Origin of the sequence: Azonexus hydrophilus (genome assembly GCF_001956855.1) — a bacterium.
In the GTDB taxonomy this organism is placed as follows: Bacteria; Pseudomonadota; Gammaproteobacteria; order Burkholderiales; family Rhodocyclaceae; genus Azonexus; species Azonexus hydrophilus_A.
This window is the reverse complement of record NZ_MTHD01000002.1, coordinates 566797-622124: the sequence shown is the minus strand read 5'-3', so window position 1 is coordinate 622124 and position 55328 is coordinate 566797. Positions and strand designations below refer to the sequence as shown.

General features: G+C 59.6%; 57 protein-coding genes and 1 tRNA gene (2 of these 58 only partly in view). 36 read left to right on the top strand and 22 right to left on the bottom strand.

Annotated features, from left to right (window positions below; translation table 11 throughout):
• Together ispF and thpR are read left to right on the top strand one after the other, a co-directional pair.
• Positions 1-118 carry the 3' end of a 2-C-methyl-D-erythritol 2,4-cyclodiphosphate synthase gene (ispF, locus tag BJN45_RS07565; protein ID WP_076093601.1) on the top strand. The gene continues 365 nt to the left of window position 1, outside the view, so the window shows 118 of its 483 coding nt (coding positions 366-483); its start codon lies beyond the left edge, outside the window; the stop codon is at positions 116-118.
• Positions 108-665, top strand: coding sequence for an RNA 2',3'-cyclic phosphodiesterase (thpR, locus tag BJN45_RS07560; protein WP_240494528.1), 558 nt, complete (start codon positions 108-110; stop codon positions 663-665). The genes ispF and thpR overlap by 11 nt, the downstream gene beginning before the upstream one ends.
• Positions 666-671: 6 nt before the next feature.
• Here thpR and BJN45_RS07555 read toward each other — a convergent pair whose 3' ends face one another.
• Positions 672-2822, bottom strand: coding sequence for a CHASE2 domain-containing protein (locus tag BJN45_RS07555; RefSeq protein WP_076093597.1), 2151 nt, complete (start codon positions 2820-2822; stop codon positions 672-674).
• Positions 2823-2938: 116 nt separating this feature from the next.
• Between BJN45_RS07555 and BJN45_RS07550 the strand changes: the two genes are divergently transcribed.
• The 3 genes from BJN45_RS07550 to BJN45_RS07540 are packed head-to-tail and all read left to right on the top strand — an operon-like array spanning position 2939 to position 6988.
• Positions 2939-3373, top strand: a complete 435-nt coding sequence (locus BJN45_RS07550; RefSeq protein ID WP_076093595.1) for a FecR family protein — start codon at positions 2939-2941, stop codon at positions 3371-3373.
• Between the two features lie 3 nt (positions 3374-3376).
• Complete coding sequence (locus BJN45_RS07545; protein ID WP_076093593.1) at positions 3377-3970, top strand: OmpA family protein; 594 nt, start codon at positions 3377-3379, stop codon at positions 3968-3970.
• 39 nt (positions 3971-4009) lie between these two features.
• Complete coding sequence (locus tag BJN45_RS07540) at positions 4010-6988, top strand: HD domain-containing phosphohydrolase (protein WP_076093591.1); 2979 nt, start codon at positions 4010-4012, stop codon at positions 6986-6988.
• A 6-nt stretch (positions 6989-6994) separates the two neighbouring features.
• On the opposite strand, the gene BJN45_RS07535 is transcribed toward BJN45_RS07540, so the two are convergent.
• Complete coding sequence (locus BJN45_RS07535) at positions 6995-8293, bottom strand: ATP-binding protein (RefSeq protein WP_083651020.1); 1299 nt, start codon at positions 8291-8293, stop codon at positions 6995-6997.
• A complete protein-coding gene (gene ompR / locus BJN45_RS07530) occupies positions 8293-9021 on the bottom strand; it encodes an osmolarity response regulator transcription factor OmpR (protein WP_076093587.1) in 729 nt (242 codons plus the stop codon). Before ompR ends, BJN45_RS07535 begins: the two co-directional genes overlap by 1 nt.
• Positions 9022-9179: 158 nt before the next feature.
• Here ompR and BJN45_RS07525 point away from each other — a divergent pair, with 158 nt between their 5' ends.
• From BJN45_RS07525 to BJN45_RS07505, 5 genes are all read left to right on the top strand, one after another.
• On the top strand, positions 9180-9473 hold the full coding sequence (locus BJN45_RS07525) for a hypothetical protein (RefSeq protein ID WP_139326314.1): 294 nt from the start codon (positions 9180-9182) through the stop codon (positions 9471-9473).
• Between the two features lie 40 nt (positions 9474-9513).
• Positions 9514-10203: a tRNA (adenosine(37)-N6)-threonylcarbamoyltransferase complex dimerization subunit type 1 TsaB gene (gene tsaB, locus BJN45_RS07520; protein WP_076093583.1), complete on the top strand. Its 690-nt coding sequence runs from the start codon at positions 9514-9516 to the stop codon at positions 10201-10203.
• The gene (rimI, locus tag BJN45_RS07515; protein ID WP_076093580.1) at positions 10200-10667 is read left to right on the top strand and encodes a ribosomal protein S18-alanine N-acetyltransferase; all 468 of its coding nucleotides are present in this window, start codon (positions 10200-10202) and stop codon (positions 10665-10667) included. The genes tsaB and rimI overlap by 4 nt, the downstream gene beginning before the upstream one ends.
• Positions 10664-11449 (top strand): uracil-DNA glycosylase, encoded by a 786-nt coding sequence (locus BJN45_RS07510; RefSeq protein WP_076093579.1) that lies wholly within the window; start codon positions 10664-10666, stop codon positions 11447-11449. Before rimI ends, BJN45_RS07510 begins: the two co-directional genes overlap by 4 nt.
• 93 nt (positions 11450-11542) lie before the next feature.
• Positions 11543-11932: an Hpt domain-containing protein gene (locus tag BJN45_RS07505; protein ID WP_076093577.1), complete on the top strand. Its 390-nt coding sequence runs from the start codon at positions 11543-11545 to the stop codon at positions 11930-11932.
• Positions 11933-11934: 2 nt separating this feature from the next.
• Here the strand turns inward: BJN45_RS07505 and BJN45_RS07500 are convergent, their stop codons facing one another.
• The 3 genes from BJN45_RS07500 to smpB are packed head-to-tail and all read right to left on the bottom strand — an operon-like array spanning position 11935 to position 13672.
• Positions 11935-12567 (bottom strand): response regulator, encoded by a 633-nt coding sequence (locus BJN45_RS07500; protein WP_076093575.1) that lies wholly within the window; start codon positions 12565-12567, stop codon positions 11935-11937.
• 33 nt (positions 12568-12600) lie between these two features.
• Positions 12601-13221, bottom strand: coding sequence for a trimeric intracellular cation channel family protein (locus BJN45_RS07495; protein WP_240494516.1), 621 nt, complete (start codon positions 13219-13221; stop codon positions 12601-12603).
• Between the two features lies 1 nt (position 13222).
• Positions 13223-13672, bottom strand: coding sequence for an SsrA-binding protein SmpB (smpB, locus tag BJN45_RS07490; RefSeq protein WP_076093573.1), 450 nt, complete (start codon positions 13670-13672; stop codon positions 13223-13225).
• A gap of 60 nt (positions 13673-13732) precedes the next feature.
• Here smpB and BJN45_RS07485 point away from each other — a divergent pair, with 60 nt between their 5' ends.
• Together BJN45_RS07485 and BJN45_RS07480 are read left to right on the top strand one after the other, a co-directional pair.
• The gene (locus BJN45_RS07485; RefSeq protein ID WP_076093571.1) at positions 13733-14176 is read left to right on the top strand and encodes a type II toxin-antitoxin system RatA family toxin; all 444 of its coding nucleotides are present in this window, start codon (positions 13733-13735) and stop codon (positions 14174-14176) included.
• Complete coding sequence (locus BJN45_RS07480; RefSeq protein ID WP_076093569.1) at positions 14169-14498, top strand: RnfH family protein; 330 nt, start codon at positions 14169-14171, stop codon at positions 14496-14498. Before BJN45_RS07485 ends, BJN45_RS07480 begins: the two co-directional genes overlap by 8 nt.
• Before the next feature lie 10 nt (positions 14499-14508).
• On the opposite strand, the gene BJN45_RS07475 is transcribed toward BJN45_RS07480, so the two are convergent.
• Positions 14509-15084 carry a DUF4124 domain-containing protein gene (locus tag BJN45_RS07475; RefSeq protein ID WP_083651017.1) on the bottom strand — a complete coding sequence of 192 codons (576 nt, stop codon included), beginning with the start codon at positions 15082-15084 and terminating at the stop codon, positions 14509-14511.
• Between BJN45_RS07475 and guaB the strand changes: the two genes are divergently transcribed.
• Positions 15083-16546, top strand: coding sequence for an IMP dehydrogenase (gene guaB, locus BJN45_RS07470; RefSeq protein WP_076093566.1), 1464 nt, complete (start codon positions 15083-15085; stop codon positions 16544-16546). The two genes, BJN45_RS07475 and guaB, sit on opposite strands and share 2 nt — an antisense overlap.
• A gap of 60 nt (positions 16547-16606) precedes the next feature.
• Positions 16607-18241: a glutamine-hydrolyzing GMP synthase gene (gene guaA, locus BJN45_RS07465; RefSeq protein WP_076093564.1), complete on the top strand. Its 1635-nt coding sequence runs from the start codon at positions 16607-16609 to the stop codon at positions 18239-18241.
• A gap of 62 nt (positions 18242-18303) precedes the next feature.
• Here the strand turns inward: guaA and BJN45_RS07460 are convergent, their stop codons facing one another.
• The 4 genes from BJN45_RS07460 to BJN45_RS07445 are packed head-to-tail and all read right to left on the bottom strand — an operon-like array spanning position 18304 to position 20809.
• Entirely contained in the window at positions 18304-18873 is a 570-nt protein-coding gene (locus tag BJN45_RS07460; protein ID WP_076093562.1) for a YceI family protein, read from the bottom strand.
• A 25-nt stretch (positions 18874-18898) separates the two neighbouring features.
• Positions 18899-19459 (bottom strand): YceI family protein, encoded by a 561-nt coding sequence (locus BJN45_RS07455; protein WP_076093560.1) that lies wholly within the window; start codon positions 19457-19459, stop codon positions 18899-18901.
• 1 nt (position 19460) lies between these two features.
• Positions 19461-20003 (bottom strand): cytochrome b, encoded by a 543-nt coding sequence (locus BJN45_RS07450; protein WP_076094215.1) that lies wholly within the window; start codon positions 20001-20003, stop codon positions 19461-19463.
• A gap of 2 nt (positions 20004-20005) precedes the next feature.
• Positions 20006-20809 carry a DODA-type extradiol aromatic ring-opening family dioxygenase gene (locus BJN45_RS07445; RefSeq protein WP_076093558.1) on the bottom strand — a complete coding sequence of 268 codons (804 nt, stop codon included), beginning with the start codon at positions 20807-20809 and terminating at the stop codon, positions 20006-20008.
• A 95-nt stretch (positions 20810-20904) separates the two neighbouring features.
• Between BJN45_RS07445 and BJN45_RS07440 the strand changes: the two genes are divergently transcribed.
• The gene (locus tag BJN45_RS07440; RefSeq protein ID WP_076093556.1) at positions 20905-21804 is read left to right on the top strand and encodes a LysR family transcriptional regulator; all 900 of its coding nucleotides are present in this window, start codon (positions 20905-20907) and stop codon (positions 21802-21804) included.
• Here the strand turns inward: BJN45_RS07440 and BJN45_RS07435 are convergent.
• Complete coding sequence (locus BJN45_RS07435; protein ID WP_076093554.1) at positions 21779-22870, bottom strand: calcium/sodium antiporter; 1092 nt, start codon at positions 22868-22870, stop codon at positions 21779-21781. The genes BJN45_RS07440 and BJN45_RS07435 overlap by 26 nt on opposite strands.
• A 130-nt stretch (positions 22871-23000) precedes the next feature.
• Here BJN45_RS07435 and tadA point away from each other — a divergent pair, with 130 nt between their 5' ends.
• Complete coding sequence (tadA, locus tag BJN45_RS07430; protein WP_276205206.1) at positions 23001-23480, top strand: tRNA adenosine(34) deaminase TadA; 480 nt, start codon at positions 23001-23003, stop codon at positions 23478-23480.
• Positions 23477-23959 carry a L,D-transpeptidase gene (locus BJN45_RS07425; protein WP_076093550.1) on the top strand — a complete coding sequence of 161 codons (483 nt, stop codon included), beginning with the start codon at positions 23477-23479 and terminating at the stop codon, positions 23957-23959. Before tadA ends, BJN45_RS07425 begins: the two co-directional genes overlap by 4 nt.
• Here BJN45_RS07425 and BJN45_RS07420 read toward each other — a convergent pair.
• Both BJN45_RS07420 and BJN45_RS07415 read right to left on the bottom strand, forming a co-directional pair.
• Positions 23929-24678 (bottom strand): NRDE family protein, encoded by a 750-nt coding sequence (locus BJN45_RS07420; protein ID WP_076093548.1) that lies wholly within the window; start codon positions 24676-24678, stop codon positions 23929-23931. The two genes, BJN45_RS07425 and BJN45_RS07420, sit on opposite strands and share 31 nt — an antisense overlap.
• A 9-nt stretch (positions 24679-24687) precedes the next feature.
• Positions 24688-25704, bottom strand: coding sequence for a YgfZ/GcvT domain-containing protein (locus tag BJN45_RS07415; RefSeq protein WP_076093546.1), 1017 nt, complete (start codon positions 25702-25704; stop codon positions 24688-24690).
• Positions 25705-25817: 113 nt separating this feature from the next.
• Between BJN45_RS07415 and mltG the strand changes: the two genes are divergently transcribed.
• The 6 genes from mltG to BJN45_RS07385 are packed head-to-tail and all read left to right on the top strand — an operon-like array spanning position 25818 to position 30247.
• The gene (gene mltG / locus BJN45_RS07410; RefSeq protein WP_076093545.1) at positions 25818-26813 is read left to right on the top strand and encodes an endolytic transglycosylase MltG; all 996 of its coding nucleotides are present in this window, start codon (positions 25818-25820) and stop codon (positions 26811-26813) included.
• Positions 26810-27421, top strand: a complete 612-nt coding sequence (gene tmk, locus BJN45_RS07405) for a dTMP kinase (protein WP_076093543.1) — start codon at positions 26810-26812, stop codon at positions 27419-27421. The genes mltG and tmk overlap by 4 nt, the downstream gene beginning before the upstream one ends.
• Positions 27422-27435: 14 nt before the next feature.
• On the top strand, positions 27436-28440 hold the full coding sequence (holB, locus tag BJN45_RS07400) for a DNA polymerase III subunit delta' (RefSeq protein WP_240494515.1): 1005 nt from the start codon (positions 27436-27438) through the stop codon (positions 28438-28440).
• A gap of 6 nt (positions 28441-28446) precedes the next feature.
• Positions 28447-28809: a PilZ domain-containing protein gene (locus tag BJN45_RS07395; RefSeq protein WP_076093539.1), complete on the top strand. Its 363-nt coding sequence runs from the start codon at positions 28447-28449 to the stop codon at positions 28807-28809.
• Positions 28810-28817: 8 nt separating this feature from the next.
• The gene (locus BJN45_RS07390; protein WP_076093537.1) at positions 28818-29594 is read left to right on the top strand and encodes a TatD family hydrolase; all 777 of its coding nucleotides are present in this window, start codon (positions 28818-28820) and stop codon (positions 29592-29594) included.
• Between the two features lie 5 nt (positions 29595-29599).
• Entirely contained in the window at positions 29600-30247 is a 648-nt protein-coding gene (locus tag BJN45_RS07385; protein ID WP_170873049.1) for an ankyrin repeat domain-containing protein, read from the top strand.
• Positions 30248-30261: 14 nt separating this feature from the next.
• Here the strand turns inward: BJN45_RS07385 and icmH are convergent, their stop codons facing one another.
• The 3 genes from icmH to tssJ are packed head-to-tail and all read right to left on the bottom strand — an operon-like array spanning position 30262 to position 32976.
• The gene (gene icmH / locus BJN45_RS07380) at positions 30262-31035 is read right to left on the bottom strand and encodes a type IVB secretion system protein IcmH/DotU (protein ID WP_076093533.1); all 774 of its coding nucleotides are present in this window, start codon (positions 31033-31035) and stop codon (positions 30262-30264) included.
• Positions 31032-32375, bottom strand: coding sequence for a type VI secretion system baseplate subunit TssK (tssK, locus tag BJN45_RS07375; RefSeq protein ID WP_076093531.1), 1344 nt, complete (start codon positions 32373-32375; stop codon positions 31032-31034). Before tssK ends, icmH begins: the two co-directional genes overlap by 4 nt.
• A 4-nt stretch (positions 32376-32379) precedes the next feature.
• Entirely contained in the window at positions 32380-32976 is a 597-nt protein-coding gene (tssJ, locus tag BJN45_RS07370) for a type VI secretion system lipoprotein TssJ (protein WP_076093529.1), read from the bottom strand.
• A 21-nt stretch (positions 32977-32997) separates the two neighbouring features.
• Here tssJ and BJN45_RS07365 point away from each other — a divergent pair, with 21 nt between their 5' ends.
• From BJN45_RS07365 to BJN45_RS17775, 10 genes are all read left to right on the top strand, one after another.
• Positions 32998-33804 (top strand): tetratricopeptide repeat protein, encoded by an 807-nt coding sequence (locus BJN45_RS07365; protein ID WP_170873048.1) that lies wholly within the window; start codon positions 32998-33000, stop codon positions 33802-33804.
• A 60-nt stretch (positions 33805-33864) separates the two neighbouring features.
• Positions 33865-34377 (top strand): type VI secretion system contractile sheath small subunit, encoded by a 513-nt coding sequence (gene tssB / locus BJN45_RS07360; protein ID WP_076093526.1) that lies wholly within the window; start codon positions 33865-33867, stop codon positions 34375-34377.
• Positions 34374-35855: a type VI secretion system contractile sheath large subunit gene (gene tssC, locus BJN45_RS07355; RefSeq protein ID WP_076093524.1), complete on the top strand. Its 1482-nt coding sequence runs from the start codon at positions 34374-34376 to the stop codon at positions 35853-35855. The genes tssB and tssC overlap by 4 nt, the downstream gene beginning before the upstream one ends.
• 30 nt (positions 35856-35885) lie before the next feature.
• Complete coding sequence (locus BJN45_RS07350; RefSeq protein WP_076093522.1) at positions 35886-36422, top strand: Hcp family type VI secretion system effector; 537 nt, start codon at positions 35886-35888, stop codon at positions 36420-36422.
• A 45-nt stretch (positions 36423-36467) separates the two neighbouring features.
• On the top strand, positions 36468-36947 hold the full coding sequence (gene tssE / locus BJN45_RS07345; RefSeq protein ID WP_076093520.1) for a type VI secretion system baseplate subunit TssE: 480 nt from the start codon (positions 36468-36470) through the stop codon (positions 36945-36947).
• A complete protein-coding gene (gene tssF / locus BJN45_RS07340; protein ID WP_076093518.1) occupies positions 36948-38777 on the top strand; it encodes a type VI secretion system baseplate subunit TssF in 1830 nt (609 codons plus the stop codon).
• The gene (gene tssG, locus BJN45_RS07335) at positions 38741-39805 is read left to right on the top strand and encodes a type VI secretion system baseplate subunit TssG (RefSeq protein WP_076093516.1); all 1065 of its coding nucleotides are present in this window, start codon (positions 38741-38743) and stop codon (positions 39803-39805) included. Before tssF ends, tssG begins: the two co-directional genes overlap by 37 nt.
• Positions 39806-39853: 48 nt before the next feature.
• On the top strand, positions 39854-42589 hold the full coding sequence (gene tssH / locus BJN45_RS07330; RefSeq protein WP_240494514.1) for a type VI secretion system ATPase TssH: 2736 nt from the start codon (positions 39854-39856) through the stop codon (positions 42587-42589).
• A gap of 118 nt (positions 42590-42707) precedes the next feature.
• Entirely contained in the window at positions 42708-44549 is a 1842-nt protein-coding gene (typA, locus tag BJN45_RS07325) for a translational GTPase TypA (protein WP_076093512.1), read from the top strand.
• A 10-nt stretch (positions 44550-44559) separates the two neighbouring features.
• On the top strand, positions 44560-44715 hold the full coding sequence (locus BJN45_RS17775) for a hypothetical protein (RefSeq protein WP_170873047.1): 156 nt from the start codon (positions 44560-44562) through the stop codon (positions 44713-44715).
• An 18-nt stretch (positions 44716-44733) separates the two neighbouring features.
• On the opposite strand, the gene BJN45_RS07320 is transcribed toward BJN45_RS17775, so the two are convergent.
• The 3 genes from BJN45_RS07320 to BJN45_RS07310 form a co-directional block, all read right to left on the bottom strand.
• Positions 44734-46611 (bottom strand): putative bifunctional diguanylate cyclase/phosphodiesterase, encoded by a 1878-nt coding sequence (locus BJN45_RS07320; RefSeq protein ID WP_083651011.1) that lies wholly within the window; start codon positions 46609-46611, stop codon positions 44734-44736.
• 17 nt (positions 46612-46628) lie between these two features.
• Positions 46629-47696: a GTP 3',8-cyclase MoaA gene (gene moaA / locus BJN45_RS07315; protein WP_083651008.1), complete on the bottom strand. Its 1068-nt coding sequence runs from the start codon at positions 47694-47696 to the stop codon at positions 46629-46631.
• Between the two features lie 221 nt (positions 47697-47917).
• Positions 47918-47993 (bottom strand) — tRNA-Asn (locus BJN45_RS07310).
• 76 nt (positions 47994-48069) lie between these two features.
• Between BJN45_RS07310 and BJN45_RS07305 the strand changes: the two genes are divergently transcribed.
• The gene (locus BJN45_RS07305) at positions 48070-49743 is read left to right on the top strand and encodes an AsmA-like C-terminal region-containing protein (RefSeq protein ID WP_076093507.1); all 1674 of its coding nucleotides are present in this window, start codon (positions 48070-48072) and stop codon (positions 49741-49743) included.
• Between the two features lie 44 nt (positions 49744-49787).
• On the opposite strand, the gene BJN45_RS07300 is transcribed toward BJN45_RS07305, so the two are convergent.
• Positions 49788-50993 (bottom strand): aromatic amino acid transaminase, encoded by a 1206-nt coding sequence (locus BJN45_RS07300; RefSeq protein WP_076093505.1) that lies wholly within the window; start codon positions 50991-50993, stop codon positions 49788-49790.
• Between the two features lie 75 nt (positions 50994-51068).
• On the opposite strand from BJN45_RS07300, the gene uvrB reads away from it, so the two are divergent.
• Together uvrB and BJN45_RS07290 are read left to right on the top strand one after the other, a co-directional pair.
• Positions 51069-53132, top strand: coding sequence for an excinuclease ABC subunit UvrB (gene uvrB, locus BJN45_RS07295; RefSeq protein ID WP_076093503.1), 2064 nt, complete (start codon positions 51069-51071; stop codon positions 53130-53132).
• Positions 53133-53137: 5 nt separating this feature from the next.
• Positions 53138-53620, top strand: a complete 483-nt coding sequence (locus BJN45_RS07290; protein WP_170873046.1) for a low molecular weight protein-tyrosine-phosphatase — start codon at positions 53138-53140, stop codon at positions 53618-53620.
• 70 nt (positions 53621-53690) lie between these two features.
• Here the strand turns inward: BJN45_RS07290 and BJN45_RS07285 are convergent, their stop codons facing one another.
• Positions 53691-55328, bottom strand: partial view of an Rne/Rng family ribonuclease gene (locus BJN45_RS07285; RefSeq protein WP_076093501.1) — the 3' portion only. 1017 nt of this gene lie beyond the right edge of the window; only the last 1638 of its 2655 coding nucleotides appear in the window; its start codon lies beyond the right edge, outside the window; it ends in the stop codon at positions 53691-53693.

Sequence of the window (55328 nt, the reverse complement as noted above, 5' to 3'; positions counted from 1 at the left end):
CGGCATCGCCACCGACTGCGTCAACATCAAGGGCAAGACCAACGAGAAACTCGGTTATCTCGGTCGCGAGGAAGCGATCGAGGCCCAGGCCATCGTTCTTGTCGTCCGTGCCGGCTGAGCCGAGCGCCCGCGTTTTCTTCGCTTTATGGCCGTCGACCGCAGTCGCCGACGACCTGGCCGGGCTGGCGGCTGAACTCGCCGCCAGTTGCGGCGGTCGACCGACCCGAGCCGGGACGGTTCACCTGACGCTGGCTTTCGTCGGCAATGTCGCCGAATCCCGCCTGGAAGAATTGGCCGCCGCAGCGCGCGGTATTTCGCTCCCGGCCTTTGACCTGAGACTCGACCGTGTTGCCGGCTGGGCGCACAACGATATCGTCTGGGCGGGTTTCACCGCGCCGCCGCCAGCGCTCGGCGAACTCGCCGGGTTGCTGCGCGAACGGCTGATTGCCGGCAATTTTTCGGTCGACCGCAGAAAATCGGCATTTTTCCCGCATGTCACCTTGCTGCGCAAGGCCCAGCGGATACCGCCGGAAAAACCGCTGGCACCTGCGCGTGACTGGCACTGCCAGGGTTTCGTCCTGGTCCGTTCGCAGTTGTCAGCAGCGGGCTCGAATTATCGCGTGCTCGCAAGCTATCCCTTCGCCGCCGGGCAGGCGCACGCGTAGTCGGCCTTACTTGTCGGCGAGCACGATCAGGTCGCCGCCTTGTCCATCCTGCAGGCGGCGATGCTGCATGGCGACCAGCCGGTCGTCGGGATGGTCGCCATGCAGCTCGGCAAACAGCCGGGTGGCTGCGGCTGGATCGGCAACCAGGGCGTGGTAGGCGGTCAGATAGCGATCGAGCGGCGCCCGGCCCGCCGCGCTGGATGGTCCCAGCGTTTCGAACACGGCCAGCGCGTGGGTCTTGCCCTTGAATACCACCTTGCCGACCGGGCGAACTTCGGCGTCGGGCACCTCGGCCAGAATGGTTTCGGAGACGCAGACGCAGGTCCCCAGATGCTTGTTGGCCGATTCCAGGCGCGCTGCGGTGTTGACCGGGTCGCCCAGCGCCCGGTAGTCGAACATGGTCTTGCCGCCGAAATTGCCGACAATGACCTCGCCGGCATGAACCCCGATGCGCGTGGCGCCGAAGGGAATGCCCTGGTCGATCAGCCGCCGCGAATAGTCTCTGGCGAAAACCTCCATCTCCTGCGCGCAGGCCAGCGCCCGGGCGCAGTGATCGGCCTGGGCCAAGGGGGCGGAGAACATGATGGCCACGGCATCGCCGACGATCCGGTCGAGCGTGCCTTCGTGACGGAAGGCGATGGCGATCATCCCGTCAAGATAGTCGTTGAGCAGCGCGACGGCGCGTGCCGGGTCGATGCCCTCCATCAGCGACGTGAAACCGGCCAGGTCGGTGAAGATGAAACTGCAGGTCCGTCGCTGCCCGCCGAGCGCCATGTCTTCCTGATGCTCGAGCAGGTGGGCGACGCGATTGGGCGAGACGTAGCGGGCAAAGGCCGTCCTGATCCAGCGCTGATCGCGTTCGGTGATGAAATGGTGGGCCAGGCTGCAGAGGGCGAACGACCACAGGATGCCGAGCAGCGGCAAGCTGGGGTCGATCAGCAGGCGACTGTCGGTGAACGCTAGCCATGATCCGGCACCAGCCGCAAACATCAGCAGCAGGCAGGCGCCGGCCGCGATCATGGCGCGCGTGCGCAGCGCCAGGAAACCGGCCAGCAGGCCGCCAGCGACCAGCGCAGCGAATTCGAGCCCCTTGGCCCAGGCTGGGCGTTCAAGGTAATGCCCGGTCAGGATCTGCTCCAGCGCCTCGGCATGCACTTCGACGCCGGGAACCAGGCCGAACGGGCTGAAACGCAGGTCCATCAGGCCTTGCGCGGAACTGCCGACGAGTACGATATGGCCGGCCAGCGAGGCCAGCGCGGCATCGTCCTCGAGGACCCGCCAGGCCGGCAGGGTGCGCGCCTTCTGGTGGCCGCTGTAATGTACCCAGATTTCGCCCTGCGGCGTCGTCGGGATGCTCAGTTCACCGATCCGGATTTCGCCCAGGCCGGCGTTGTCGCGGCTACCGGTCATCTGCTGCAGATGGCCGGCGCTGCGCAGGAAAATCACTGGTGCCGCCTGGGCCACGCGCAAGCTTTCGCTGACCAGCGTCGGCAGCGGGAGGTCGCCTTGGCGCAGAACCAGCGGCACGCGCCGGACCACGCCATCGTTATCAGGCACAAAAGTCAGCGCGCCGTTGCCGCGGGCAGCGTTTTCCAGCTCGGGCAGGGCCGGCACCGCACCGGCGAAGCCATGCACCCAGGCGATCTGGTTTTCGCCGAGATTGACGAAGGCGGCCTTGCGCGCCGGGGACTTGTCATCATTGCCGCTGCGAGTCAGGGCAAAGCCGAGCACGGCCTCCGATTGAGCCAGCTGTCGGGAAAAAAGCTGGTCGTGATCGGGCAAGGCCTCGATATCCCGGCGCAAACCGCCATCCAGGCGCCAGAGATCGGCAATGGCCCGTGGCGAGGTGCGGTCGGCTTCGGCAAACATGACATCGAATCCGATGGCCGCGACTCCGGCATCCGTCAAACGGGCGCTCATCCGGGCGAGGAGGGTCCGTGGCCACGGCCATTGACCGAAGCGGGTCAGGCTCTCTTCATCGATGTCGATGACCCTGATCGGGGCTTCGACATAGGCGCGTGGCTGCCAGCGCTGATACTGATCGAAAACGGCGTGGCGGACGACCTGCATCGATGCATCGGCGAGCGACTGGACGACGATTGCCAGGACGATGACGGCAAACGGGAGGAGAAGTATCCAGCGGGAAACGCTTTTCATCGCAAAACCTGACAGGGTCGGTTATTTGGCTGATTATCCGGTACTTTCCTATGATACGCTGAAGCCTGATGGCGAAAGATTTGTACATGCAAGACATAGTCCGGAGGGGTCGCAAAATGAAAAAGAAAATACTGGCATTGATGCTGTCTGTTCCCATGCTTGTGCTGGCTGCGGATCCGCCGGTCGGCTTCGTCAAGACAGTCAGTGGTGAAGCCTCGGTCAGCCATGACGGCAAGCCGGTCAAGGCGGAGGTGGGCACCCCGGTGTTTGCCGGTTCGGTCCTCAGGACCGCGGCTCAGGCCTCGATGGGGGTCACCTTCAAGGACGAGACGGTGATGTCCTTTGGCCCCAATACCGAACTGACCGTCACCGACTACCTCTACGCACCTGGTCAGGGCAAGCTGAAAATGGGCAGCAAGCTGACCCGTGGCAGCCTCAATTATGTTTCCGGCGTGATCGCCAAGCTGCAGCCCGATGCGGTCTCGATCGAGACGCCGACCGGCACCATCGGCGTGCGCGGCACGCATTTCCTGGTTAACGTCGGGGAGTAAGCCATGCGCGGAATTCATGCCAAACTGCTTGCCGCATTTCTGGGCATCGGCCTGCTCGGCGGTTGCGCCAGCAAGTCCTATGTCGTCCTGCTCGACAACCCGGACGGCTCCACCGGTGCGGTGGTGGTCAAGGGCAGCAAGGGGGAGCAGGTCGTCAACCAGTCCGGTCATGGTGCTGCGCTGGATGGTTCGACCCGTGCCGCGCCGGTGGCAGCCGAAACGATACAGCGCGACTTCGGTAGTGCCATGGCGGCCCGGCCGATACTGCCCGAGCGTTTCCTGCTGTATTTCGAGAGCGGCGGCGCCCGCCTGACCGAAGCTTCGACTGCACTGTTGCCAAAAATCATCGAGGCCGCTGGTCGGCGTCCTGCCGTCGATGTTTCGATCATCGGCCATACCGACACCATTGGCAAGGCCGACGTCAACGAGGCCCTGGCGCTGCAACGTGCAAAGGTGATCGGCGAACTGATCAAGGCCAGGGGACTGAAAGTCCATGCCCTGAGCATCGAGTCGCACGGCGAACGCAACTTGCTGGTGGCAACACGGGACGAAGTCAGCGAACCACGCAACCGGCGGGTCGAAATCTCCCTGCGCTGAGGCGTCGGCAAGTGCCCTGAACAGCCGAAAGGATTCATCATGCCCGCAAGGTTCCAGTTCCGTTTTCAGTACTGGGTATTGTCGGTACTGATCCTGATCGTCCTGTCGCTGACCGCCGGTTTTCTGTTTACCGTCTTCGGCAAGTTCCAGTCGATGATGGAAGACAATGCCCGCGAGCGCTTTTCGCTGCTGGCCCGGCAGTCGATCGAAGCCACCGGAGAACTGGTGGGCAAGGCGGGGCTGATCGTTGGCAATCGTGCCGAAGACCGCCGGGCCTTCGATCCGGATGGTGCAGTGCCGGAACTGATCGCTTCACTGGCGGTGAATCCCGATTTTTATGGCCAGTATTTCGGCTTGCCCGATGACGGATTCGTTCAGGCTATCGGGATACGTGGCAACAGCCGCCTGATCGAGACACTGAAGGCGCCCGCAGATACCTGGTTTGCCATCCGTCGGATCACGACAGCAGCGGGTGGTGGCCGGCAAGAGCGCTGGACATTTCTCGACCAGCATCGTCAATTGCTGGCCAGTCGTGAAAATGCAGCGCAATTTGCGCCAAGCTCGCGACCGTGGTTCCAGAGTGCGATGCAACAGTCCGGACTGGCCGTGACGGCGCCCTATCTCTTTGCTTCGACCGGTGAGCTTGGCCTGACCATCTCCCGGGCGGTGACCGGCCAGGCCGGCGTATTTGCCGTCGATATCAATCTTTCCCGACTGCAGGGCTTTCTCGGCGAACTGCCCTTGTCGCCCAATGCAGCCATCATGCTGCTTGACGGAGACGACCGGGTGATTGCCTACAGTCTGCGTGGCCAGCGTTTTTCCACGCTGGCGATTGCGCCGCTGACCCGGCTCGACGCCATCTCCGACCCGACCTTGCAAGGGCTGTCCAAACAGGAGAAACAGGATGGCGCGGCTGTTCTGAAGCTCGAACAATCCGGCAAGGCGGCAGATTTCGTCGTTGTCCGCCAGTTGAGCGAAGCTTTCCCGGGCGCCCGTTTCACTGTCATCGCCATGGCCCCGATCAGCGACTTTTCCGGCCCGATCGAGAAAGCGCGCGGCGACGTGATGGCGGTATCGATCGGCATCACCTTGCTGCTGGTGCCACTGGCCTTGCTCGGCTCGCGTCGGGTGGTCCATTCACTCGCCGCCCTGGCACGGAATTCGGAGCGCCTGAAGCGCCTGGATTTCTCCGTCGAGCCGCAGCAGCCGGCGTCGTTCCTCTACGAGATCAATGCCCTGGGCGATGCCCAGATCGTCCTGCAGCACTCGATCCGGGACCGTACCACGGCGTTGAACATCGCCCAGGACAAACTGCAGCGCCTGGTTGAAAGCGGTCTGATGCTGTCGCGGGAAAAAAACCGCGAGACACTGCTGCGCCATATCCTGAACAGCGCCCAGGAAATTTCCCGTTGCGCGGCGGCGACGCTGTATCTGAAAACCGAGCACGATACGCTGCGCTTCGCCCTGCGTACCGCGAGCGATGACCTGCACGATTTCGAGGTACCGCTGCACGACCCGGTAAGCGGTGCGCCGATGACCGGGTACGTATCGACCTACGTGGCATTGAACAACGAAACAGTCGTCATCGACGACGTTTATCAAGACACCCGCTTCGATCTTTCGGGGACCATGCAGTTCAGCGAGAAAACCGGCATGCGCGCGGTGTCGATGCTGACCATCCCGCTGTCGCCGCGTGACGGTGAAGTCATCGGGGTGCTGCAATTGATGAACGCACTCGACCCCGAGAGCGGGGCGGTCATTCCCTTCACCCCGGAACTGGTAAGTTTCGTCGAGGCCCTGGCCGCGCAATCGGCGGTTACGCTGGAGAACGTCAATCTGCTCGAGTCGCAGAAGCTGTTGATGGACGCCCTGATCAAGCTGGTGGCCGGCGCCATCGATGCCAAGAGCGCGTATACCGGCGGCCATTGCGAACGCGTGCCGGAACTGGCAATGATGCTGGCCGAAGCGGCTTCTGCGGTCGACAGCGGCCCGCTGGCAAATTTCCGTTTCGCCAGCGAAGAGGAGTGGCGTGAATTCCGCATTGGCGCCTGGCTGCATGATTGCGGCAAGGTGACGACACCGGAATACGTGGTCGACAAAGCCACCAAACTGGAAACGATCTATAACCGCATTCATGAAATACGCACGCGCTTCGAGGTCCTGCTGCGGGATGCCGAAATCGAACGTCTGCAGGCAATCCACGAGCGCGGTGACGATGTGGCAACAGCCGACGCCCGCTTTGCCGAACGTCGGGAACAACTGCTTGATGATTTCGCTTTCGTCGCCGACGCCAATATCGGCGGCGAGTTCATGGCGCCGGAAAAAATGGCGCGCGTCGGGCGGATTGCCGAAGAAACCTGGCTGCGCCATTTCGACGACACCCTCGGCCTGTCGCAGGAAGAAATCCGCCGGCGTGGCCAATCTCCAGTGCAGCCCTTGCCCGTCCGCGAAAACCTGCTGGCTGACAAGCCGTGGCACGTGGTTCCGCGCGAGCCGGGCCGCCAGACATTCGACCCGGCGCATGGCTGGCGGGTCACGGTGCCGGAAAACCTCTACAACTTCGGCGAAGTCTACAACCTGGCCATTGCCCGTGGCACCCTGACCGACGAGGAACGCTTCAAGATCAACGAGCACATCATCCAGACCATCCAGATGCTGGAAAAGCTGCCCTTGCCAAAATCCCTGCGTCGGGTGCCAGAGTACGCCGGCACCCACCACGAGACGATGATCGGCACCGGCTATCCGCGCCGGCTGACCGCCGACGAGCTGTCCATCCCGTCGCGGATCATGGCCATTGCCGACATCTTCGAGGCGCTGACGGCGTCGGACCGGCCGTACAAGCCGATGAAGACACTGTCGGAATCGATCAAGATCCTTTCCTTCTTCAAGAAGGACCAGCATATCGATCCGGTGCTGTTTGATCTGTTCCTGACGTCCGGCATTTACCGTGCGTACGCCGAACGCTTCCTGAAACCGGAACAGATCGACGAGGTCGATATCAGCCGTTTCATCGGCTGAACGTTTTCAGGCAGCGCGCAGCACCAGTCGCGCCAGCAGGCCGCCACCCGGGTTCGCCAGCAGCACCAGCTGGCCGCCGTGCAACTGGGCGATGCGCTCGACGATGGCCAGGCCGAGCCCGGTTCCGCTGGCATCGGTGCGGGCGTTTTCCAGCCGGGTGAACGGGCGCTTCAGGCGTTCCATCTCGGCGGCCGGAATGCCCGGGCCGCGGTCGGCGATTTCGATGCGGATTTCGTGGTCGACCGCAACAGCTTTCAAACTGATCGCACCGCCGCCGTATTTCCACGCGTTGTCGAGCAGATTGACGACGGCGCGGCCGATGGCACGCGGGCGGATTATTGCGGTCGACACGCCGTCGAGGTCAATTTCCAGACCACGGCCGATTGCCGCCTGGCGCTCGCCGATACCGGCGAGCAGCGCGGCCAGATCGGTGACTTCCGGCTGTTCGCCGGACTCGGCCCGCGCGTAATCCATGAATTGCGAAATCACGGCTTCCATTTGCTCGATGTCGGCAACGATGCCCTGGCGAGCGGCTTCATCGGCCACGCTCATTTCCGCTTCCAGGCGCAGCCGGGTCAGCGGCGTGCGCAGGTCGTGCGAAATGCCGGCCAGCACTTCCGAGCGATCCTTCTCATGGCGCGCCAGATCGGCAGCCATGACGTTGAATGCCGTTGCCAGCGCCCGCATTTCCTCAGCGCCATCCTCGGGTAGCGGCGACGGTGTCTGCCCCCGACCAACGGCCTGTGCCGACCGGGCCATCGCTTTCAGCGGCCGGCTGATGCGTGAGGCAATCAGCCAGGCGACGAGCAGGGCGAGGGCAACGGCCAGCGCCGCCCAACTCAGCCAGCGCGCGGCAAAACCGCTCCGGGCGCGCTCGCGCGGGAGGACCAGCCAGAACTCGTCGTCATCCCGTTCGTCGAAACGGAAGCTGATCCAGAAACCCGGTTCGCCGTTAACCTCGGCGGCGATCCGGGTCGCCGGGCCGAGGCGGGCGACGACTGCCTCTCGCATCAACTGATGAAAACGCGAATCGGGCATCGGCAGGATGTCGTCCTGCGGTTCGGCTGGCAACAGGCGTATGCCCTCGCGCGACGAAAACTCGGCAAACAGGCCGGGACGTTTGTCCGGGGCGGCGGCAAAAAGCGAGGCGCGAATCAGGTTGACCGCAGAAGTCGCCATGTTCGCCGATTCGCGCGCCCGCGGTTCGGCGTCGATGTGGCTGAACAGCGCCAGCCAGCCCGCCGTACTCAGCAGTACCAGGATCGCCAGCAGCAGGAAGGTACGCGCCAGCAGCGAGCGCGGCATCAGTTTTCCCGGGCGGCGCCGTCAGGCATGAAGACGTAGCCGAAGCCCCACACCGTCTGCAGGTAGCGCGGCTGCGACGGGTCGTTTTCGATGAGCTTGCGCAGCCGGGAAACCTGGACGTCGATGGCGCGGTCGAACGGCCCCTGTTCGCGACCGCGGGCCAGCGTCATCAGCTTGTCGCGCGACAGCGGCTGGCGCGGGTGCTGGAGCAGCACCTTGAGCACGGCGAATTCGCCGGTCGTCAGCGGCAGGGTTTCATCGCCGCGCTTGAGCGTGCGTGCTGAATAATCAACCTCGATGTTGCCGAAACGGGCTGTCTCCTGGGCATCTTCCGGTGCTCCCGGCGGCATGTTGCCCTGCCGGCGCAGCACGGCGTGGATGCGCGCCAGCAGTTCGCGCGGATTGAAGGGTTTGGGCAGGTAATCGTCGGCGCCCATTTCCAGACCGACGATGCGGTCGACCTCGTCGCCCTTGGCCGTCAGCATGATCATCGGCGTCCGGTCGCCCTGGCCGCGCAGGCGGCGGCAGATCGACAGGCCGTCTTCGCCCGGCATCATCAGGTCGAGGACGATCAGGTGGTAATGTTCGCGGCTGCGCGCCTTGTCCATCTGCTGGCCGTCACCGACGGCCTTGACGACAAATCCCTGCTCACCGAGATAGCGGGTGAGCAGGTCACGCAGGCGGGCGTCGTCATCGACGACGAGGATGTGCTGGTTGGTTTCGTTCATGCGGCAAGGATAGCTGCTGGCGAAGACAAGAGTGCGCCAAATGGTAACAAAGGATATCGATAGTGGCAGCGGGAAACATTCGATTACAACTTTGCGGCGTGATCGGTCACTGCACATCGGACAATGAAGCAGTGTCGAAACGGATAAAATACGCCTCCATGAAATCCCGTCTTCTTGTCCCGCTGTTGTCCATCCTGCTGCTTCTGCCAGCAGCGGGCGCATTGGCGCAGGATCGTCGGCACGATCTGCCGCCGGAGGAAAGGCGCGAGATCCGCAAGCAGATGCGTGAACACTGGCAGCAGCAGAATCTGGCGCCACGGCCCGATAACGATGCCAGGCCTGCGCACTGGCGTGATCTGCCGCCGGACGAACGCCGTCGCCTGCGTGATGAAATGCGCGAGCAGAACGAACGCGACGACAAACGCAGCAAAAGGCGCTGGCGCGAAGACTGATCCGGCGCGGCGGGGCAGGCCTCCGGTAGAATGTTACCCCATGCAGATACTGGCTCTAGAAACCTCGACCGAAAACGGCTCCTGCGCGCTGTGGCGCGATGGCGAGTTGATCGTACGCAATTGTCCTGGCGGTCGCTCGCATTCCGAAACCCTGCTGCCGCTGGTGCGCGAAGTCCTGGCCGAGGCGGAAATCGCTGTCGCGCAACTCGATGCCATCGCCTTCGGCGTTGGTCCGGGCGCCTTCACCGGCCTGCGCGTTGCCTGCGGGGCCGCGCAAGGTCTGGCGGTGGCGGCCGGTGTGCCGCTGCTGCCGGTGACCAGTCTGCAAGCCATGGCCGCCGCCAGTGGCGGACAGCATGTCATGGCGCTGCTCGATGCGCGCATGGGTGAGGTTTACGTTGGCAACTATCAGATGCAGGATGGTTCGCCGTGCTTGCAGGGCGACATTCGTGTGCAGCCACCGGCCGACATCATTTTCCCGACGTCAACTGGCTGGCTGGCTTGTGGCAATGCACTTTCCGCCTATCCGGAACTGTCTGCACGGGCAAACGAGGCCGGGCTGCTGCAGTTGCCGGACATCCTGCCAGGTGCTGCCTGGGTGGCCCGTCTCGCCGCACCGCGCGTTGTCGCCGGTGATGCGATCGATCCGGCCTTGGCAGCGCCACTCTACATCCGCGACAAGGTGGCCAAGACCGTGGCAGAGCGTTTGCTTGAAGGCGGGCGGGCATGAATGTGGCCGCGCTGCCGCTACCGGTCGAATTCTTCCCGATGAGCGAACGCGACCTTGATGGCGTCGCCGCACTGGAAGCCGGTTTGCAGGCGTTTCCGTGGACGCGCGGCAACTTTGCTGATTCGCTGCATGCCGGCTACAGCGCCTGGGTGGCACGCATCGGCGGCGAATTGATCGGTTTCTCGATCGTCATGCGCGTGCTCGACGAGGCCCATCTGCTCAATATTGGCGTTGCAGAGCGCTTCCAGGGGCGCGGCTACGGTGCCCGCATGCTGCGTAATGCCATGGAGTGTGCCGCACTGGCTGGTGCGCACCGGATGTTTCTCGAAGTCAGGCCGGCCAATGGGCGCGCTGTCGAACTGTACAAGCACTTCGGGTTTCGCCAGATCGGTCTGCGCAAGGGTTATTACCCGGCAGCGATCGGGCGCGAAGATGCGCTGGTTTTTGAAAAGGAACTCGCATGAGCCTGAACCGCGAACAGATGCTCGCCGAAATGGGCATAACGCCTCAGTGGGTCCTGCGTGATGACGCCCGCGCTGCTTTGGAGCAGGAAGAAACACCGGCGCCAATTGCCGAGGCCGCTGCATCTGTTGCAGTGACAGCTGTAGCACTGCCGGTTGTGGCCGGCGCAGGCGAGGCACCGGTATTGAGGCCGACGCCTGCGGTCGACGGTCTGGGATGGCCGGAATTGCAGCAGGGGATACGGGAATGCAGCGCCTGCATTCTTTGCCAGCAGCGCAAGCAGGCTGTGCCCGGGGTCGGCGACCTGAAACCGGACTGGCTGTTCATCGGCGAAGGCCCCGGTGCGGAAGAGGATGTGCGGGGCGAGCCTTTCGTCGGCCAGGCCGGCAAGTTGCTGGATGCGATGCTGGCATCTCTCGGCATCGCTCGTGGCGAAAAGGTTTACATCGCCAATGCGGTGAAGTGCCGGCCACCTGGCAACCGCACGCCGGAGGCTGCAGAAATGGCCGCCTGCCGGCCGTGGCTGGAGCGTCAGATTACCTTGCTCAAGCCGAAGGTGATCGTCCTGCTGGGCAAGGCGGCCGTCCATTCGGTACTGGGCGAGGACAAATCCCTGGCTGCGATGCGCGGACGCCGTTTCGAGCATGCCGGCATCCCGGTGGCCGTGACCTACCACCCGGCCTATCTGCTGCGTAATTTGCCCGACAAGGCGAAAGCCTGGGAGGACCTGCTGTTCGCCAGGCGCTTGCTGCGTGAGGCTGGTCAGTCGCACATGTTTGAGTAATTTCATGCCCCTAGGGTAATACCCGGTTCCCCCGGCCTGCCTTTGTTTCTAAGCTATGGACAAACAACACAAAGAAAAAGAAGGTGTTCGTCCATGTCGAATTCCATCGACAACAATAACGGCGGGCAAGTTTGCAATCTCGATTACCTGCTGGTAAATCTTGGGCGCAACCGGGCTGCTGCGGTTCGTCTGATTCATCTGTTCATCGATAACCACCCGCAACTTGTGGAACGTCTTGATCGGGCTGCCGCCGAAAGCGACATTCCCGCCCTGCAGGACGTTGTTCACGACATACGCAGTAGCTGCGTTTTGTTTTCCGCCCATCAATCAGTTGCCCTGGCGAGGGAACTCGAATACGTGCTGTATTGCCACCGCCAGGACGGTGTCGGCATCGACTGGCTGGCGCGTAGCCGGGCACTCAAGGAATCACTGAATGAAGTTTGCGGTGAACTGGCGCGCTATCTGGAAACCAGCGCTGACTGAACTCAGGACACCAGGCCGTTCTGCACGGCAAAGCGGGTCAGGCCGGTAACATCATGGACGCCGATACGCTGCATCAGGCGGGCCCGGTGAAATTCCACGGTTTTCGGGCTGATACCAAGTTCCCTGGCGATTTCTTTGGTGGTTTTTCCGTACGCGACAAGACGCAGGATTTCAGTCTGGCGTGCGGTCAGGCGCTCTTCACGGCCGCTGTCGTTGCTCGCAGCGCTGCGGGTGATCGCGCTGATTTTCGGTGACAGGAAAGCCTGCCCCGACAGCACGGCCGACAGTGCTTGCTGCAGTTCATCGAGAATGAAATCCTTGAGCAGATAGCCATCGACGCCCGCATCAAGTGCCTGCTCGACGATTTCCCGCCGGTCGATGCTGGACAGGATGAGGATGCGCATCGCCGGATCGCGCTGGCGCAACATCCTGGCCACCTCAATCCCGGACGGTCCGGGCATGGCGATGTCGAGCAGCACGACATCGGGCTTGCAGCGGGCGATCTCGGCGATGGCCTGATGGCCATCGGCGCACTCCGCCTCGACAACATAGCCGGGCAAGGTTTCGAGCAAGGCCCGAATACCGGCGCGAACCAGCAGTTGGTCATCAGCAAGAACGATGCGGGTGTTTTTCATGGCGGGTAAAGAATATACCAAAATCGGCATCGGCTAGCGTGCCTGCCCGAGTGCGGGCAGGGTCAGACTGAAACGCAGGGCCAGCAGGCGCAACACCAGAACGATCCCCATGGCAGCCCAGGCAGCATTGACCGGGGTCACTCCGATTTCCTGCAGGCCGATCAGTGCCAGCGCACCGAGCCAGGCGGCAGTGGCATACAACTCACCCTTGAGGAAAATACTGGGTACGTCGTTGCACAGGATGTCGCGCAATACGCCACCGACCACACCGGTGATCACGCCCATCAGGCTGGCTGCCAGCCAGGGTGTATTCCACTGGAGGGCGATCTGGGTACCGATGATGGTGAACAGTGCCAGGCCGATCGCGTCGGGAATAAGGAACAGACGGGGCGGCAGGCTGAAGCTGCGGACGACAAAAAAGGCAACGAGGCCGGTGCCCAGCGCCGCCATCAGATAGGTCTGGTCTACAACCCAGAAGACATTCCGGTCGAGCAGCAGATCGCGCACGGTACCGCCGCCCAGCGCCGTGGCAACAGCCACCAGCAGGGCACCGATCAGGTCCATCTGCTTGCGCCCCGAATCGAGAACGCCGGTCAGTGCGTTGACTGCGACAGCAGACATGCCGACCCAGTAGAGCAGGGCGTCCATGCTCATCTCAGCGCAGTTTTTCCTTCATCGCCCGCTGGGCTTCGCGCTTGCCTTCCTTTTCCTGCTGGTCGGCACGCTTGTCATGCTGTTTCTTGCCCTTGGCCAGGCCGATTTCCAGCTTGATCCGGCCACGTACAAAATGCAGATCGATCGGGATCAGCGCATAACCGGCGCGTTCGACCTTGCCGATCAGCTTGGCGATTTCCCGCGCATGCAGCAGCAGTTTGCGCGTGCGCACCGGATCGTGGTGATTGTGGGTCGATGCCATCGGCAGGGGGCTGATGTGCATGCCGATCAGGAAAAGCTCGCCATTGCGGATGATGACGTAGGATTCCTTGATGTTCATCCGGGCCGCACGAATCGCCTTGACCTCCCAGCCTTCGAGGGCAATGCCGGCCTCATACTTCTCTTCAACGAAGTAGTCGTGAAAGGCTTTTTTGTTGACCGTGATGCTCATGCTGCCGCGTGATCCATTAAAATCCTCGATTCTACAGGAATACAGGAACGCTGCCGCAGCATGGCCCTGGTCGAAAAAACCGTCTTGATCGAGCACTCAGCCACCCGGATGTTCGAGTTGGTGGATCGTTGCGAGGACTACCCGGCCTTCCTGCCGTGGTGCAATCGTACCGAGCTCAAATTCCGCGATGCTGCAAGAACTGTGGCAACGCTACATATCAATTACCACGCGGTGAAATCCAGCTTCACGACGGAGAATGACAAACAGTTTCCGACGCTGATGAACATTCGCCTGGTCGACGGTCCGTTTCGTCGCCTGGAGGGTTCCTGGCATTTCCGTCCGCTCGCCGAGAATGCCTGCAAGATCGAGTTCCGGCTGCACTACGAGTTTTCCAGCAAATTGTTCGAGAAGGTCATCGGCCCGGTGTTCAGCCATATCGCCAACACCTTCGTCGACGCCTTCGTGCGCCGTGCGGCGCAGGTTTATGGAGCCAGTCATGGCTGAACAAATGATTGCCGTTGAAGTCTGCTATCCGCTGCCCAACAAGCAGGAAGTCGTCCGTCTGCGGTTAGCCGCCGGCAGTACCCTGGAGCAGGCACTTGAAAGCTCGGGGCTGTTGAGCAAATACCCGGAAATCGACCTGAAGAAGAACAAATTCGGTATCTGGAACAAGCTGTCAAAGCCCGATGCCGTGCTGCGCGATTTCGATCGCGTCGAAATCTACCGGCCGCTGATCGCCGATCCGAAGGAGGTGCGCAAGCAGCGTGCTGCCGAAGGCAAGGTCATGAAGAAGGGGGCCGGGGACAGCGAAGCCGCCGAAAGCTGATTCGACCGGCTTACTTGCAGGCTTCCTGCATGATGCGGCGCGTCCGCTCGAGTTCCTGCTGGCGTTGCCGGTTGTCCATCAACTGGCGTTCGCCCTTCTGATCGTACTGAAGCACCGGCTGAGTGGATTGCAGGGCCCGATAATTCTGTCGCGCCCGTTCGCAGGTTTCGCGACGATCACGCAACGCAGCCGCTTCCTTGGCATCCTTTTCCGCTTTTTCACGCGCTTCCTGCTGGCGCTTCCGGAATTCCATATCCTTTTCCGCCGTGCTCAGCGGTGCGCTGGCCTCTGCTGCCTCGGCCGCTTTTGTTTCCGCAGTGGACTCGGCGGGCTTTTCGGTGACCACGGCCGGTTGGTGCACGCCGATCGAACGGCTCCCCCTGGCACTGGCTGGTGGTGGCGTATCGGAGATCACCGTCTTGCCATTGCCATCCTTCCACTGGTAGGTCTGGGCATGCGCAGGTGTAAGACTTGCGGTCGACGCCAACACAAAGGCAAAAATCAGTGTTTTGTTCATGGTCAGGTCATCGGGGTTTGCGGAGGATTTCTGTATAATACGATTTTGTGACCTTGGATTAAAGGCCATGCGACTTCTGCAAAAAGCCCTGACTTTCGACGACGTCCTGCTCGTCCCCGCACACTCTCAAGTTCTTCCCCGCGACGTCAGCCTCGCCACGCGACTGACCCGCAACATCACCCTGAACCTGCCTCTGCTTTCGGCCGCCATGGATACCGTGACGGAAGGCAGGCTGGCCATTGCGCTGGCGCAGGAGGGGGGTATCGGGATCATCCACAAGAATCTCTCCGCCCGCGCCCAGGCCGCCGAAGTGGCCAAGGTCAAGCGTTTCGAGTCCGGCATCCTGCGCGATCCGTTCACGGTAACGCCGAACATGACCGTTCGCGACGTCATCGAGATCACCCGCCAGCACAAGATTTCCGGTCTGCCGGTAATCGACAAGAACGGCAAGGTCGTCGGCATCGTCACCAACCGCGACCTGCGCTTCGAGACCAATCTTGATCAACCGGTCAAGTCGATCATGACACCGCGCAAGCGCCTGGTCACGGTCAATGAGGAAGCCAGCGTCGAGGACGCCAAGGAACTGATCCGCGCCCACCGCCTGGAACGCGTGCTGGTGGTCGATAGCGAATTCCACCTGCGTGGCCTGATCACCGTCAAGGACATCCTGAAGTCCACCGAACACCCGCTGGCCAACAAGGATGCCACCGGCCGCCTGCGTGCCGGCGCTGCCGTTGGCGTCGGTGCCGGTACCGAAGAGCGTGTCGAACTGCTGGCTGAAGCCGGCGTAGACGTCGTGGTTGTCGATACCGCTCACGGTCACTCGCAAGGTGTGCTCGACCGCGTCAAGTGGGTCAAGAAAAACTTCCCGCAGATTGAAGTCATCGGCGGCAATATTGCCACTGCCGATGCGGCACATGCCTTGCTCGATGCCGGCGCCGACGGCGTCAAGGTCGGCATCGGCCCAGGCTCGATCTGTACCACGCGTATCGTCGCCGGTGTCGGCGTGCCGCAGATCACCGCCATCCAGAATGTTTCCGAAGCGCTCAAGGGTACTGGCGTACCAATGATTGCCGACGGTGGCATCCGCTACTCCGGCGACATCGCCAAGGCGATTGCTGCTGGTGCCGATACGGTCATGCTTGGCGGCCTGTTCGCCGGTACCGAGGAGGCACCGGGTGAGGTCGAACTGTTCCAGGGCCGTTCGTACAAGTCCTACCGCGGCATGGGTTCGCTGGGTGCGATGCAGGCCGGATCAAGCGACCGCTACTTCCAGGAGAACACCGGTAACGTCGACAAGTTCGTGCCGGAAGGTATCGAAGGCCGCGTGCCGTACAAGGGCTCGGTGCTTGCCGTGATCCACCAGTTGATGGGTGGTCTGCGCTCGTCGATGGGTTACCTGGGCACGCCGAGCATTGCCGAGATGCACGACAAGGCCTGCTTCGTTGAAATCACCTCGGCCGGTATCCGCGAATCGCACGTCCACGACGTGCAGATCACCAAGGAAGCGCCGAACTATCACCTCGACTGATCGTTCCAGTGTCCAGAAGGGCGGCTAATTCAGCCGCCTTTTTCATTCAAGGTTGTGAACATGTCCCATCAGAAAATCCTCATCCTCGATTTCGGTTCCCAGGTCACCCAACTGATCGCCCGTCGCGTGCGTGAAGCCAAGGTCTTCTGCGAAATCCATCCGTACGACGTTTCCGACGAGTTCATCCGCAGCTATGGCGCGCAGGGCATCATCCTGTCCGGCGGTCCGAACTCGGTGACCGAAGGCGACACACCGCGTGCACCGAAGGTCGTCTTTGAACTGGGCGTCCCGGTGCTGGGCATCTGCTACGGCATGCAGACGATGGCGCAGCAGCTCGGCGGCCAGGTAATGACCGCCGAAGCGGCCGGCAAGGCACGCGAATTCGGTTATTCGGAAGTCCGTGCGCACGGCCATACGGCGCTGTTGAACGACATCGCCGATTTCACCACGGCCGAAGGTCACGGCATGCTCAAGGTGTGGATGAGTCACGGTGATTCGGTGATGGAACTGCCGCCCGGTTTCAAGACCATGGCGTCGACGCCGTCCTGCCCGATCGCGGCGATGGCTGACGAGGCGCGCAAGTTCTACGCCGTCCAGTTCCACCCTGAAGTCACCCACACGCTGCAGGGCCGTGCCATCCTCGAACGCTTCGTGCACGGCATCTGCGGCTGTGGCACTGACTGGGTCATGGGCGACTACATCGCCGAAGCGGTGGCCTCTATCCGCGCCCAAGTCGGCAGCGATGATGTCATCCTCGGTCTCTCCGGTGGTGTCGATTCGAGCGTTGCGGCGGCACTGATCCACCGCGCCATCGGCGACCAGCTGACCTGCGTCTTCGTCGATCACGGCCTGCTGCGCCTGAACGAAGGTGACATGGTCATGGACATGTTCGCGCGCAATCTCGGCGTCAAGGTCATCCGCGTCGATGCTGTCGACGACTTCATGGGCAAGCTGGCCGGGGTTTCCGACCCGGAACAGAAGCGCAAGATCATCGGCAAGGAATTCGTCGAAGTCTTCCAGGCCGAATCAAAGAAACTGGTGTCGGCCAAATGGCTGGCCCAGGGCACCATCTACCCGGATGTGATCGAGTCGGCCGGCAAGGGCAAGAAGGGCGCCCACACGATCAAGAGCCACCACAATGTCGGCGGCCTGCCGGAAGACATGCATCTGAAGCTGCTCGAACCGCTGCGCGAACTGTTCAAGGATGAAGTCCGCGAACTCGGTGTCGCCCTCGGCCTGCCGCGCGAGATGGTCTATCGTCATCCGTTCCCGGGTCCGGGCCTGGGGGTGCGGATCCTTGGCGAAGTCACGCTGAAGGCGGCGCACCTGCTGCAACGCGCCGACGCCATTTTCATCGATGAATTGCGGTCGACCGTAGCAAGCGAGCGCGATGTCGCCGCCGGTGCCTGCACCGAGGCCGATATCGGCAAGACCTGGTATGACCTGACCAGCCAGGCCTTCGCCGTCTTCCTGCCGGTCAAGAGCGTCGGCGTCATGGGCGACGGCCGCACCTACGAAAACGTCGTCGCGCTGCGTGCCGTCGTTACCAGCGATTTCATGACCGCGCACTGGGCGCATCTGCCGTACGAACTGCTCGGTCGCGTTTCCAACCGCATCATCAACGAAGTGCGCGGACTGAACCGGGTGGTGTACGACGTCTCGGGCAAGCCGCCGGCGACGATCGAGTGGGAATGATCCAGCTCGCAAGGTAAAAAAACGGCGCCCCGCAAGGCGCCGTTTTCTTTTGCCAAAGGCCTTTATTGCGCGATGGCTTCGATCGCCACGTCGATGCGTACTTCGTCGCCAACATTCGGGGCGTACTTGCCAGCGTTGAATTCGGAGCGCTTGATCACTGTCCAGGCGTTGGCGCCGATGGCGTTCTTCTTCAGCATCGGATGCGGTGCAGCCTTGAAGTCGGTGACGGTCAGCGTCACCGGCTTGGTCACGCCCTTGATCGTCAGCTGGCCTTCGATGCTGGCCGGTTTGTCGCCCTGGAAAATGACCTTGGTCGACTTGAAGGTGGCGGTCGGATACTTGGCGGTATTGAAGAAATCCTCGCCCTGGATGTGTTCGTTAAAAGTGGCGTAGCCGGTATCGACGGATTTCGTGTCGATGACGATGTCGACCGTAGCAGTCCTGGCCGCCGCATCGAAGACGACCTTGCCGGTGGTGGTATTGAAGCGCGAGAGCTGGGTCGAGTAGCCGAAGTGGCTGTACGAGAAGCGCGGGAAGGTGTGGGTGCCGTCGATCGTGTAGGTTTCCGGCGCAGCCAGTGCCGGCGTGGCGGCGGCGATGGCGAGTGCGAGGATGGCGAGTTGCTTTTTCATGGGGTTTCTCCTTGGGGTTGGGGGATTACTTGCCGGTGGCGGCGATGCGGAACTTGATGCGGACGTCGTTGGCGACGATGTCGAACTTGGCCCAGCTGCCTTCGCCGATGGAAAAGTCGGCACGGCGGATGGTGAAAGCGCCGTCGAAGATGGCGGTGTTGCCCTGAGTGGTGACGGTGGCGGGGACGACGACATCCTGGGTACGGCCCTTGATCGTCAACTTGCCGGCGACCTCGTAGCGATTGCCGCCGAGTGCCTTGACGCCGCCGGATACGAAACGGGCAACCGGGAAAGCGCTGGTATTGAACCAGGGCTTGCCGGCAACTTCGCTGTCGCCTTCCGGGGCGCCGGTGTCGACGCTGGCCAGTTCGACGTCGAAGCTGACGCGGGCGGCGGTCGGCTTGGCCGGGTCGAAGGAAAGCTGGCTGGAAAACTTGCGGAAATGGCCGTCGACCGCAACACCCATCTGCTGGTAGGTGAAGACGACACTGCTTTTCGCAGCCTGCACCTGTGTATATTCAATGGCCTGCGCCGATAGCGGCAGCAGCGCGACAGCCAGGGCGAGAGTGGAAAGGATGCGTTTCATGTCAGTTCTCCTGGGTACGCTTGGGCAACATCCGGGTCAGGATGTCGTCACGATCGATGAAATGGTGTTTGAGGGCGGCACCGACATGGCCGGCAACGACCACGAGCAGCAACAGGTTGAGGCTGACATGGACGGTCTGCAGCAGATCGCCGAGCGCCTTGTCCTTGGTCAGCAGGTCGGGCAGCGGCAGGACGCCGAACCAGACGGTCTGGAAACCCTTGGCCGAACTCATCAGCCAGCCGGACAGCGGGATGGCGAGCATCAGGCCGTAGAGCGCCAGGTGGCCGGCGTGGGCAGCCAGTTGCATGAGTTTCGGCATGCTCGCCGGCAATGCCGGCGGCCGGTGGGTGAAGCGCCAGGCGAGGCGGAACAGCACCAGCAGGAAAATCGTCACGCCGGCCCACTTGTGCCAGGAATAGAGCTGCAGTTTCTCCGGCGACAGGGGCAGACCCTGCATGTAGAAGCCCAGCGCCAGCATGGCGAAGAGCATCAGGGCCATCAGCCAGTGCAGGGCCTTGGCCGTTGCGGTGTAGTGGTTTTTCACGGTCAACCTCCTTGTTTGGGCAAAAATGCGTAAGCGTCCATGGCGATGACGTAGTCGTCGATGCCGGCATGGAAACGTTCCGGTTCCGCCCCTTCTCCCGCCGCACCCAGTGCGACAAAAAAAGGCAGCAAATGTTCATCGCTCGGCAGGGCCTCGACGGCGCCGGGCGCCTGCCGACGGTAATCGAGCAGTGCGGCGATGTCGCCAGCAGCCAGTCGGGCAGCCAGCCAGCCGGTGAAGTCGCGGACATAGGCCGGGGTCTGGCCGCCGCTGGCATGGGCACGCTGGAAATCGCGCAGGTTGTGCGTGACGTTGCCCGAAGCGATGACCAGGAAACCTCGGGCCGTCAGCGGCGCCAAGGCCTGGCCGAGACGAAAGGCCTGGTCGACGCCGCCACGGCTCTGGATCGACAGCGGGACGACGGGCACGTCGGCATTGGGGAACATCATCCGCAACGGCACCCAGGCGCCATGATCAAGGCCACGCCGGGCGTCTTCCTCAACCGGCAGACCGGCAGCGGTCAGCGCGGCGAGTACTTCGCCGGCGGCTTCCGGGCAGCCGCTGGCCGGATAGCGCAGGGCGTAGAGCTCAGGCGGAAAACCGTAGAAGTCGTGGATGGTTTCCAGGCGCCGGGCAGTGCCGACGGTCGGGATCGCCGTGTCCCAGTGCGGGCTGACGACAATGATCGCCCGTGGCAACGGCAAGGTGGCCGCGCGGCGGACCAGCGCTGCGCCGGCGGCACCCGGCTGCAGCGCGAAGGTGGGCGCGCCGTGCGGAACGAAGAGGGTGGGGAAGTGCGTGGTCATGGCGATATGTCCTGATGCGATGACTGCACTTTATTCTGCATTGACAGGCGGAAATACTAGACAATACGCAAATCATTATTGCCGGATTAGCAACAATGGATCGACTCGAAGCCATGCATCTGTTCGTCCGCATCGCCGAATTGGGCAGTTTTGCCGCGGTGGCCCAGCAACTGGGGGTGGCGCGCTCGGTGGTCACGCGCCAGATCGCCGGCCTGGAAGCCCATCTTGGCGTCAAGCTGATGGCGCGGAGCACGCGTCGGCTGACGTTGACGTCGGCCGGTACCGCCTACCTGGAGAAATGCCGGGTCATCCTGAACCTGGTCGAGGCGGCCGAAACCGATGTTGCCGAAGAGCGCCTGACCCCGCGCGGCAACATCCGCCTTAGCGTGCCGCTGAGTTTTGGTCTGAAACGCCTGGCGCCGATGCTGTTGGATTTTGCCCGACGCTACCCGGAAGTTTCGCTCGACATGGATTTCAGCGATCGCCAGGTGAAACTGATCGAAGAGGGCATCGACCTGTCGCTGCGCATTACCCGGAAACTGGCAGGTGGCGACGTCGCACGGCGTATCGGCAGCAGCCGGATGCACGTCGTCGCCGCACCGGAATATCTCGCCCGCCACGGTCGACCGCAACATCCGGCCGAGCTGATCCACCACGAATGCCTGGGCTATACCGCAGGCGTCGCATCACAGCAGTGGTCTTTCCTGGTTAGCGGGCAACTCCAGGGATTCCCGGTGCGCAGCCGGCTTCATGCCAACAATGGCGACGTGCTGGTGGCAGCGGCGGCGCAGGGCATGGGCATCACCCTGCAGCCGGATTTCATCATCGAGGAAGCGGTTGCCGCCGGTCGGGTCGAGATCATCCTGTCCGGATTTCCCCTGCCGGAGCTTGGCATTCACGCGATGCTGCCGGGCAATCGCCACGTGCCGCATCGCGTTCGCGTCCTGATGGATTTTCTTGTCGCCGGACTCAGGCTGCCGGCGGTCCAGCCTTGATGTTGCTGTGCACGAAGCTGACGATCAGTGTGATCACCGTCAAAGGCAGAACGTAGCTCAGCATCGCGGTCGAGAAAGCAGGCAGGGTTGCATGCTGCGTCGCGGCCAGGATCAGATAGAGCGTGTAGGCAGCGTAGTAACCGAGGAAAACGCCACCTTCCCAGCGGGCGATTTCACGTCCGGTAAAGAGGATCGGCAGGCAGGCGAAGGCAACGGCAAGCATCACCCAGAGGTCGAAATTGCGCGCGGTTTCGGAAACCATGATGCCGCCATCGGCGATCAGGCCGGCAAAGCCCATGCAGGCGAAGATGTTGAAGATATTGCTGCCGACAACATTGCCGACGGCGATATCACGCTGACCACGGAAGGCGGCAACCAGCGAGGTGGCGATTTCCGGCATCGAGGTGCCGACGGCCACAACAGTCAGGCCGATCACCAGGTCGCTGACACCGAAGGCACGGGCCACGGCCACGGCTGAATCGACCAGCCAGTCGGCGCCCAGTATCAGCAGGCCGAGGCCGCCGAGGACCAGCAGCGCCTGGACGCTCCAGTGCGCATCCCAGGCGCTGGTGGTATCCGGCATTTCTTCGGCAAACTCGGCCTCCGCCGCCTTGCTGGCACGGCGTGACTGGGTGACCAGGAAAACGGTGTAGACGATGACCAGCGCAAACAGCAGCGCGCCTTCGCCCCGACCGATATTGCCGTCGAGCGCCAACACCAGGAAGAGCAGGCTGGCGCCGATCATGATCGGGATTTCCTGGCGGATGATCTGTTCATTCACCGCCAGTGGCACGATCAGCGCCGACAGGCCGAGGATCAGCAGGACGTTGGCGATGTTGCTGCCGACCACGTTGCCGATTGCCAGGTCGCCGGAACCGCTCAACGCGGCGCCTGCGGAAACCGCCATTTCCGGCGCGCTGGTACCAAAGGCGACGATTGTCAGGCCGACCACCAGCGGCGAGATGCCGAAGGTCAGGGCGAGACGCGCCGCACCGCGAACCATCAGTTCGGCGCCAATGGTCAGGGCGACAAGGCCGAGGGTAAACATCAGGATATGTTCGAGCATGATTTTCTTGCAGAGAAGGCTGATCGGGGCGCCGGTGGACGAGGCAGCAGGTCCGGACTTGGCAAAACGCTGCGGTATACTACGCCTCCATCCGGCCCGCCCCGCTCGAATAATGACTTCGGAAAATACTGTGAATATCCTTGCCACCGGCCTCAGTGACGAATACTTCATGCGTGAGGCGATGTCGCTGGCGCGGGCGGCGGAATGCTTGGGCGAAGTGCCGGTCGGGGCGGTCGTCGTGCTCGATGGCGAGATTGTCGGCCGCGGCTTCAATTCGCCGATCGGCGAGCACGATCCGACGGCGCATGCCGAAATTGCCGCGCTGCGCGACGCGGCACGTACGCTCGGCAACTACCGGCTGCCGGGCTGTGAACTTTATGTCACGCTTGAGCCCTGCGCGATGTGTGCCGGCGCGATCATGCACGCGCGCATCAGCCGCGTCATCTACGGCGCCCGCGACCCCAAGACCGGCGTGCACGGCAGCGTCGTCGACCTGTTCGGCGTCGAGCGGCTGAATCATCATGCGACGGTCGAAGGCGGCATTCTGGCGGATGAATGCAGCAGCATGCTGTCTGCCTTCTTTGCCGGCCGGCGCCGGAAAACCCAATGAAGCTCCTGGTCTCGGTTGCCCGCCAGACCCTGCAGGTCGTCGACGACAACGGCGCCGTTTTTCGTGAATATCCGGTGTCGACCGCAGCAGCCGGCGTTGGCGAAGTATCCGGCAGTTATCAGACACCGCGCGGTCCGCACATCGTGCGGGCAAAAATCGGCGGCGGCCACCCGGCCAATACCGTCTTCGTGCGTCGCCGTCCGACCGGTGAAATCTGGACCCCCGAACTGGCCGAACAGTTTCCCGGGCGCGACTGGATCCTGACGCGCATCCTCTGGCTGTCCGGCTGCCAGCCCGGTCATAACCGGCTCGGTTGCGTAGATACGATGCGCCGTTACGTCTACATCCACGGCTCGCCGGATACGGCGGAAATGGGCATCCCCGGCTCGCACGGCTGTATCCGCATGCGCAACGCCGACATCATCGAATTGTTCGACCTGGTGCCGTGTTATACGGCGGTCGACATCAGCGAAGACTGAATTTTCCGGCCATCCGGGCCAAAACTTTTCTCGTGCAGCGTGATGTTGCCGTCGTGGTCGCGCAGCAGCAAGGTCGAGGCGCGCGTGCCGTAATCGGGTGATTGCACGAACACCGCCGACAGCAGGCGTTCCCACGGCAGCGGCACGCCGGTATCGGGCAATGCCGCGTCGGCAACGATCTCGCGGTCGGCGAGCAGGGCGAAGAAGGCTGCCTCATCCGGCAGACCAGTCAGCGCCGCAGCGAAGCGTTCCCGTGCCTTGACCAGTTTCGGCCACGGGGTGTCCAGGCGGTGATTCGACAGGCCGTAGATGCCCGGTGGCAACTGACGCGGCGGCTGGTCGCGGTTCGATATGTAAAACAGCGAGGTCTGGTCGGCCAGCAACAGGTTGAAGCCGGCATGATCCTCGGCAACGATGCCGGCGGAAAAATCGCCGGCCGACTGCGTTGACCGCAGAAATCCTGCGGTCAACGCGCCCCGCGAGCATTTTCCGGCTGGCTTGCCCGGTTCGCGGACATTGGTGACGGCGGCAAAACGCCCGTCCCGGGTCGCGCCCAGCCAGGTGCCGCCGGCTTCGAGATCGCGCCCGCCGCAGATGTCCGGGGCGTCCGGCCAGAAAGCGGCCGCCGCCGTCGGCCGGGCGTGAAACTCATCGCGATTGGCGGCGACAACCAGCGGGTAATCCGGATGAACCTGCCAGCCGACGACGATCAGGCACATGCCTGCCGCTCAGGCAGGATTGACCGCTGCCGCCGTGACAACCGCGCCATCGCGCGAACCGAGGCGCAGGTTGTCGGCAAAGTTGGATTGCACGACCGCCAGCGCAACATAACCGCCGGTGGGCGAGGGCGCTGCCGTCATGATCTTGCCGCTGGCCTGCTCAAGATTGTCCGGCGAGAACAGTTCGTCGCCGGGCTGCACCGCGACATCGCCGCTCAGACGGTAGAGATGGCGCTTGACCTTCCCCAGGTATTGCGTCCGGGCAACGATTTCCTGACCCGGATAGCAGCCTTTGTGGAAGCTGACGCCGCCGATCTTCTCGAAATCGGCCATCTGCGGCACGAATTCCTCCTTGGTCGCCAGCGTCACCAGCGGGAAAGCTGCCTGGATGTCGAGCCAGCGCCAGGCCGGCACACCGGCTGGCCGCGCCTTGACCGAGAGCTTCTGCCACAGCGCCGGAGCAGCACTGGCGGGGGCTACCACGACATAGCGTTGATCATCGAGGTGCAGCACGGTGATGTCATTGCTGACCATCGTGCTCATCGGCGCTTCGGGGGCACCCAGGCCGGCATCGGCCAGCGCTTCAAGCGCCTGCGGCCCGGCCAGGCCAAGCAGTATCTGGTCGCCTTCTGCGGTCAACTTCACTTTTGCCCGCAAAACGAACATCTGCAGTCGTTTCTGCGTGGCCTCGAGCAAATCGGCGGCGAGCATCAGGTGGTAGGTATCGTCTTCGTTCCAGGCGACGAAACTGGCCTGCATGCGTCCCTTGGCGGTGCACCAACCGGCATGCTGCGCCTGCCCACGCGCCAGGTGATTGACGTCGTTGGTGAATTGACTGTGCAGAAAGGTTTTGGCATCTTCGCCGGCGGCCGAAATCAGTGCCAGGTGAGTCAGCGGCACGAGCACGGTCTGCCGACCGGCGGCCAGCAGCTCCGCCTGCGCGTCACCGAAGTCGAGGAGGTCTGAAGAATCGCCGGCGAAAGTCGCTTCGGCCGATTCGAGAAAGCTGCGCCAATGGGGGTTCATGAAGGCTCCTTGTGGTTTGGGCTATTATATCGCCCGATTTGCCCGACGTTTTGCCAGACTATTTTGCTGCTCGTTTCCGACGGGCAAGACCCGTTTGTCGCCCACGAGTTCCCATGCGTTTCATTTTCCGTCTTGCCGTCCTGTTGTCGATCACCGCAGCCGCAGTGGCCGCCGGCTTCATCTGGTGGTCGCAACAGCCGATCGCGCTGAAGCAGACCGGGGTCGAATTTCGTGTACCCGCCGGCAGCAGCCTGCGGGGAGCGTTGCGCCAGATCAACGCTGCCGGGATTCCCGTCCAGGGCGACCTGTTCGTGCTGCTGGCCCGTTGGCAGGGCAAGAGCGGCGCGATCAAGGCCGGCACTTATGCTACCGATGCCGGCGAAACACCGTTGAGCCTGCTCGACAAACTAGCCACCGGACGCGTCAGCCAGGCCAGTATCACGCTGATCGAAGGCTGGACCTTCAGCCAGTTCCGCGCCCGTCTTGATGCCCATCCGCGCTTGCAGCACGACAGCAAAGGCCTGAGCGAAGCCCAGCTGATCGCCCGCCTGGGGCTGCCGCTGCGCAGTCTGGAAGGGCGCCTGCTGCCCGACACCTACCTGTTCGACAAGGACTCCAGCGATCTGGACGTACTTGCCCGCGCCGTCGGCAACATGCAGCGCCAGATCGACGAAGCCTGGTCGCAACGTCCACCGGGGCTGCCGTACCGTTCGCCTGACGAAGCGCTGATCATGGCCTCGATCATCGAGAAGGAAACCGGCCGCGAGGAAGATCGCACGCAGGTTGCCGCCGTTTTCGTCAATCGCCTGCGCATCGGCATGCGTCTGCAGACCGACCCGACCGTGATCTACGGCCTGGGCGAGAATTTCAACGGCAACCTGCGCAAGATCCATCTGCAGACCGACACCCCGTACAATACCTACACGCGGGCCGGCCTGCCGCCGACACCGATTGCCATGCCGGGGCTGGCGTCGATCCGTGCCGCCTTCGCGCCGGCCGCCAGCGATGCCTTCTACTTCGTTGCCCGCGGCGACGGCAGCAGCCAGTTTTCAAGGACGCTCGACGAACACAACCGGGCGGTCAACAAATACCAGAGAGGCGGAAAATGAGAGGCAAGTTCATCACCTTCGAAGGCATCGACGGCGCCGGCAAGAGCAGCCACGTCGAATGGCTGGCCGAACAGCTTCGCGGCAAGGGCTTGACCGTGCAGGTCACCCGGGAGCCCGGCGGCACCGAACTTGGAGAGAAACTGCGCGAGTTGCTGCTCAATGAACCGATGCATCTGGAAACCGAAACCCTGCTGATGTTTGCCGCCCGTCGCGAACATCTGGCCCGGCTGATCGAGCCGGCGCTGGCACGTGGCGAATGGGTCGTCTGCGACCGCTTCAGCGATGCCACCTGGGCTTACCAGGGCGGCGGCCGGGGTCTCGACAAGAGCAAGTTCCTGGCGCTCGAACACTGGGTGCACGACCATCTGCATCCCGACCTGACGCTGCTCTTCGATCTGCCGCTCGATGTTGCCCGGGAGCGCATCGTTCTGGCCAACCGGGTGCTCGACAAGTTCGAACAGGAGCGCGCCGATTTCCACGAACGGGTCCGCCAGGCCTACCTTGATCGGGCACACGGGAACCCGGCGCGCATGCGCGTCATCGCCGCCGACAATACCCTGGAAAATATTCGCAAACAACTTGAAGTAATTGTCGCAAGTATTTGTTAATGAATATATTAGAGTTGCACAAAGAAAATTGGCTCAGCCTGCAGGCAAGGCGTCCGCGCCTGCCGCACGCCCTGCTGCTGATCGGCCAGAAAGGTCTGGGAAAATACGCCCTGGCCCGCGAGTTCGCCGCCTCACTTCTCTGTGAGAATGTTGCGCCTGACGGTCATGCCTGCGGCCAATGCATGGCCTGCAACTGGTTCGCGCAAGGCAACCATCCGGACTTCCGGCTGCTGCAACCGGATGCACTCGGCGAAGACGTCGAAACGGAAGAGGGCAAGAAAAAGCCCAGCCAGCAGATCACCATCGACCAGATCCGTAACCTCGACGAATTCCTTGGTGTCGGCAGCCATCGTGGCGGCTTGTGTATCGTGCTCGTCAATCCGGCTGAAGCGATGAACCGGAATGCCGCAAACTCAATTCTTAAAATACTTGAAGAACCACCGGCAAGTATATTGTTTTTATTGGTATCAAGTGAACCATCCAGATTGCTGCCAACGATCCGCAGTCGCTGTCAGGCCGCACCCATCAGCGTCCCACCGACGGAGGTTGCAACGCGGGCGCTGGTCGCCGCCGGCATCAGTGATGCCGAGCGCTGGCTGGCACTGAGCGGCGGTTCGCCACGCTTTGCCCGGGAGATGGCGACGTCGGGACAGGGCGCCTGGCTGGAACTACTGGCCAACCGTCTGGCCGGGGGAAGAGGTGCCGATCCACTGGGGCTGGCCGGAGAACTGGAAAAAGCAGTCAAAGACAGCAAGGGGCGGCTGCAACTCAAGCAGGTCATCGAGGCCGTGCAAAAATGGTTGGTCGACCTCACACTGGTCAAGAATGGCTTGCCCACCAGATATTTTCTGGGCCAACAGCCCAAAATAACCATGCTGGCTGATATGATTCCAGCCGTTCGCCTGATTCATTTCTACCGAACCATGAACCAGCGCCGTCAGGAAGCAGAACAGCCGCTCAATGCGCGCCTCTTTCTGGAAGGTGTTTTTCTGGACTATCGAGCCCTGTTTAGCCGTTGATCGAGGATGAGCGAAGTCAAACCCGCACCGCAGCGCCCCAGCGTACTGTCGCTGAACATCAACTCGAAATCCGCCCTGTACGCGGCCTTCATGCCCCATCTGCGCCACGGCGGCATCTTCATTCCGACAACCCGCGCCTATTCGTTGGGCGACGAAGTTTTCATGCTGTTGTCGTTGATGGATGATCCAACCAAGCTACCCATTGCCGGCACCGTCATCTGGGTGACCCCGGCAGGCGCCCAGAATGGCCGCGCCCAAGGCATCGGAGTCCATTTCAACGACGACGAAAGCGGCCAGGAAGCGCGCCGCAAGATCGAAGGCCTGCTCGGCGGCGTGCTGCAGTCTGCCCGTCCGACACACACCCTCTGAGCGACGGCATGCTGGTTGATTCGCATTGCCACCTCGATTTTCCCGGACTGGCCGATCGCCTGCCCGCTGTGCTCGCTGCCATGCAGGAACGCGGGGTCGGTGCCGCGCTGTGCATTGGCGTGAATCTCGAAGATTTCCCCCAGGTGCTCGCCATCGCCGAACAGGCCGACAACCTTTACGCGACCGTGGGCGTGCATCCGGAATACAGCGACGTCGAAGAACCCGACGAAGCCCGTTTGCTGGCCCTGGCGGCCCATCCGAAAGTGCTGGGAATCGGCGAAACCGGTCTTGACTACTACTGGCACAAGGACAAACCGGAATGGCAACGGCAGCGTTTCCGGACGCACATCCGCGCCGCCCGCCAATGTGGCAAACCGCTGATCGTCCATACCCGGGATTCCGCTGTGGACACCTTGCAGGTGCTGCGCGAGGAGGGGGCTGAAGCGGTCGGCGGGGTCATGCACTGTTTCACCGAAAACTGGGAGATTGCCAGCCAGGCGCTCGACCTGGGTTTTTACCTGTCCTTTTCCGGCATCGTCACTTTCAAGAATGCGGCCATCGTCAAGGAGGTCGCTCAGAAGTGCCCGCTGGACCGGATGCTGGTCGAAACCGACGCACCATATCTGGCACCGACACCTTTTCGCGGCAAACCGAACGAGCCGTCCTATGTGCGCTATGTCGCGGAAGAAATTGCCAGGTTGCGGGAAACTACGTTGGCAGAGATAGCTGAAGTGACCACCGGAAACTTTCTGCGTCTGTTCAAACCAGTTTCGCCAACACCATGAAAATCATGAAAAAAACCCTGTTGACCGCAATATTCGTGCTGACCATCCCGTCACTGTCCTTCGCCGGTACTTACGACGATCTGATTCAGGGCGCCAAAATGGGCAGCGTCAGCGAGATTCGCCCGCTGCTGGCCAAAGGGGCTTCGGTAGATACAACCGACAGCGAAGGCAACACGCTGCTGATGCTGGCGGCCCGTGACGGTCATGCCGAACTGACCGGCTTCCTCATCACCAACCGGGCCAAGTTGAATGCGCGCAACACTGCGGGCGATACCGCGCTGGCGCTGGCGGCGTTGCGCGGCTATCTGCGCGTGGTTGAACTTCTGGTCAACGCCGGTGCCTCGCAAACGGTTCCCGGCTGGCCGCCACTGGTTTATGCAGCGTTCAACGGGCACCACGAAATTGCAGATTTTCTCGTCAGCAAGGGTGCGGAGCTTGACGCCGCCAGCGATAACGGCATGACTGCGCTGATGGCCGCCGCACGTGGTGGTCATATCGGCGTTGCTCGCGCCCTGTTGAAAAAAGGGGCCAATGCCAACCTGCGCATGGATACAGGCGAGACGGCACTCGACTTGGCCCTGCGCTTCAACAATACGGATATCGCCGACTTGCTTCGCTCAAGCGGTGCAAAATCCGGCAAGGATGCTCTCTAGCCTGAAAGCCCCCGTCATGGCAGGGTAATGATCAGCGTGGGTGCGCGTGGCGCCAATTGAACCACATTGTTGAACGGTGACAATACCTGCTGAACCTGCTGACTGGCGTGCCAGTCCAGGCCGATGAATGCCAGCAAGGCAAACAGCGCGAGCACCGAGTTGATGGCCCAGAGAGGCATGTCCCGCTTGATGGCGTTGGCGATCTGGTCCGGCGCTGCCCAGTGGGGCGCAAAGGAAGCCGCCTTGCCCTTGATGTGAGCGATCTGCTCACCTAACTGTGCGGTCAGATATTTGAGCTTTTCCGGCCCCTCGAGCAGGTAGCGCCCTTTGAAGCCGACCAGCAGACACATGTGAAAGACCTCCAGCGCCTGAACCCGACTGGCCCCGCCATTGCGGGCCGTTTCCAGCTTATCGAAGAAATGCTCCCCTGCCAGCTGATCGCCAAACAGGACAAGTTGCAACGGTCGGCGCTCCCAGGTATCGCGGATATGCATCTTTGACGTCAGGACCGCTTCATCGACCGCCGCACAAAAAGCGTACTTGGCATCAAAAATATCATCGGCATTGAAATGATGTTTTTTTGCCGTTCGCTCGAATTCACCGAGAAATTTCTGGATATTTCCGGAAAACGCCTCAACATCCCCCGGCGCACTTCGATTATGCAGCAGGATCAGCATGTAAAAACCGTCATAGAGCAGATCAACCAGGTTTTTGGTTGATTGCTCGAATGGCTGAATATCCTGTTGGGAAACAGGAGCTGTGGAAAACAGACTGGGAGCATGATTCATGGCGTAACTGCGATCATTTCGATATTGAGGTCACGATAGCTTTCCGGAACATAGATCATCACCGACTGCGCCTTGAGCATTCTTTCGTAAAGCGGCCCGTGGGCATCCAGTGCGAAATAGCAGGCTCCAGGACGCACAGGAATCGGTGCCGGAACCTGTGCTGCGTGACTCAGACGAACCCCGGAAATGGCGGAAAGGACCAGCTTTTCCACATCATCAGGAGCCCCAACCTTGATGCGTAGCGGGATCGACTCGATGATTTCGGATTGCTGGTGTGCAGCAGTGATCGACAGATAAAAAGCCGTATCACTGTTGATTTTTTCGGAATCGAGATGGCCAACATGAAAAGATGGCTTGATCTGGTTCAGGGCTATTGCGAAATAGCGTGTGGAAATCACCGTATCCAGCAACTCGCGCAGTATATGCTCCAGACGCGTGAAGCAGGGACCTGGCTGGGCATGGTCATATGTGGGCAGGTCATTCAGCGTGAATGACTTTGAAAAGGTCATCAAGCCACCGGCAAGACGCAGGAACTCCTGGAAAAGACGCTCTGGCGAAACATCTGGATTACGAAAAAGATGGGTCAACGAGGCGCATGCACTGCTCGCGGTGTGCAAGAGCCAGAAGGAAGCAATATCTCCTGAACGAAATTCAATGACGTTCTTTGACGGCTCACGATGAAATCCGTACAGAGCTTCCACTTTGGCCAGCAGCGCATCAATCTGCCTTCGCAGCATCATGTACAGCCCCGGCGCACTGCGCAGGCTGATGGATGGCGGCATAAAGGCAGGATCGATCTCAAAACCATTGCTGGCAGTTCTTCTGATGCGAACCAGAGGAAGCGTCAGGAACTGGTCCATTGGCTCACCGGCCGATTTGATGCGGGAAATCTTGCTCAGCTTCGAAATCGCCGCCTCGGCTGCATCGGTATATAGATCCGGTGTCTCGCAAGGAACAATCAGATAACGCGCCTGCCCGGACTCGACAGCGCTATCCGTACAGTTTCCACCGTGAGGATTGATATGATGGAGGGCCAGAAAGAAGTCCGTGGCCCCATCTTCTGACACGACACCGGCAAGCGCCTGGGGGGGCGGCAACTGATCAATATCCGGGGCAGTAAAAATATCTCCGTTGGCAAAAATTGCATTGACCCGATTGAAGCGCAGAACGCCGCTTTTCAGGGCGTCGTGATCAAGTTCAAGATCACGAACCCCCCAGGCATATGGGTTTGCCGACAACAGGACACGTCGCCCCAATGATTCTGCATGGATATCCTGTTGCTGAAAATGTTGAGGCCGGAGAAAAAGTCCTTCCCCCCATAATATTTTTGCACTTGTCATTGGTCTACGACTTCTGTGTATTACATTGAACGCCGACCAGTGACTGCACTGTATCGGGACTGATATCCGATCGCAACGCCCCCTTGCTGGCTGTCAGTGCGCATGCATGAGCGCCAACAACGATGCCGGTGCTGTATGAATTGCCAGCATCGAACGCGAGTTTCCAGCGATAGGAATAGGGGGCGCGATACATGCCAACAATGCCGATAGTCGTTGCGTCGCCCGGAATTTTGAAAGGCAGCTCATAAGACTTGCCGGGAATGATCGTGACTTCGCGAACCATGATCAGATCTTCTCCAAATGCCTCCTTTTCACCTTCCTGGCTGGTCATCTGTGGATAGGTCAGTGTGCGTAAACGCTCCGGGGAGCGCAAAACGTAGATTTTTGCGACCAGCGACATCGGGACACCACTGCTTGTCGTATTCAACTCCTCCCCCCCGAATATCCTGACTGACAAGTCCCTGACCCGCTTGGCAGGATCTCCATCCTTCTTCAGGACGCCAGTTGCCTCGAGAACAATACCAATGGCAGTTCCCGCCAATTGCACCCCTGATGTCGTCGCGCAACCGGAAGCCAGTGCGGCAAAAATGAGCACAACCATCGCTGCGCCTCCAGCAGCGACATGACGAATCCGATCACCCGCAGCGGCAGCAACTGTTCCAAAAAAATTGTTTGGCATATATGCAAATGGGTTGATTACACGCAGAACGTTAATGTACTATGCCGTCCTGCATCAGGCAAACCCATTGTCATTTTATTTGAAGCAATAATTTCAGGAGTGTGTATGCTCGCCTCAAAATGGTCATCCTTGCCGATGATCCTTGTTGCCATGGCAGTACTTTCCGGTTGCGCCACAACCGAGCCTCTGGTCAGCAAGGATCAGTTTCTCGAATTGATGACCCTGTCTTCACAGAAAGCGGACTTGCTGGCGGACAGCGGGAAAAAGGAAGAGGCAATAAATCTTCTCACCGATGTTGCGCGAGCGAAGCCCGACAGAAAAGAGCCATGGGTTCATATGGCAAAAATACACTTTGATGCAAAAAACTACTCGCAAGCCATTGTTTCGTCTGAAGAGGCCCTGCAACGGGACAGGGCAGACCAGGTCGCCAAGAGCATTCGGGCGGTTTCCGGACTGCGCGTAGCAGCTCAATCACTTACTGAACTCCGGAATGACGTTGATCTCAAGGGGGGAGCCAGAGCTGACGCTACTGACCTTGCAATGGTGATGCGCGAGATCCTTGGTGAAGATGTCCTGGTTCCACCGGCCGAACTGGAAGCAAGAAAAAAACGCGAAGCGGTTGCCGCCAGAAAAAAAGCCATTGCGCGGGCCAAGGCAAGAACCCAGTCGGCAACCCCTCCCGGGGACACCTCGCCGCCCAAAGGGCAGGCGACAGCCACAACCGGAAATCCATTTGGCATGCTTAAATAAACAAAATGCATTAAAGTTCGAATTTAGTACGTTTGATTCGAATTCAATCAGGAGAAAGTTGTGGCGAAGAAAGAAAGCATTCAGAAACGTTTGCAGAAGGTCAGACCTCCCCGTGTCCAATTAACCTACGATGTCGAGATTGGTGACGCCATCGAGGTCAAGGAACTCCCATTCGTGGTTGGAGTACTCGGTGATTTCACCGCGCAATCCCGGGAATATCAGGGGAAAGTACGTGACCGCAAGTTCGTCAATATCGACATGGACAACTTTGACGACGTCATGGATGGCATGGCACCTCGCGCAGCCTTCAGGGTGAAAAATCGCCTGACATCGGAAGGAGGGGAACTGGGCGTGGATGTCGAGTTCAGGAAATTCGAGGACTTCCGCCCGGAATCAGTCGTGCAGCAGGTAGAGCCCTTGCGCAAGCTTCAGGAAGCCAGGGCGAAACTGGCTGATTTACGCAACAAGCTGGCAGGTAACGAAAAACTCGAAGACCTGTTGACCGAAATACTGAACAACACCGAACAACTTCGTCAGCTCGACGACAAACAGAGCGAAGGAGATGGACGATGAGTGCGCAACAGGTATTTGTCAGTGGCAGCACCGCAGGCGAGTCCACCATTCTCGACCAGATCATCGAAGAAAGCAGGGTTGCTCAATCAGACCAGGAAAAAGATCGGGCACGGGACATCATCAATGAGCTTGTTCACCAGGTCCTCGACGGAGAGGTTGTCGTTTCGGAAAATCTCGCGGCATCTCTGGATGCACGCGTCGCAGAACTCGACCGCCTGATTTCCGAACAATTGAGCGAAGTCATGCATGCGCCGGAGTTCCAGGCGCTCGAAAGCGCGTGGACCGGACTCCATTATCTGTGCAAGCAGACGTCGACCGGGCAACAACTGAAGATCAAACTGTTCAATGCAGGCAAGCGCGAACTGGTAAAGGACTTCAAGACAGCCATCGATTTCGACCAGAGCGCCTTGTTCAAAAAGGTCTACGAGGAAGAGTTTGGAACATTTGGCGGCGCACCATTCGGTAGCCTGATCGGCCAGTTTGAACTGACCAGGCAACCGGAAGACATGTACTTCATCGAGCAGATGTCGCACATCGCAGCAGCTTCACATGCCCCATTCATCACAGCCGCAGCTCCTCAGTTGTTCGGACTCGAGACCTACACCGAATTAGGCAAGCCACGCGATATGTCGAAGGTGTTCGATACCGTTGAATACGCAAAGTGGAAGTCATTTCGCGAGTCCGAGGATTCACGCTATGTCGGTCTTGCGCTACCGCGATTCCTGGGGCGCCTGCCATACAACCCGATCGACGGAGAGGTCACGGAAGGCTTCAATTATGTCGAGGAAGTCGATGGTACGAATCATGAAAAATACTTGTGGTGCAATGCAGCGTTTGCCTTTGCTGTTCGTTTGACCACCGCTTTTGAGAATCATGGCTGGTGTGCAGCGATCCGCGGTGTGGAGGGGGGAGGGCTGGTGGAAGATCTGCCAACCCATACTTTCCGTACCGATGATGGAGAGGTTGCGCTGAAATGTCCGACCGAGGTCTCGATTACCGACCGACGGGAGAAGGAACTGAGCGACCTCGGCTTCATCCCTTTGGTGCATTGCAAGAATACCGACTATGCGGCTTTCTTCGGAGCCCAGTCAGCACAGAAGCCGAGGAAGTACGACACCGACTCCGCCAATGCCAATGCTTCGCTGTCTGCACAACTCCAGTACATGTTCGCTGTTTCCCGGATTGCGCACTACATGAAGGCAATGATGCGGGACAAAATCGGCAGTTTTGCATCAGCGGCCAATGTTCAAAATTACCTGCAACGCTGGGTCGATCAATACGTGACAGCCGACGACTCGGCATCACAGGAAACCAAGGCGCAGTTCCCATTGCGGGAAGCGTCAGTCGAAGTCAGTGAAGTACCAGGGCGCCCCGGCGTATATCGCGCCGTATCGTTCATCCGGCCGCACTTCCAGCTTGACGAACTCTCGGTGTCCTTGCGCTTGGTCGCTGAGTTGCCGCAGTCAAGTAAACCCTGATGTTTTTTATTACCTAGGAGAAAGCACGAAATGAAGGATATATACGTTGAGTTCATGGGAAGCGATATCAAGGGCGATTCCCGCGATTCCAAGCACAAGGACCAGGTGGAGGTATCGAGCTGGAGCCATACGATGCGTCAGCCGAAATCTGCTACAGCATCCGGGGCTGGCGGCCATACCGCAGAACGGGTCGAGCACGGTGAAATGATCTTCACCAAGGACATTGATGGTTCCAGTCCCAAGCTTTACCAAGCCTGCTCTTCCGGCTTGGTGGTGAACGATGTTGTCATCTATTTTTACCGGGCATTCGGCGGGAAAAACACGACTGGCAACCCATCCGGAACACAAAATCGTCATCAATACATGAAAATTGAACTGAAGAACGTCATCATCGCCTCAGTATCCCCCTCGGTTGATGATGAAGGTATTCCAAAGGAAATCTTCTCCCTCAAATACTCGGCAGTCAAATGGACCTACGATGAACTGAATATCGACGGCAACAAGTCCGGCAAGGTCAATATTCAGGGAGCATGGAATCTTGCCAAGAACACGCCGAATCTGAGTTGATGTTCTTTTGAAAGAAGCGGCGGAACCCGGTTTCCGCCCTTTCTCATGACGAAAGGTTTCGAGCCATCCCTATTTGACAAGCTGTTCGACGATCTGCCCGTCGGGGCTGTGCGTCGACGCCTTTCGCTTGACCAGCTGAAGGATTCTGTAGCGCGAGACCTTGAAGCTTTATTGAACACCAGGGCGATTCTCGATGAGCAATGGTGCAGCGAGTTTCCACTGGCTGCGGACTCGGTCGCCGGATTCGGCATGAGCGATTTTGCTGGACTGAGCCTGGCCAACGTCCATGACCGGCGCCGTATCTGCACAGCCATTGAAGGTGCCATCGTCGCCCACGAACCTCGACTTCGCGATGTGCGAGTAGCGCTTGAACTTCACCGCAAGACGGTGAATGCCCTGTATTTCTCGATCAATGCCGTTTTGTACGTCAGACCGGCACAGGAGCCAGTTGCATTCGACGCCCTGCTGCAACCGACCAGCCTCCAATATTCCGTCAGTCGGCATAGACCGCGAACAGGAGCTTAATTGGAAGATCTTCTTCCTTACTACGAGCGAGAGCTTGCTTTTCTGCGTCAGCATTCCCGCCAGTTTGCCGAACGCTATCCCAAACTTGCTGCGCAATTGCTGCTATCGGGAGAGGGGTGTGACGATCCGCACGTCGAACGGATGATCCAGTCCTTCGCGTTGCTCACGGCGCGCGTCTCGAAAAAACTCGAGGACAGCTACCCGCAGTTTACAGAAGCCTTGCTCAATGTTCTGTACCCGCACTACCTCCGCCCGTTTCCAAGTTGCTCGATTGCGCATTTCGACTACGGACGCGGACAGGGTAGCGTTTCCAGCATTCCTCGCAATACCGAACTGCAGTCACGGCCAATCAAGGGAGCTGTATGCAAATTTCGTACGGCATGGAATGTGCAGCTGACCCCGGTCAGCATCGAAAATCTGACTTTTGACCCAATCGCCGCAGCCCCAGGAGAAGTACGTCTGCCAGTCGGCAGCAATGCGCTGCTTTCGTTTTCGCTGGCCTTGCACGGCGACAGCGTTAAAGACGGGTTTCGGCAACTGAAGACCCTGCGTGTCTACATTGATGCAGAGCCCTCAGTAGCTTCAGCCTTGCGGGATTCGCTCTTTCTTCGGCAATTGAAGGTCTACGCCATCGGCACTGACCAGCGTTGGCGTATCGCACAGCCTGGTTTGATCAGTGAAGTCGGTTTTGCCGAAGACGAGGCCTTGTTCGAAATGCCGGACACTGCGCATGGCGCCTATCGCTATCTGACCGAGTATTTCTGCTTTCCGGAAAAATTCAATTTTTTTGATATCGATCTTGCTGCAATACCACCGGAAATCCTTGGCGAAGCAACAATCAGGCTGAGTATTGCGTTGGGCAGCATTCGTGCCGACAGTGATACCTCTCGCCTCCTGCAGACACTGACAACACAGAATCTGCGACTTGGATGCGTCCCTGTTGTCAATCTTTTCGCCCAGCGCGGCGATCCGGTCAGGATCAATCATCGCCAATCCGCCTACCCAGTCGTTGCTGATGGACGCAGGGCCTACGCGTACGATATCTATTCCATCGACTCGGTAAGGCGTATTCGACAAACCCCTCAGGGTGAGTCAATTACCGAATTTCGTCCGTTCTTTTCGTTGCGCCACGGAGAAACGCCTGAACGGAATGGGTACTACTGGTACGCGCAACGAGATCCGATGGTTGCCGAAACCAGTCCGGGTTACGAAACCTCGCTATCCATTGTCGACGCCGACTTTGATCCAGTTCAGCCCAAAACCGATGTACTGAGCCTTCAACTGACTTGCACCAATCGGGAATTGCCAACACTGATGTCGGTAGGACTTCCGTCTGGGGATCTCTTTCTTGAAGGCGGCTCAAGCGTTCGTTCGATCAAGTTGTTGCGCAAACCCAGCCAGCCAAGCCGGTTTGACCACCGGCGGGATGGTCAATGGCGAATCATTTCCCACCTGTCATTGAATCAGTTATCGCTGACAGATACTGGCCTCAAGGCATTTCAGGAAATGCTCGCTCTTTATGATTTACCGGGAACCGCCAGCACACGACGACAAATCGAAGGTGTGCTCGGTATTGAACAAACAAGCAAGACTCTCTGGATGCCCGGCAAGCCATTCGCCTGCTTTATCCGTGGCCTGGAGGTCCGGCTCACGATCGACGAGTCAAGTTTCGTGGGTAGCGGCCTCGATGTTTTCAGCCGCTGTATCGATCGTTTCCTTGGCCTGTACGTGGGCCTGAATAGTTTTGTCCAGTTGCTTGTAATTTCAAAAAGAACCGGAGAGGAGTTGATCCGATGCGCACCACGCAACGGCGAATCGATCCTGGGGTAATAGAGCAGAGTCAACTGACTCCGGAACGCTACGAGTTTTTCCATCTGGTACGACTCTATGAACTCGTGTTCCGGAAAACAGCAGGCTCCGTGAACAATGATGCAGTTAGCGAACAAATCCGTTTCCGCAACTCGCTGCGCCTCGGTTTTGCGCCAAGCCAGGTAGACAGCATGCAGTCTGGCTACCGACTTGATGATGAAGGCCTCGAAACAGCGGAGCTGGAACAGGTTGAGATCACGCCGAGTTTCATGGGGATGCTGGGCGTCAATGGCACCCTGCCTATTCATTACACCGAGCAGGTGATTCTCCATGAGCGGTTCAACCGCGATACCGCCGGACGGGCTTTTCTTGATCTGTTTACTAACCGGGCAGTCGGTCATTTCTATCGGGCCTGGAAAAAATACAAGCTGCCAATCCAGTATGAAGGAAATCGAAAAGACCGATTCCTGCCTCTGATCCTGGCACTCGGCGGTATGGGCTTTGATACGCTGCGCGAACGCTTGAACAGCCATCCAGGTGTCGTTGAAGATGAATCGCTGGCCTGCTTTACCGGCCTTATTCGGCAGCGTCCGTTTTCTGCTGAAGCCCTGAAACGGTTGCTCTGCGGATATTTTCGGGAAATCGTTTTGATCGAGCAATTCGTCGGACGCTGGTGTGTTGTGCCGCCAGAGCAACGCTCCACGCTTGGCAACAAAAACTCATTGCTCGGCACCAATACACTGGTCGGCGAACGGGTTTGGCAACGTAACCTGCGCATCCGCATCAGTATCGGACCACTGACGCATGAGCGCTACACCGAATTCATGCCCTGCGGTGCCTTGGCAAAAGCCCTTGAAAAGCTGCTGAATCTGACGACGGGAGGAGAGTTCGAGTTTGAAATTCGGCCAATCCTTCGTGCCGAGGATGTACGTCCTCTGGTCCTGCTCGCCGGACAGGGCTGCCAACTTGGTTACGACACCTTCATCGCCAGCCGTCCAGAGCTAAATGACCGCGGCGACTGCCGCTACATCACCCACGCGATTCATTAGATACCCCAATAAAGAAAGCAATAGCCAATGAGTACGTCATTGAAGACATTGATCAGCAAACTGAATTCCACCTGTCGCCAGGCAACCGAACGTGCCGCCGGTTTGTGCATTTCACGAGGCAACTACGAAATTGACCTGGAACATCTGCTGCTGGCGCTTCTCGAACAACCTGGCAGTGATCTGGTGGTCATTGCCAAACTATCGGGAATCAGTCCGACTGGCCTTGAGCGCGAACTCAACCATGAGATTGACGGCTTCAAGACCGGCAACAACCGCACGCCGGTTTTTTCAATGCACCTTCCCAAGCTGTTCGAGCAGGCTTGGCTGATCGCCTCTCTTGACGCCCGCTTGCCGCGTATTCGTTCCGGTCATCTACTGCTGGCATTGCTCACGGCGCCCGAACTGGTGCAACTGGCCTTCCGCGGCTCAAGGCTACTGACCAAGGTCAGACTGGATGAACTCAAGCACAACTTCGACAAGATGACTGAAGCTTCTTCCGAAGCAGCAGAGGTCCGTGGTTTGGCTGAAACTCACGACGGCGTGGAAGAAAAGGTGAGCGCAACTCGAAGCGCAGCACCTGAAGTTTGCAAAACTCCCGCACTTGATCAGTTCACGAGCAATCTGACGCAGCTTGCCCGTGCTGGCAAGGTCGACCCTGTCGTTGGTCGTGACGGGGAGATCCGTCAGGTCATCGACATCCTGATGCGTCGTCGCCAGAACAACCCCATTCTGACCGGCGAAGCCGGTGTCGGCAAAACAGCCGTTGTCGAAGGACTGGCCTTGCGCATCGCCGCCGGAGATGTGCCACCACCGCTGGCAGAGGTCGCGTTGCACACCCTCGATATGGGCCTCTTGCAAGCTGGTGCCAGCGTCAAGGGAGAGTTCGAGAACCGCCTGAAAAACGTCATCGACGAAGTCAAGAAAAGTCCGAAACCGATCATCCTCTTCATCGACGAGGCGCACACGATGATCGGTGCAGGCGGCCAGTCCGGCCAGAACGACGCCGCCAATCTGCTCAAGCCGGCGCTGGCGCGCGGTGAACTGCGCACCATCGCAGCCACCACCTGGGCCGAGTACAAGAAATATTTCGAGAAAGATGCAGCGCTCGCGCGCCGCTTTCAGGTTGTCAAGGTCGAGGAGCCGTCTGAACCGCTCGCCGCAGCCATGTTGCGAGGCATGGTCCCGCTGATGGAAAAACATTTCGGCATTCGCGTCATGGATGAAGCCGTTACCGAAGCGGTGCGTCTTTCACATCGCTATATCAGTGGTCGGCAACTGCCGGACAAGGCCATCAGCGTGCTTGATACCGCCTGTGCCAAAGTGGCCCTAGGCCAGAGCGCAACCCCTGCGCTGATAGACGAGGCCGAGAAGCGCATTGCCCGCGAGCGTGCCGAACTTTCCGCACTGGAACGCGAAGCATCCAGCGGCATGTGGCACGACACACGCATCGGTGAACTGAAAGCACAGATTGCTGCCATCGAATCGGATCTTCTGCATTTCAAGGCGCGCTACGAGGAAGAAAAAATACTGGTTTCCCGAATACTCGAAATGCGCAAGCAGGCGGAGGAGGGGAATTCTGCGGTCAACCACCCTGTCACGAAAAAAAGGCGTGGCAGCAAGAATACGGCCCGAGCGGGTTCTGCCAACAACCAGCTGGACGAGGCGCTTGTCGCACTGCGACAGTTACAAGGCGAAAACCCGATGGTGCCGTTGCAGGTCGATGGCCATATCGTCGCCGAAATCGTCGCTGCCTGGACCGGAATTCCCCTGGGGAAAATGGTCAAGGATGAAATAAAGACCGTGCTCAATCTGCAGTCACTTCTGCAAGAGCGGGTGATTGGCCAAGATCATGCGCTGGCGGCGATCGTTCAGCGGGTAAGGACGGCGCGGGCCAACCTGGAAGATCCGGACAAACCCAAGGGCGTGTTCCTGTTCGTCGGTCCGTCAGGTGTCGGCAAGACCGAAACCGCGCTGGCGCTGGCCGACATTCTCTATGGCGGTGAAAGAAAACTGGTCACCATCAACATGAGCGAGTATCAGGAAGCGCACAGTGTTTCCGGTTTGAAAGGGTCCCCGCCGGGCTACGTCGGGTACGGCGAGGGTGGTGTCCTGACCGAAGCGGTACGGCGCAATCCTTACAGTGTCGTGCTGCTTGACGAGGTGGAGAAGGCTCATCCAGACGTACTTGAGCTCTTTTTCCAGGTTTTTGACAAGGGCGTGCTCGATGATGCCGAAGGCCGCGAAATTGATTTTCGCAATACGCTGATCATCCTGACCAGCAACGTTGGTTCGAGCCAGATAATGCAGGCCTGCCTGAACAAGCCAACCGTCGAACTGCCGGCGGCCGATGCGCTGGCGGAGATGCTGCGGCCGATTTTGTACAAGTCGTTCAAGCCGGCCTTTCTGGGGCGGCTGAAGGTGATACCGTACTACCCGATTGCCGACGCGGTGCTGCAGCAGATCATCGAGCTCAAGCTGCACCGCATCCAGTCCCGAATCACCACCAACCACAAGGCCGAGTTTGCCTGGGATGAAAAGCTGGTCGATGCCGTGCTGGCACGCTGTACCGAAGTTGATTCCGGCGCTCGCAATGTCGATCACATCCTCAACGGAACCCTGTTGCCGGAAATAGCCGGGGCGGTACTGACACGCATGGCGGAAGGGACGGCAATTGGCCGCATCCGCGTCAGCGCAGCGAATAACGGCAGCTTCAAATACACTCTTGGCGCCACCACCAGGCACAGAGAAAAATCCTGTGCAAGCGTGAGCAAGGAGTATGTCTGAACAACTGTCCAAACATCACCCGCACTAAAATTTCCTTCTTTTCTGCACGAATGGATGCTGCGCCGCAACACGGGATGGTAGAATCACGCCTTTGATTTTTCTGGCCAAATTCGCTCCCATGTCCGCTCGTCCTATTCGCAACATCGCCATCATCGCCCACGTTGACCACGGTAAAACCACCCTGGTCGACCAGCTTCTCCGCCAGTCCGGCACCTTTGCCGCTCACCAGCAACTGGTCGAGTGCGTCATGGATTCCAACGACCTGGAAAAAGAGCGTGGTATCACGATTCTTTCCAAAAACACTTCGGTCGAATACGAAGGCGTCCATATCAACATCGTTGATACCCCGGGCCACGCGGATTTCGGCGGTGAAGTCGAGCGCGTGCTTGGCATGGTCGATGGTGTGGTGTTGCTGGTCGATGCCGCCGAAGGCCCGATGCCGCAGACCCGTTTCGTGACCAAGAAGGCGCTGGCCCTTGGCCTGCGTCCGATCGTGCTGGTCAACAAGGTTGACCGCGACGGCGCCGATCCCGATCAGGCCGTCAATCTGACTTTCGACCTGTTCGACAAGCTGGGTGCTTCGGACGAACAACTGGATTTTCCGATTGTTTACGCTTCCGGCCTCAATGGCTGGGCGGCGATGGAACTGGATCAGCCGCGCGAGAACATGAAGCCGCTGTTCGACACCATCCTGCGCCACGTACCGGCCCCGGACACCGATATTGAAGCACCGCTGCAGCTGCAGATCACCGCCCTCGATTATTCGTCTTACGTCGGTCGCATCGGCGTCGGCAAGATCAATCGCGGCAAGGTCAAGACCGGCCAGAACGTGCTGGTGATGTTCGGTACCGACGAAGAAGCAGCCGAGCACGAGCGCACCCCGATCAAGGCCAAGATTGGCCAGGTTTTCGGCTACAAGGGCCTGAACAAGGTTGAGCTGGAAGAAGGCCACGCTGGTGACATCGTCCAGATCACCGGTATCGAAGATCTGGTGCTGGGTTGCACGGTGACCGACCCGGAAAGCCCGGAATCCCTGCCGCTGCTGAAGATCGACGAGCCGACGCTGTCCATGCAGTTCATGGTCAACACCAGCCCGCTGGCCGGTACCGAAGGCAAGTTCGTCACCAGCCGCCAGCTGCGTGACCGCCTGCACAAGGAACTGCTGACCAATATGGCGCTGCGCGTCCATGACACCCCGAACGGTGACGTTTTCGACGTTGCCGGTCGCGGCGAACTGCACCTCGGGATCCTGCTCGAAAACATGCGTCGCGAAGGCTACGAGCTGGCCGTGGGTCGCCCGCGTGTTGTCAAGAAAATCATCAACGGTGTCGAGTGCGAGCCGTACGAAATGCTGACGGTTGACGTCGAAGAAGACACCCAGGGTGGCGTCATGGAAAGCCTCGGCATGCGCAAGGGCGATCTGCAGGACATGGTGCCGGATGGTCGCGGCCGTGTCCGTATCGAATACCGTATCCCGGCGCGTGGCCTGATCGGCTTCCAGGGCGAATTCATGAACCTGACGCGTGGCAACGGCCTGATGAGCCACGTGTTCGACGAATACGCACCGGTCAAGGATGGCAGCGTTGCCGAACGTCGCAATGGCGTGCTGATTTCCCAGGACAACGGTGAAGCCGTCGCCTACGCGCTGTGGAAGCTGCAGGATCGCGGCCGCATGTTCGTCAGCCCGGGCGACAAGCTGTATGAAGGCATGATCATCGGTATCCACAGCCGTGAAAACGACCTCGTTGTTAACCCGATCAAGGGCAAGCAACTGACCAACGTTCGTGCCTCCGGCACCGACGAAGCGGTTCGCCTGGTGCCGCCGATCCAGCTCAGCCTGGAAGCAGCAGTCGAGTTCATTGACGAGGACGAACTGGTTGAACTGACGCCGAAGTCGATTCGTCTGCGCAAGCGCTTCCTGACCGAAATCGAACGCAAGCGCTCGGTGCGCGGTCTGTAAGCAGGCAAGCGTGCGCTTCTGCCAGCCCTGCAAGGACCTGGTAGCACGTCACAGAAAGGCGGCCCGCTGGGTCGCCTTTTTCATTGGCATGTCGATATTCTTCACCTTGCTGGGGCTGGTCAGCGACCCGGTCAACGGCATCGGCTTCTGCAAGATATATCCCTGATCACGTCCCTTTGGGGCTTTATGGATTCTTGCGGTCAACCAGGTATTTTTCGGCAAATTCACCTGGCGCGAGCGGTCGGCTGAACAGGTAGCCCTGAATAATGTCGCAGCCAAGATATCTCAAGGCCTGTAGCTGTTCGGGCGTTTCCACGCCTTCGGCAACCACTTTCAACGAAAGGCTGTGCGCCATGGCGATGATCGCGCGCACCAGTGGCTCGCTGCCCGCCGCGCCTTCGTCGACGACCAGCGACTTGATGAAGGAGCGATCGATCTTCAAAACGCCAACCGGCAGTCGCTGCAGATAGGAGAGGGAAGAATAGCCGGTACCGAAATCATCGAGCGCAATACCGATCCCGGCTTCACGCAACCGTCCCAGCTGCTCGATGCTGTCGCCTTCAGGATCAAGCACCACGGACTCCGTGATCTCGACTTCAAGTACCGACGTTGGCAGACCGGCAAAGTTCAGCGCGTCAAGAATGCAATGCGACACCGAAGGGCGCCAGAACTGACGTGGTGAAAGATTGATGGCGATCGGCGGTACCAGCGCATGGCGATTGCGCCACTCGGCAATCTGGCCGACAGCCCGGGCAATCACCCATTCACCAATCGGCACGATCAAACCACATTCCTCAGCAACCGGAATGAACTGATCCGGCGGAATCATCGAATCCCCGTCATGCCAGCGCAGCAAGGCTTCGGCGCCGACCAGGCGGCCATCTTCGGCGGCAACCTGCGGCTGGAAATACAATTCGAACTGGTTTTCCTGCAAAGCCTTGCGTAGCCTGGTTTCCAGCGACATGCGCAAACTGACTCGCTGATCCATCTGGGCGGTATGAAAGCGTATGGCATTTCCGCCGACGGCTTTCGCAGCATACATTGCCGTGTCGGCGTGACGCAGCAATGTCTCCCCGTCGCCTGCATCATCCGGGAAGAGACTGACGCCGATACTGGCACTGGTGAAAAAGTCGTTTTCGCCACCCGCAATCGGCTCGGTGATCTGCTCCTTGATTTTCAGTGCAATATCCATGGCATCGGTACCTGCCGGCAATGGATTGATCAAGACAATGAATTCGTCGCCGCCCTGGCGATACAGACGACAATTGGCCGGCAGGCTTGCCCTTAGCGTCATCGAGACCGTTTGCAGCATCTGGTCACCAGCACGGTGCCCCAAGGTATCGTTGATGTTCTTGAAACGGTCGAGGTCGATGAAAAGCACGGCAAGACGATGTGTTTGTTCACGGCCCTCAGTGATTGCCGCCTGCAGATGCTCGGCAAACAACAGTCGGTTCGGCAAACCGGTCAACACGTCGTGCTGGGCAAGAAACTCCAGCTCTTCCTGATGCTGGCGCCGCTCCGTGATGTCCGTCACCGAACCGACCATCTGGTAAGCGGTTCCCCGTCCATCACGCACGGCCAGACCACGGGAAGCAATCCAGCGATACTGTCCATCACTGGCCAGCACCCGGTACTCGCAGTAGAAGTGATCCGTTTCACCCTTAATATGGCGTGCCACGGCGCGATTGTAAAAAGCCACATCGTCCGGATGCACCAGTCTCAGCCAAGCATGGGTGTCGGGCAGAAAATCCTGGCGGTAGCCGAGTATCTGCAACAAGCGGGAACCAACCTGCAATTTCTTGGTAACAGGGTTCCAGTTCCAGAACCCATCGTGAGCCGCCTGCATGGCAAGATCGTAGGCCTGCGAGATCGAGCGGAAATGCTGGTATTCGACGTAACCAAGCCAGAGCAGGGCAAGACCCGCAGAAACAAGCAAGGCACTGGAAAAAAGGCCCGGTTGTACAAGATTGAGCAACAGACCGGTTGCCGCCGCCAGCAGCAGACCGGCTGCCAGAAGCGGACGCTGCAACGATGACGACCAGGGAGAGCGGGCAACGGCCATTGATTCGCCGTACCGCTTCAGCCGCCAGTCATCGACATGAAGCGTACGACCTGCGGATTGTTCATCTGCTGGGTAAAGTCGTGACCAAAGGGTTTGATGCCCATGCTGTCGACAATGGCTTGACGCAATGCTGCCTCATCGCCGTTCGCACGCATGACCGGCAACAGGCTCAGTGCATCATTCTGGCCGAGACAAGGGTAAAGCTCTCCTTTGGCAGTCACGCGCACGCGATTGCAGGAATCGCAGAAATTGTGGCTGTGCGGAGAGATGAAACCGATCCGTGATTCGCTACCGGGGATTCGCCAATAGCGTGCGGGACCACCGGAGCTCTCGGTTGAAGGAATGAGCTCGTAATGCCGACCAATCATCTCCCGCGTTTCTTCAGACGAAATATAGGTTTTGCTGCGACCATGAATCTCTCCCAGTGGCATTTCCTCGATGAAGGAAATATCCAGTTGGTGCTCGACAGCAAAACGTACCAGATCGACGAATTCGTCATCATTGGTACCGCGCATCATCACGGTATTCAGTTTTGTACGCTGAAAACCAGCGGCCGTTGCAGCCTCGATTCCACGCAGGACCTTTGACAAGTCGCCAATCCGCGTAATGGCCTGAAAACGCTCGGCCTTCAATGTATCCAGACTGATGTTCAGGCGCTTGACGCCAGCGGCCTTGAGTGGGGCGGCGAAGCGATCAAGCTGCGAGCCATTGGTTGTCAGGACCAGATTTTCCAGGCCGGGCAGGGCCCCCAGCCGCTCGATCAACCACATGACGTTCTTGCGCACCAACGGTTCTCCGCCGGTCAGTCGCAGCTTGCTGACGCCGAGACTGACAAACGCCTGAGCAACCTGCAGCGACTCTTCCAGACTCATGACCTCCTGGCGCGGCAGAAAAGTCATCTCCTCGGCCATGCAGTAGGTGCAGCGAAAATCGCAACGGTCGGTTATCGACAAACGCACGTAAGTAACGTGACGCCCATATTTGTCGATCAGGGTACCCGCGGCATGGCCTGCAGTGCTGACCGCCGGCTGGAAACCGACAAGCGATGCAGGCGTATCTTCGGTGTGAAGTGTTTCATTGCGCATGCGTCGGATTATCAGCGCACAAAAGACAGCCAACAAGGGGGTAGATCGAAATGGGTAGAGCTATTTTTCGGAGAAAAATGAGTCAAACGACATAAAAATGCTATCATCATCGCGATTTTACGGTAGCTGAGATAGGGCGGAGGCATGAGCTCCCGGCTGCAAAATCGGTCCAACAAAAGCAAAATGCCCAGCCATGAGGCTGGGCATTTTGATCAAACTTTTGGCTCCCCGACCTGGGCTCGAACCAGGGACCTACGGATTAACAGTCCGGCGCTCTACCGACTGAGCTATCGAGGAACGGAAGCGCGCATTATAGGAGTAGAATGCTGTCGAGTCAAGTCGTATCAGTCGTTTCAGGATTGGATGCAGGCCAATGAATTCTGGTCAGGTTTATGCAAAAACCCCCATCGGGGACGAGGCGGTTCGCCAGAGCACGCGGGTTGTTCAGCGCAATCTGAGAATGGTTTTGGTCCAGGTTGATGGAAAGCTGACGGTTGGCGAACTATCCGCCAAAATCGGTAACGCCCGTTTGGTCGAGGGCGCCATTCGCGAGCTCGAAAGTGGTGGCTACATCGTCCCTCTGGCAGCGGCTGCCGCTGCCTGGGAGCAGGGGCAACTGCCTGTTCGCAAAGAGCAGGTGTCAGCCATTTCCCAGTTTTCAACCTTCGGCACGACCAAGGGACCAACAAGCCTTGGTAGCGATAGTCAGACGAGCCGCTTTTCTTCATTCGGGAAGCCCATCCTGCCAGCATCTCGAGTCGACAACGACGAATTGCAGTCGACAAGAAAAACCGGGATCAATGACGATGCGGATATCGAACCGGAAAATCAGCCGTCACGCCAATCCAGACCTGCCGTGATCCTTGGATCGGCTTTCGCGTTTATCGTGCTGTGCGTGCTCGGATTGTTGCTCTATCCGTACAACAATCACAAAATTGAGATCGAACGCATAGCCACCAACATGCTGAACACGGCGGTGACGATTGACGACGTTTCGCTCCAGTTCCTGCCGACACCACATCTGTTGCTGCAGGGGGTCCATTTGAGTGGTATCCGGGATGGCCGGATTGCCTCACTGCAAATACATAACCCCATGCAATTGATTCTTGGAGGCGTTGGCAGCATTGAAAAAATCACTGCACTCGACCCTGAATTATCGGTTGAAGATGTGCTTGGCCTGCCATTTGCTGCCCTCAATGAAAACCGGACAAACTCTGCCTTGCACCAGATCCTGATAAGCAATCTCAGGGTCCACGCAGGATCGTCGATGGTTTTTGGGCCATTGAACGGCAAGATTCTTCTCGCAAACGGGCATCTGGAAAGCGCTCAACTTGAAAATCCGGATCGCAGCCTTTTGCTCAAGGCAACACCGCGGGGCGCTGGATTCGATGTTGCCATGGAAGGGCGCGCCTGGCGCCCTCCCGGTCTGCCAGTCAGTTTCGCCGCGTTGCAGGCACGTGGCGTTCTGCAGGCCGACAATCTGCAAATCAATGATATCGATACGACTTTCCTTGGCGGTGTGCTCAAGGGAGACTGGCGGCTTTCATGGCACGATGGCGTAAGCATGTCAGGCATGGGATTGCTGACCAGAATCGACTTGCGCAAATTGTCTGCTGATCTGGCGCTGGCGATGAATATCGAAGGAGACCTAGGCGGTACTTTGCGGATTGACGGACAAGGTAGCGATTGGGCACAAATGTGGCAGTCAGCGTCAGCACAGATGAAAGTCGAGATTGTTCGCGGCATTATCCATGGCACGGACATTGGGGAAGCGGGCAGGCGAGGTACCGGGGCAGTCGTACGCTCGGGCGTGACCCGATTCGACAGGCTCGATGCGGATATCGGCATCGACAAAAAAGGAGTGTCGGTACGTAATATCCGGCTTGATGCCGGTCTGATGACAGCAAGCGGTCAGGTTCAGGCGAACCCGGACGGCATGGTTGAAGGTCGTCTGATGCTCATCGCCAGTTCGTCGGTAGCAACGATACGCGCCCCTTTGCTTGTCAACGGGCAATTGCCAAACCTGACGGTAACAGCGGACAAATAAAAAGGGCGGGAAAATCCCGCCCTCTGATGACCTTGTCCGACAACTTACTTGGTCACGGCAGCGATGGCCTTGGCGACGTAATCCAGATTTTTTGTGTTAAGCGCAGCCAGGCAGATGCGGCCGGTCGACACGGCGTAGATGCCGAATTCTTCCTTCATCCGCTCAACCTGGGCGGCGGTCAGGCCGGTATAGGAGAACATGCCGCGTTGCTGGGCAACGAAGGAGAAGTCCTGGGCGCAGCCGGTGGCCTTGATGGCATCAACCAGACCGGCGCGCATGGCGCGGATGCGATCGCGCATGCCGGCCAGTTCGGTTTCCCACTGGGCACGCAATTCGCCGGAGGCGAGAACGGCGGCAACCAGCGCACCACCATGAATCGGCGGGTTGGAATAGTTGGTGCGGATGACGCGCTTGACCTGCGACAGAACGCGCGCCGACTCTTCCTTGGAGGCGGTGACAACGGACAGCGCGCCGACACGCTCACCGTACAGCGAGAAGTTCTTGGAGAACGAACTGGAGGCGAAGAACTGCAGGCCGGAGGCGGAGAAAGCGCGGATCGCCACGGCATCAGCGTCGATGCCATCGGCAAAGCCCTGATAGGCCATATCAAGGAAGGGCACCAAGCCGCGTTCCTGGCAGATGCCAACGACTTCTGCCCACTGGGCGTCGCTCATGTCGGCGCCGGTCGGGTTGTGGCAGCAGGCGTGCAGCAGCACGACGGAGCCCGGTGCCATCTTGTTCAGGTCGGCCTTCATGCCGGCGAAATTCACGCCACGGGTGCCTGCATCGTAGTAAGCGTAATCCTCGACGATGAAACCGGCGGCTTCGAACAGGGCGCGGTGGTTTTCCCAGGACGGGTTGCTGATGTAAACCTTGGCTTCCGGATTCAGGCGCTTCAGGTAGTCGGCGCCGATCTTCAGTGCGCCGGTACCACCGATGGCCTGGGCGGTGATCACGCGGCCGGCGGCGAGCAGGTCGGAATCCTTGCCGAACAGCAGGTTCTGGACCGCGGTGTTGTAGGCAGCCGGTCCTTCGATCGGCTGGTAACCACGCGGCGGTGCGGCCTTCAGGCGGGTTTCCTCGGCGGCCTTGACGGCAGCCAGCAGCGGGATCTTGCCGTTGTCGTCGAAGTAGACGCCGACGCCGAGGTTGACCTTGGTGTCGCGCGCATCGCCGTTGAAGGCTTCATTCAGACCGAGAATGGGGTCGCGCGGGGCCATTTCCACCGCAGCGAAGATCGAAGAGGACATAAGAACTCCGTGGAATAATACGAACAGTGAACGCACAGCATTGTGCTGTGCGTTGTGAAAGCGAAAAATTCTAACATGAGCGAAACCAACAGCAGCACTCCCGTCGTGTGTTTCGATGGCAGCCCGTATCGTTTGCATCAGCCATTCCCACCCGCCGGTGACCAGCCTGAGGCCATCCGCCTTCTCGTCGAGGGTGTCGAGGACGGTTTGTCCTTCCAGACACTCCTGGGCGTAACCGGATCGGGCAAGACCTACACGATGGCCAACGTCATTGCCCGGACCGGTCGTCCGGCGCTGGTACTGGCGCCGAACAAGACGCTGGCAGCGCAGTTGTATTCGGAATTCAAGGAGTTCTTCCCGGAGAACGCCGTCGAATACTTCGTCTCCTATTACGATTACTACCAGCCCGAAGCCTATGTGCCATCGCGCGACCTGTTCATCGAAAAGGACAGCTCGATCAACGATCACATCGAACAGATGCGGCTGAGTGCAACGAAAAGCCTGATCGAGCGGCGTGACGTGGTGATCGTGGCGACGGTGTCGTGCATCTACGGCATCGGTGATCGCGACGAATACCACAACATGATCCTGACCATGCGCGTCGGCGACAAGCTGGATCAGCGCGACATCGTCAAGCGCCTGACCGACATGCAGTACGAGCGCAACGAGATGGATTTCCATCGCGGCATCTTCCGCGTGCGCGGTGACGTCATCGATATCTTCCCGGCCGAACATGCCGAGCATGCGATCCGCGTTTCGCTGTTTGACGACGAGATCGAGAATTTGCAGTTTTTTGACCCGTTGACCGGACAATTGCTGCACAAGGCGCTGCGCTTCACGGTTTTCCCGGCGTCGCACTACGTGACGCCGCGCGCCACCGTCGTGCGCGCGATCGAGGCGATCAAGCAGGAGTTGCGCGAGCGGATCGAATTCTTCACCCGCAACAACAAGCTGGTCGAAGCACAGCGGATAGAACAGCGCACCCGCTTCGACCTCGAGATGCTTGATCAGATCGGTTTCTGCAAAGGCATCGAAAACTACTCCCGACACTTTTCCGGCCGCCAGCCCGGGGAATCACCGCCGACGCTGATCGACTATCTGCCACGCGACGCGTTGATGTTCATCGACGAGTCTCATGTCAGCATCGGGCAGGTCGGTGGCATGTACAAGGGTGACCGTTCGCGCAAGGAAAACCTGGTCGATTACGGTTTCCGCCTGCCGTCGGCGCTGGACAACCGGCCGCTGCAGTTCGACGAGTTCGAGCGGCACATGCGCCAGACCGTTTTCGTCTCGGCAACACCCGCCGATTACGAGAACCAGCACGCAGGGCAGGTGGTTGAGCAGGTGGCGCGGCCGACCGGTCTGATTGATCCTGAAGTCATCGTTCGTCCGGCGTCCACGCAGGTGGACGACCTGCTCGGCGAGATCGGCAAGCGGATCGCCGCTGGCGAGCGCGTTCTGGTCACCACGTTAACCAAGCGCATGGCCGAAGACCTGACCGACTTCCTGGCCGACAACAGCATCAAGGTGCGCTACCTGCACTCGGACATCGACACCGTCGAACGCGTGGAAATCATCCGCGACCTCCGTCTGGGCGAGTTCGACGTACTGGTCGGCATCAACCTGCTGCGTGAGGGTCTCGATATTCCCGAGGTTTCGCTGGTGGCCATTCTCGATGCCGACAAGGAAGGCTTCCTGCGTTCCGAGCGTTCATTGATTCAGACCATTGGCCGTGCCGCACGCCATATTCATGGCACAGCCATCCTTTACGCTGATAGGATTACGCAATCCATGGAAAAGGCCATCGCCGAGACGGAGCGGCGACGGGAAAAACAGATCGCATTCAACCGACTGCATGGCATCGTCCCGCGAGGGGTGTCCAAGAAGATCAAGGACATCATTGACGGCGTCTACGATGCCGAATCGGCACAGACCGAGCAGAAGGCAGCACAGCAACGTGCGGTCTACGAAGCCATGGATGAAAAAACCGTCGCCAGGGAAATCAAGCGGCTCGAAAAGCAGATGCTCGACTGTGCGAAAAACCTGGAATTCGAAAAAGCGGCGGCTGCACGCGACGAACTTTTCCGACTCAGGGAACAGGTATTCGGCGCGGCGCGACACGACCCTGATGGAGAATAAAGGAAATGATTTACCGCGTGCTGCTTGTTTGCATGGGCAATATCTGCCGTTCGCCCACGGCGGAATCTGTTCTTAGGTATTTTATAAAAATCAATAACCTGGGTGATAAAGTTGAAGTTGATTCTGCAGGAACGCACGGCTATCACGTCGGCGAAGCGCCGGATTCACGAACTCAGCGAGCCGCTTCGGCGCGAGGTTATAACCTTTCCCAATTGCGGGCACGCAAGGTCGCCTTGCAGGATCTCGAGTATTTCGACCTGATCCTGGCCATGGATCGGAGCAATCTGGACAATCTCCAGCGCATGGCAACGCCGGAACAATTGTCAAAGATCAAGCTGTTCATGGAGTACGCCAGGAATTTCGATGATGAAGAAGTACCTGACCCCTACTATGGCCTGGGGCATGGTTTTGACCTGGTTCTGGACATGGTCGAGGATGCAGCGCAGGGCGTGATCGAAGAGGTTGGCAAAAAACTCGGTACCCGCTAGCCCCAGAAACCAGACACTGAAATAGAAAAGGGCGTCCGCAGACGCCCTTTTTGCTGATTGTGACAGAAGGCTACTTCTGGGTTTCAACCATGACCAGTTCTTCAGCTGCAATCTGCTCGACACTTTTCTGCTTGCGCGGACGGCCCAGTTTGACCGGCGGCTCAACCGTCACCACGGCAGCAGCCGAAGTCGTTTGAACCATGACCAGACCACTGTCCGACAGTGCAGCCTCGACATCAACTGGCTTGGCCGCCGGCACCACCGGTGCAGGCGGAGCAATGTCTTCCACCACGACCGGAGCAGCCACAGGTGCCGCAACAGGTGCTTCGACAACGGCCTCGACGACCTGCGGTGCGCTGACGACCTCGACAGCTTCAACCACTTCAACCGCCGGCATTGCCGTCTCGACAACCTCGACAACCGGCGTTTCAACGATAGCCTGCACAAGTGGCTCTACAGGCTGCTGCGACACGCTTTCAGGCGCAAGCTTTTCATCAGCCGGGATTACAACGACGACTGCTTCCTGGCTGACGACATCTACAGCAAATGCTGCCACTGCGGTTTCCTGACCAACGATTGCTTCACCAGCAGCGGCCTGGACATCCTGCTCGTTGCGACGTTCGCCACGACCACGACCACCACGGCGACCGCGGCGGCGGCTGTTGCCCTGCTCATCACTGGCCGAAGTCTCTGGCGCCACATCTGCCGATACATTCTGGACATCAATGGGGAGTTGCTCGATCGCCGGTTTTTCGGCCTGAGGACGCTGGCGCTCCTTGCGCGGGCGACGTTCCTGGCGCTCTGCGCCGGCAGCGGCTTCTTCACGCACCGGCTTTTCGGTACGCTCGTTGCGATTGCCACGCTCAGCCTCATCACGGCGATTATTGTTGCGACCGTTGCGACGACTGTCACCACGACCTTCGCCGCGTTCGCGACGGCCTTCGTTGTTGCGACCGTCACGCCCCTTGCGGGCCGGGACTTCCGGCTTGACTTCAGCAACCGCCGGCTTGGCCGGCGTGCGGAACCAAGAAACAATTTTCGCGAACAGGCCGCCTTCTTGCGGAGCCGCTTGAACGACAACTGGCGCTTCCAGCTTTTCAGGCATGATCGGAGCCGGCTGATCCGGAGAAATGCCCTTGATTGCCGCTTCCTGACGCGGCTTGGCATTTTCCTGCTTGGCTGCCTGCTTGACCGATTCCTCAAGCGGCTGATCAACCATCTTGTAGGACGGCTCACGCAGATCGTCACCGTTCAGGTCATCGTGGCGCAGGCGGGTGATCGTGTGCGCCGGCGTTTCCAGATGAACGTTCGGAATCAGCAGGATGGTGACCTTGTGACGCAACTCGATGGCCTGGATGTCCGGACGCTTCTCGTTGAGCAGGAAGGTGGCGACATCAACCGGAACCTGGACATGCACGGCACCGGTGTTTTCCTTCATCGCTTCCTCTTCGAGGATGCGCAGGATGTGCAGCGCGGCCGACTCGGTCGAGCGGATGTGGCCGGTGCCGGTACAGCGCGGGCAGGAAATGTAGCTGGTTTCCGCGAGGGCAGGGCGCAGGCGCTGACGCGACAGCTCCATCAGGCCAAAGCGGCTGATCTTGCCCATCTGGACACGGGCACGGTCGAAACGCAGGGCATCGCGCAGGCGGTTCTCGACTTCGCGCTGGGCCTTGCTGTTTTCCATGTCGATGAAGTCGATGACGATCAG

Excerpts from the sequence above, each read along its gene's own strand:
- BJN45_RS07555 (WP_076093597.1), bottom strand. The coding sequence starts at position 2,822 with ATGAAAAGCGTTTCCCGCTGGATACTTCTCCTCCCGTTTGCCGTCATC.
- BJN45_RS07550 (WP_076093595.1), top strand. The coding sequence starts at position 2,939 with ATGAAAAAGAAAATACTGGCATTGATGCTGTCTGTTCCCATGCTTGTG.
- BJN45_RS07545 (WP_076093593.1), top strand. The coding sequence starts at position 3,377 with ATGCGCGGAATTCATGCCAAACTGCTTGCCGCATTTCTGGGCATCGGC.
- BJN45_RS07540 (WP_076093591.1), top strand. The coding sequence starts at position 4,010 with ATGCCCGCAAGGTTCCAGTTCCGTTTTCAGTACTGGGTATTGTCGGTA.
- BJN45_RS07535 (WP_083651020.1), bottom strand. The coding sequence starts at position 8,293 with ATGCCGCGCTCGCTGCTGGCGCGTACCTTCCTGCTGCTGGCGATCCTG.
- ompR (WP_076093587.1), bottom strand. The coding sequence starts at position 9,021 with ATGAACGAAACCAACCAGCACATCCTCGTCGTCGATGACGACGCCCGC.
- BJN45_RS07525 (WP_139326314.1), top strand. The coding sequence starts at position 9,180 with ATGAAATCCCGTCTTCTTGTCCCGCTGTTGTCCATCCTGCTGCTTCTG.
- tsaB (WP_076093583.1), top strand. The coding sequence starts at position 9,514 with ATGCAGATACTGGCTCTAGAAACCTCGACCGAAAACGGCTCCTGCGCG.
- rimI (WP_076093580.1), top strand. The coding sequence starts at position 10,200 with ATGAATGTGGCCGCGCTGCCGCTACCGGTCGAATTCTTCCCGATGAGC.
- BJN45_RS07510 (WP_076093579.1), top strand. The coding sequence starts at position 10,664 with ATGAGCCTGAACCGCGAACAGATGCTCGCCGAAATGGGCATAACGCCT.
- BJN45_RS07505 (WP_076093577.1), top strand. The coding sequence starts at position 11,543 with ATGTCGAATTCCATCGACAACAATAACGGCGGGCAAGTTTGCAATCTC.
- BJN45_RS07500 (WP_076093575.1), bottom strand. The coding sequence starts at position 12,567 with ATGAAAAACACCCGCATCGTTCTTGCTGATGACCAACTGCTGGTTCGC.
- BJN45_RS07495 (WP_240494516.1), bottom strand. The coding sequence starts at position 13,221 with ATGAGCATGGACGCCCTGCTCTACTGGGTCGGCATGTCTGCTGTCGCA.
- smpB (WP_076093573.1), bottom strand. The coding sequence starts at position 13,672 with ATGAGCATCACGGTCAACAAAAAAGCCTTTCACGACTACTTCGTTGAA.
- BJN45_RS07485 (WP_076093571.1), top strand. The coding sequence starts at position 13,733 with ATGGCCCTGGTCGAAAAAACCGTCTTGATCGAGCACTCAGCCACCCGG.
- BJN45_RS07480 (WP_076093569.1), top strand. The coding sequence starts at position 14,169 with ATGGCTGAACAAATGATTGCCGTTGAAGTCTGCTATCCGCTGCCCAAC.
- guaB (WP_076093566.1), top strand. The coding sequence starts at position 15,083 with ATGCGACTTCTGCAAAAAGCCCTGACTTTCGACGACGTCCTGCTCGTC.
- BJN45_RS07475 (WP_083651017.1), bottom strand. The coding sequence starts at position 15,084 with ATGGCCTTTAATCCAAGGTCACAAAATCGTATTATACAGAAATCCTCC.
- guaA (WP_076093564.1), top strand. The coding sequence starts at position 16,607 with ATGTCCCATCAGAAAATCCTCATCCTCGATTTCGGTTCCCAGGTCACC.
- BJN45_RS07460 (WP_076093562.1), bottom strand. The coding sequence starts at position 18,873 with ATGAAAAAGCAACTCGCCATCCTCGCACTCGCCATCGCCGCCGCCACG.
- BJN45_RS07455 (WP_076093560.1), bottom strand. The coding sequence starts at position 19,459 with ATGAAACGCATCCTTTCCACTCTCGCCCTGGCTGTCGCGCTGCTGCCG.
- BJN45_RS07445 (WP_076093558.1), bottom strand. The coding sequence starts at position 20,809 with ATGACCACGCACTTCCCCACCCTCTTCGTTCCGCACGGCGCGCCCACC.
- BJN45_RS07440 (WP_076093556.1), top strand. The coding sequence starts at position 20,905 with ATGGATCGACTCGAAGCCATGCATCTGTTCGTCCGCATCGCCGAATTG.
- BJN45_RS07435 (WP_076093554.1), bottom strand. The coding sequence starts at position 22,870 with ATGCTCGAACATATCCTGATGTTTACCCTCGGCCTTGTCGCCCTGACC.
- BJN45_RS07425 (WP_076093550.1), top strand. The coding sequence starts at position 23,477 with ATGAAGCTCCTGGTCTCGGTTGCCCGCCAGACCCTGCAGGTCGTCGAC.
- BJN45_RS07420 (WP_076093548.1), bottom strand. The coding sequence starts at position 24,678 with ATGTGCCTGATCGTCGTCGGCTGGCAGGTTCATCCGGATTACCCGCTG.
- BJN45_RS07415 (WP_076093546.1), bottom strand. The coding sequence starts at position 25,704 with ATGAACCCCCATTGGCGCAGCTTTCTCGAATCGGCCGAAGCGACTTTC.
- mltG (WP_076093545.1), top strand. The coding sequence starts at position 25,818 with ATGCGTTTCATTTTCCGTCTTGCCGTCCTGTTGTCGATCACCGCAGCC.
- tmk (WP_076093543.1), top strand. The coding sequence starts at position 26,810 with ATGAGAGGCAAGTTCATCACCTTCGAAGGCATCGACGGCGCCGGCAAG.
- BJN45_RS07395 (WP_076093539.1), top strand. The coding sequence starts at position 28,447 with ATGAGCGAAGTCAAACCCGCACCGCAGCGCCCCAGCGTACTGTCGCTG.
- BJN45_RS07390 (WP_076093537.1), top strand. The coding sequence starts at position 28,818 with ATGCTGGTTGATTCGCATTGCCACCTCGATTTTCCCGGACTGGCCGAT.
- BJN45_RS07385 (WP_170873049.1), top strand. The coding sequence starts at position 29,600 with ATGAAAAAAACCCTGTTGACCGCAATATTCGTGCTGACCATCCCGTCA.
- icmH (WP_076093533.1), bottom strand. The coding sequence starts at position 31,035 with ATGAATCATGCTCCCAGTCTGTTTTCCACAGCTCCTGTTTCCCAACAG.
- tssK (WP_076093531.1), bottom strand. The coding sequence starts at position 32,375 with ATGACAAGTGCAAAAATATTATGGGGGGAAGGACTTTTTCTCCGGCCT.
- tssJ (WP_076093529.1), bottom strand. The coding sequence starts at position 32,976 with ATGGTTGTGCTCATTTTTGCCGCACTGGCTTCCGGTTGCGCGACGACA.
- BJN45_RS07365 (WP_170873048.1), top strand. The coding sequence starts at position 32,998 with ATGACGAATCCGATCACCCGCAGCGGCAGCAACTGTTCCAAAAAAATT.
- tssC (WP_076093524.1), top strand. The coding sequence starts at position 34,374 with ATGAGTGCGCAACAGGTATTTGTCAGTGGCAGCACCGCAGGCGAGTCC.
- BJN45_RS07350 (WP_076093522.1), top strand. The coding sequence starts at position 35,886 with ATGAAGGATATATACGTTGAGTTCATGGGAAGCGATATCAAGGGCGAT.
- tssE (WP_076093520.1), top strand. The coding sequence starts at position 36,468 with ATGACGAAAGGTTTCGAGCCATCCCTATTTGACAAGCTGTTCGACGAT.
- tssG (WP_076093516.1), top strand. The coding sequence starts at position 38,741 with ATGCGCACCACGCAACGGCGAATCGATCCTGGGGTAATAGAGCAGAGT.
- typA (WP_076093512.1), top strand. The coding sequence starts at position 42,708 with ATGTCCGCTCGTCCTATTCGCAACATCGCCATCATCGCCCACGTTGAC.
- BJN45_RS07320 (WP_083651011.1), bottom strand. The coding sequence starts at position 46,611 with ATGGCCGTTGCCCGCTCTCCCTGGTCGTCATCGTTGCAGCGTCCGCTT.
- moaA (WP_083651008.1), bottom strand. The coding sequence starts at position 47,696 with ATGCGCAATGAAACACTTCACACCGAAGATACGCCTGCATCGCTTGTC.
- BJN45_RS07305 (WP_076093507.1), top strand. The coding sequence starts at position 48,070 with ATGAATTCTGGTCAGGTTTATGCAAAAACCCCCATCGGGGACGAGGCG.
- BJN45_RS07300 (WP_076093505.1), bottom strand. The coding sequence starts at position 50,993 with ATGTCCTCTTCGATCTTCGCTGCGGTGGAAATGGCCCCGCGCGACCCC.
- uvrB (WP_076093503.1), top strand. The coding sequence starts at position 51,069 with ATGAGCGAAACCAACAGCAGCACTCCCGTCGTGTGTTTCGATGGCAGC.
- BJN45_RS07290 (WP_170873046.1), top strand. The coding sequence starts at position 53,138 with ATGATTTACCGCGTGCTGCTTGTTTGCATGGGCAATATCTGCCGTTCG.